Below are 57,671 nucleotides of genomic sequence, written 5' to 3'. Positions count from 1 at the left end.
AAATTGGATAACTATTTTGTTTTAGAAATCGATTTACATACAGGAAGACACCATCAAATAAGATCGCAATTACAAGCAATTGGTTGCCCAATAAAAGGAGATTTAAAATATGGCTTTGATAGAAGTAATCCTGATGGTGGAATTCATTTACATGCTAAAAAATTGATTTTAAAGCATCCCGTTTCAAAAGAAATTCTTAAATTTATAGCAAACACGCCTGACGATATCATCTGGAAATCAATTTAAAATTCTAACATTATGAAAAAAATTCTACTCTCATCTTTGTTGATTACCTCATTTTATTCATTTTCGCAAGAACACTTTAGTGGTATTTCAACTTCCAAAAGAGGTGGTTTATTATCCGCCGCTAACAACCCAGCAGAATTAACAAACATGACTACTAAGTTTGAAGTAAATGTTTTTAATTTCTCAATTGCTATGGCAAATAATAAATTATCTTTTTCAGATTTGACAAGCAGCGACAATCTTGAAGATAAAATTTTTGAAGGAAATGATCCTGTTAACTTACGAATTGATGCTCAATTATATGGTCCGGCTTTTGCATTTAAAAAAGGAAAATGGGCTTTTGGAATTAATTCTTCTGCTTACATTAAAGCAAACGTTGTAAATGTTGATCCAAACCTAGGAGAAGCTATCAGTAATGGTAATTTAAGTAATTTATTAACACAAACTACCTTATCTTCAAACGATAATCAACGATTAAATGCAACCACTTGGGGTGAATTAAGTTTTAATCTTGCCAGAAATATTATGGATGGCCCTAAACATAAAGTTAGTGTAGGAAGTAATATTAGACTCCTTTTTCCTGGAGCTTATGCTAACTTTTCTGCAACTAATTTAAATGCAACATTAATAAACAATTTTGGAGATATTTCATTAGTAAATGCTACCGCAAATGTTAACATCTCGTATGCTGGAGTTTTAGCTAATAATTACAATGATCAAAGTAATTATAATGAATTTTTCTCTCAAGGAATAAATGGATTTGCAGCGGATTTTGGTTTTAATTACCGATTAAAAGACGAAGCTGATCCAAATAGTTATAAATTAAATGCTGGTCTTTCAGTAAAAAATTTAGGTTCTATGACTTTTAAATCGGATAATAACTTGAGTAAAAATTACACATTAGATGTAAGTGGATTAGAAAGTTTAGATTTAAATCAATTTGAAAATGTAGAAAGTATGGCAGAAATTGAAGCAATTCTTAGTGATCCTGCCAATTCAAGTTTTTTTCAAACAACTTCAAGTACTGGTGATGTAAAAGTAAAATTACCAACATTAATTAATGCTTATGCTGATTTAAGACTAAGCAAAAAATGGTTCTTAACAGGAAGTATTAATCAAAAAGTTTCAGATGATACTGAAAGCGATATTACTACAACACAAAATTCATATACTTTAATACCAAGATTTTCTGCAAAATGGTTCGAAGCTTATGCTCCGTTGGCTTCAAATGAGATTTCTGGTTTTACAAGTGGAATTGGTTTTAGATTGTCTGGATTCTTTATTGGATCAAACAGTATTATTACTGCCTTAGCAAATGATGGAAAACAAGCCGACTTGTATTTAGGTATGCGATTTGGATTCTAATCTAACTAGCACGATAACAAATTTTTAATCCATAATTTTTACCTTGTTTTAGTAATAAATAATTAAAAAAGTATATTTATTTTATATTATTCGTAAAAATTATTTTTAGAAGTTAATTTTAAGGTATGTTCAAGCTTTTTTTGAACATACCTTTTTATTTTTGAAAAAAAATTGATTATGAAAGTTGGAATTGATGCTATTCAATTTAATGTCCCAAAGCTATTTTTACCCATTGCAACCTTAGCAAATCAGCGAAATATTGAAGTTGATAAATTAACTAAAGGTTTAGGTCTTGAAAAAATGAGTTTTCTTGATGTAAATCAAGACATTATTACACTTGGTGCAAATGCTTTACTAAAGCTAATTGAACAAGAAAACATCAATCTTTCAGAGATTTCTAAAATTTATGTTGGCACTGAAAGTGGTGTTGATAATTCAAAACCTATCGCTTCTTATATTCTTAATTTAATTGAACAAAAAACAGGAGCAAAATCACTTCAAAATTGCGATGTGGTTGATTTAACATTTGCTTGTATTGGTGCTGTTGATGCGTTGCAAACTTGTGTAGATTACATTCGATTACATCCTACGAAGAAAGCAATAGTAATAGCCACTGATAATGCAAAATACGATTTGAATTCCACTGGCGAATATACGCAAGGAGCCGGTGCAATAGCAATGTTAATTAGTGCCAATCCAAAAATTCTAGCTTTTTCTAGAGAAACCGGTATTTCAACTGAAAGTGTTTTCGATTTTTTTAAACCCAAACAAACTATTGCTAAATCAGCCATAACTGGAAATGACACAAATGAAAATTGGTTCGATATTCTAGAAAATGAGGTGACAATTACAAAAGAGCAACCCGTATTTGATGGGCAATATTCTAATTCTTGTTATATCAATAGAATTACTGCTGCTTATGAACATTATAAACTTGAAAGCCAACAAACCGAAATCATTTTTAATAATTGGGAATTAATTGTAATGCATCTTCCCTACTGTTTTCAAGGAAGAAGAACATTTATTGAGATTTTTGCAAATGAAAATCCCAATTTACTTAACCAACAAGAAGGCGAAACAGTAAAAGATAAAATGAGAGCGTTATCAAAATCTCCTGAATATATAGCATTAGTTAGAGCTAAAATTTATCCTTCTGAAATCGCTTCGGGAAATGTTGGTAATATATATACAGGTTCTATTTTTCTAGGTTTACTTTCTGCTTTGTATTATTCAGCAACAGAAAATGCTGATTTGACCTCTAAAAAAATCGGATTTATTGCCTATGGTAGTGGTTCAAAATCAAAAGTTTTTGAAGCAGAAATACAACCTAGTTGGAAAGACACTATACTCAAAACAAATTTATTTGAAGATTTAGAAAATAGAAATGCTATTTCATTTGACATCTATGAAAAACTTCATAAAAAAGAACTAAAAACACCTGTATTGCCTCCAAAAAATGAATTTGTTTTAGATTATATAGAAAATCACAATCCCGTTTTAAAAGGGGCAAGATATTATAAATTTGTAGAGTAAGGTTGGTTTATCCTAACCAACCTTCTCTATCTAAACTTCTGTATTGAATTGCCTCAGCAATATGATGAGATTGAATTTTTTCAGAATGATCTAAATCGGCAATGGTTCTTGAAACTTTTAATATTCTATCATAAGCTCTAGCCGATAAATTCAAACGTTCCATAGCTGTTTTTAGTAATTGCAACGAAACCTCATCCAAAACACAAAATTCGTGAATCAATTTACTACTCATTTGGGCATTGTAGTGAATATGTTCAAAATTTTCAAAACGTTGTGATTGAATTTCTCTAGCATTCGTAACACGTTCTCTAATAGCCACGCTACTCTCTGCTTTTCGAGTTTCTGTCAATTTTTCAAAAGGAACGGGTGTAACTTCAATATGAATGTCAATTCTATCTAATAATGGTCCCGAAATTTTACTCAAATAACGTTGCATTTCTTGAGGAGTAGAACTCACAGGAGCATTAGGATCATTAAAATAACCACCCGGACTAGGATTCATACTAGCTACTAACATAAAAGAAGAAGGATAGGTAATAGTAAACTTTGCTCTTGAAATTGTAACTTCTCTATCTTCTAAAGGTTGACGCATTACTTCTAAAACTTCTCGTTTGAATTCTGGCAATTCATCTAAGAATAAAACACCATTATGAGCCAAGGAAATTTCACCTGGCTGTGGATAACTTCCGCCACCAACTAAAGAAACCGAACTCGCAGTGTGATGCGGACTTCTAAACGGACGTTGTGCCATCAAACCCACGTCTTTTGTTTTTCCAGCTACTGAATGAATTTTAGTTGTTTCCAAAGCTTCTCGCATCGTCATAGGTGGCAAAATACTTGGTAATCGCTTGGCTAACATGGTTTTTCCAGAACCTGGCGGACCAATTAAAATAATATTATGTCCACCAGCAGCAGCAATTTCCATACAACGTTTAATTCCTTCCTGACCTTTAACATCGGCAAAATCGTGATCTGGAAAGTTTAAGGTTTTTGAAAATTCTTCGGTTGTGTCAATTTTTGTGGGTTCTAAATTTCCTTTTCCTTCAAAAAACTCAATAACCTCTGTTACATTAGAAATTCCATAAACATCAATATTTTCAACTATTGCCGCTTCTTTAACGTTTTGAATGGGAATCATTATCCCTTTAAAACCTTCTTCTTTGGCTTTAATGGCAATAGATAATGCTCCTTTAATGGGTTGCAAAGTACCATCGAGCGATAATTCGCCCATGATGATATAATTTTCGATTTCTTTAGAGGTAATTTGAGATGAAGCGGCTAAAATTCCAACTGCAATCGTTAAATCGTAAGCAGAACCTTCTTTTCGTAAATCGGCAGGTGCCATATTTACAATAATTTTTTTGCCAGGAAATTGATAGGAATTGTTTTTAAGTGCTGCAGCAATTCGAAAACTGCTCTCTTTTATGGCCGAATCGGGAAGACCTACTAAATGATAACCGATTCCTTTTTCTGTGTTTACTTCTACCGTAATGGTAGTAGCTTCAACGCCAAATACGGCGCTTCCGAATACTTTTACTAACATGGCTTATACTATTTTAATGGCTTATATAGATGCAAATATAGAAAAGTTTTTGAAATAAAAAAACCTGTAAGAAAACAACTTACAGGTTTAAAATATTCAAACTTAATTTATTTTGTAGCTTCTTTTATTCCGTCTTCTAACCATTTTTTATATTCCTGAATGTCAGTAGTATACGCAATTGGTTTAGAAGCATCCTCCCCTTTGTTATTTAATATTACATATAAAGGTTGAGAGTTACTTTCATAACGTGTGATTTGCATATCGGTCCATTTATTTCCAATTGTAATCACTTCTTTTCCAGTAGTTTTTGAAACATACTGTTGCTCTTTTGGTAATTCAATTTTTCTATCACAATACAAAGAGATTAGCACAACTTGTTCTTTTAAAATAGGTAAAATTGATTTGTCTGACCAAACATTATCTTCCATTTTTCTACAGTTCGCACAGGCATCACCTGTAAAGTCTAATAAAATAGGCTTGTTTACTTTTTGAGCATAGGCTAAACCAATTTCGTAATCTTCAAATGCAATAATTCCGTGTGGTCCTTTGTGAGCATGTTCCGGTAAATCTACATGAGAACTACCTCCAGAACCAAAGCCGTTTGAACTTTCAGCATAATTTATAGGTGGAGTTAAACCACTTAATATTTTTAAAGGTGCTCCCCATAAACCTGGAATCATGTAAAAAGTAAATGTGGTTACTATAATGGCCATAATTAATCTTCCTACTCCTATTTTATCCGCACGTTCGTAATCATGAGGTAACATATATTTTCCAAATAAATACAATGCCCAAGCTCCAAAAATGGCAATCCAAATTGCTATAAACAATTCTCTTTCTAACCAATGTTTTTGTAGCACTAAATCGGCATTAGATAAAAACTTAAAGGCAAAGGCTAATTCTAAAAATCCTAAAGAAACTTTTACCGTATTCAACCAACCGCCTGATTTTGGCATAGAATTCAACCAACCAGGAAACATCGCAAAAAGCATAAATGGTAAAGCAATAGCTAAAGAAAAACCAAACATACCTACAATTGGTGCAATTCCACCTTTTGAAGCGGATTCTACTAACAATGTACCAACGATTGGTCCTGTACAAGAAAAGGAAACAACTGCTAAAGCTAATGCCATAAAAATAATACCCACTACTCCGCCTTTATCGGCTTGTGAATCTAATTTTGTAGCCCAAGAACTTGGTAATACAATTTCAAAAGCTCCAAGGAATGACATGGCAAAAACAACAAGTAATGCAAAGAAAATTACATTAAAAGTAACACTAGTTGAAAGTTCATTTAAGGCTTCAGCACCGAAAATTCCAGTGATTAAAGAACCTAATAATACATAAATTATAATAATTGAAACGCCATACACAATTGCATTTCTAATTCCTTCCGCTTTAGTTTTGCTTTGCTTTGTAAAAAAAGAAACCGTCATTGGAATCATTGGAAAAATACAAGGCATTAAAATTGCAGCAAAACCTCCTAAAAATGACAATAAAAAGATTGTCCATAAACTTTTTGACTCTTTATTATCGTTTTTTGAAGATTCTTTTTCTTCTTTTGTAGTTGAAGATTTTACCTCTTTAGAAGATGTATCATCGGTTACCGTCTCAGTATCGTTAGAAGCCGTTGTGTCTGTTAATGAAACAACTGCTGCTTTTACTTCTTCTTTACTATCTTCAGAAACTTTAATTTCAGGTAGTTTAAAAATCAATTTACTTTCTGTAGGCACACATTTCCCTTCAATACAAGCTTGTCCAGAAGCAAAAACTTCAATTGATTTAAAGGAAGTATTCGTAACTTTTATTCTTTGTGTAAAAGTTGCTTGATCTATAAAAAAGTACTCGTCTATTTCAAAAACTTCGTTAAACTCTTTCTTATATGGCGATTCTTTTGTTTTACCCACTAATTGATAATTGTTTTTTTGATTTTTATATTCAAAAACCAAAGGCATAGCACCACCATCTGGAGTAAATTGAGAGTACAGATGCCATCCAGCATCTACTTTTGCTGTTGTTACTAAATCAAATTCAATATCTGAAACTTTAACTACTTTTGCCGACCATTTTACTGGGTCAACAATTTGAGCATTTGATAGTAAAATTGAAAATAAAAAGGCAATTAGGGCAAAATATTTTTTCATTCTTCTAATTCTATTTTAATAGGGTTTTGTGTTGTTTTATTCGTTATAAATCGGTTATCTGCTCGTTTTCCAATTACCCAAATAATTTGGTCTTCTGAACATAACAACCATTGATTTTCTTTATCAATAAGCGAATATTTTTCGTCTTTAAAATATTTACTTAACTTTTTCTTTCCTGTCATTACTGATGGATAAAAATAATCTCCTTCTTTCCATTTTCTGATGATTAACGGAAATTTCAATTTATCCTTGTCCACAAATATACAATTTGAATTTACATATTCACCCCCTGAAAACCGTGAAAAAACAAGTTTTAAGGGAATATTAACTTTACTATCAATAGATTCGATAAAAAAAACGGCATCTTTTGTTGTTGTTTTCCTTTCGGAAAGAACTAGCTTTTCTCGATCTTTCAGTAAAATATGCGTTTCAGAAAAAACTTGCTTTCCGGATTGTGCGTCAACCAAATCATAAATATCATTCCAAGCCGAAAATCCGTATGTTTTCAACCATTGGAACAAATAGGCTTTGTAGTTTTTGAACTGAAGTAATGCTTTTAAATGGATTTCTACATGATTTTCTTTCTGCTCTACAACTTTTTCATAAACCAATTTAGAAGCATCATTAACTAAACTTCCTGCTTGTTGTAAATGATGTAAGGTATTTTGAAACGAATCTAAAAATCCGATATTCAATTCTTTAAAAACGGGAACAATATCGTGACGCAGTTTATTTCGGAAATACTTGTCTGAAGCGTTACTAGAATCTTCTCGCCATTGAATTTTATTATCTAATGCATAATTTTCAATTTCTTTTCTTGAAAACGGCAACAACGGACGAATAATGTTTTCATTTTGAGGTGGAATTCCCGTTAACCCATCTAAACCAGTTCCTCTAATAAAATTGATTAAAAACGTTTCGACATTGTCATCCAAATGATGCGCGGTAACCAAATAATCCAATTGGTTTTCCGATAAAAGCTCTTGAAACCAATTATAGCGTAACTTTCGAGCCGCTAATTGAATGGAAAGTTTATTTTCTTTAGAATAACTTTCAGTATCAAATCTAATGCAGTAACTTTTTACTTGTAACTTTTCACTTTTTACTTGTACAAAAAGTTCATCTCCATCACTCTCTAGTCCACGAAGTTGAAAATTACAATGCGCTATGGCAATATCATAATGCAATTGCTGAAATAAATGCATCAAAACCATACTATCAACACCTCCACTAACTGCTAAGAGCAATTTCTTGTCTTTCAGTTGGGGAAAACTTTGTTCGATATGGTTTTGGAATTTTGTAAGCATAAACAAAAGTAATTAGTAAAAAGGGAAAAGGGATTAGTTTTCAGACAATTTATTTATTAGCGAATTTAGCATTTTTTCAATTTCAATAGACAATTCATTGATTTCTTTACAATCTTCTTTGGAAATATAATTCAGATTAATTGCAATTTCTATTTGGGTTTGACATTCAAATAAAGAACCTCTCGCAATTTGTAAAAATCTTGAATAATCTTTTTTGTAATTTCTTCCATAACCTTCAGCTATATTTGAAGGAATAGCGACTGAACTTCTTCTAATTTGTGAAATTAATCCAAACTTTTCACTTTCAGGAATTTTTGATGTTAGAGAATAAACCAATGTAACCCAACTCAACGATTTTTGCCAAACAATTAAATCTCTATAACTTTTCATATTTATTGCTTTTACTTTTCCCTAATCCCTTATTACTTTTCCCTAGCTTAAAACCTCAAACATCGCTTTTGCTTTCAACAAACATTCTTCATACTCCATTTCCGGAATGGCTTGAGAAGTTATAGCACTTCCAACAGAAAAAGATAAATATTGATTTTGTGCATTATATAAAATACTTCGAATGACCACATTAAAATCGAAATCGCCATTTGGAGTGAAATAACCTACTGCTCCGCTGTATAATCCGCGTTTGGTTTCTTCTAATGCTTCAATGATTTGCATGGCTGAAATCTTTGGTGCTCCCGTCATACTTCCCATTGGAAAAGTAGTTCTCAGAATTTCGATGGGAGAAGTGGTATTTTCTACTTCGGAAACTATCGTGGAAATCATTTGGTGGACTTGCTTAAACGTGTAAATCTGACACAATTCTTCCACTTGAACGCTTCCTTTTGTAGCGGTGTGCGATAAATCGTTGCGAACTAAATCGACAATCATGATATTTTCGGAACGCTCTTTTTCGTTTTGAGCTAAATCAGATTTTAATTGTTCGTCTTGCTCTACATCGAAGCTTCTTCTTGCGGTTCCTTTTATAGGTTGGGAAATTACTTTTAAACCTTCTTTTCTTAAATAACGCTCAGGTGAAGCGGAAAGTAAATACTGAAAATTATTTTTAAAATACACCGCAAATGGCGGTTCAGAAATAGCATTCAACTTTTGATAAATTTCCAAAGGCTCAATTTTAGCATTTTCGGCATAGAATTCCATGCAAAAATTAGCTTCATAAATGTCGCCACGATGAATGTGTTCGAGCATTTTAGCAACTTTGGAAAGGTAGTTTTCTTTTGGGATGCGTTGCTTTATGGAAATCGGTGATGGGTAATGGATAATGGGTACGATAGATAAGATTTCTTCAAAATCTAATTCTATTTCGTCATCACACATTCGTAAATATTGAATTTCAACCTGATTTTCTTTAATCAAAAACAACTTTTTAGGTTGAAAGAAAAACAAATCAGGAAAATTTAATCCATCGAAATTATTGGATTGTAAATCTTCGGTATCGTTTTTTAAATCGTAAGACAAATACCCAAACAACCAATCCTTAGCCTGACTTTGGTATTGATACAAATCTTGAAACGCATTATCGTAATCGGTTTTAATCGAAGTGAAAGCATCCACCGCCAAAACAGCATCGTAACTCGAATACTTTTGATGATAGTCATTCGAATCTAAAAACACAACTTCTCTGTGTTGGTTGGCCCAATGCAAAAGTTGGTTTTTAAAGTCGGAAAACTGGGAAATATCTTTTGTAATTACTGTTCTCAAATTGGAAAATTTACTTCGTAAAAGTACAATAAAAAAATAGTTACTAAAAATGAATGCGATTGTTAAAATTTGGCACGGTTTTTATTCTTGGATGATTAACTAAACATTTAAATTCATTTCTATTGATGCTAAAACTACACGTATTAAAAACAATTAATCAATAACTTTAAAAATGAATTTTTATGAACAAAAACACCAAAATCGTTTTGACTTTGCTTGCATTTGGCTTAGTCTTATCTTGTAAAGAATCGGCTTCAAAAGAAAACGCAACCTATATGGAAGAAGTTGCTATTGATAGTATAAATGCAATGTCTTCTTCTGCCGCCGTTGAAAACAAAAACAGCAATCGGAAATTTGTTCGAACAGCCGATGTAAAATTCAAAGTCAAGAATGTCGTCAAATCGACTTATGCGATTGAAGATGCAACTACGAAATTTGGTGGATTTGTAACTTTTACAAAATTAGAAAGTAACATTTACAGTGTAGATAAAACCAAAGTGAGTCAGGATAGTACTTTAGTGACTACAAAATACAAAGTAGATAACAACATTACGATTCGTGTTCCGAATACCAAAATGGATACGGTGATTAAAACCATTGCGAAACAAATTCATTTTTTGGATTATCGCATCATTAAAGCGGATGATGTTTCGTTACAAATGTTATCTAATGAATTAGCGCAAAAAAGAAGTAATTCTTCAGAAAAACGATTGGAAAATGCTATTGATTCGAAGGGAAAGAAACTCAATCAAGTGGTAAAAGCAGAAGAAACGTTAGATGCTAAAAAAGAACAAAATGACGCTTCAAAAATGCAGAATTTATCACTTCAAGATCAAGTGAATTTTAGTACATTGACTTTAAACATTTACCAAGACGAAAGCATCAAACAAGAAATGGTAGCTAATGAAAAAAGCATCAACGCTTACCGACCAAATATTGGCTTACAAATTTGGGACAGTGTAAAAACGGGTTGGTTTATGTTAGAACACATTATAGCATTTGTTGTAGTGCTTTGGCCATTTGCTTTGATTGGGCTTTTAGGATTTTTGGGATATAAGAAGTTTTTGAAAAAGTAAGAAATAAACCATCGGGAAACTGGTGGTTTTTTATATACATAATTTACTATCTTTGAAATAACTAACCAAAAAACTACTTCAATTATGAAAATTGCAACTATTATTGTTCGTGTACTTTTAGGAGCTATGATGCTTTTTGCTTCTATTTCTTATTTTTTCAACCTTATGGGAGAACAACCTGAACCAACTGGAGATTTGGCTACTTTAATGGCTGGATTTATGGCTTCAAAATACATTTTTCCTGTAGCAAAAGCTATTGAATTAGTAGCAGGATTAATGTTAGTAAGCGGTAAATTTGTACGACTAGGAACTATCATTTTGTTACCCATAAGCATCAATATTTTTCTAATTCATGTAGTGGTAACAGGTAGTGATATTCCAATGGCAGCAGCCATCTTATTTGCTAATGTGTTTTTAATTTATGCTAATTGGGATGGTTTTAAAGAAATTGTAAAGCCGTAACATTTAAAATTATTTAACTGAATTTTATCTAACATATATACCCAAAATTGGGTTGCTAAGTAAATTTTGTCATACGTATAAGCAAGTTGGCAGTAATACTAAAAAACTACCGTAATTTTTTTACGGCATTACTTTTTTCATTATCTTTGGCAAAAATGTTATAGAAATGCTTAGAAAATTTAAAGTTTCAAACTTTAAAAGTTTTGAAAAAGATTTTGAAATAGATTTGACAAATGTTAATGGTTATGAATTTAATAAAAGTTCTATCAAAAATGGAATAGTCAACAATGCCATTATTTACGGTCATAACGGTGCTGGTAAATCAAATTTAGCTCTTGCAATTTTTGATATCATTGAGCATTTAACTGACAAACAAAGAAATGAGTCTGTTTATAAAAATTATTTAAACGCTTATTGTAAATCTAATGTAGCAACTTTCTATTATGAATTTTTAATAAATTCAAAAATTGTTAAATACGAATATAAGAAAACTGACTACAAAACTATATCTTTTGAACGTTTCACTATAGATGATGAAGAACTTGTCTTATTTGACAGAATGAATAAATCAAGTGCTTTAATAAAATTAAAAGGCGCTGAAACTTTAAAAACAGAATTAGAGAATTCTGAGTTATCAATTCTTAAGTATATTAAAAACAATACTGACCTTGAGCACAATGATATAAATAATACGTTTACTACATTTTTTTATTTTATTGAGCAGATGTTGTATTTCCGTTCATTGAATGACAGAATGTTTCTTGGTTTCGATATTGGAGGAAAATATATTTTTGAAGACATCATTAAAAAGAAAAATGTTGAAGATTTTGAATTATTTTTAAATTCTGCTGGAATTAAATGTCAATTATCTATTATTGAAGAATTAGGCAAAAATTCAATTGTTTTTAATTTCAATGGAAAACAACTTCCTTTCGCCGAAGCGGCATCAACAGGAACGATTGCACTTGCTTTATTTTACTTTTGGTATCAAAGTATAAAAGAAAACGGAACGGTTTCATTTGTTTTTATAGACGAATTTGATGCATTTTATCATCATTCTTTATCTGCTTTGATAGTTGAAAAATTAAAAGAAACAGGTGTACAATTTATTCTTACAACCCACAATACTTCAATAATGACTAATGATCTTTTAAGGCCAGATTGTTACTTTGAAATGACAAAAAAACAAATACGCTCTTTGTCAAAAAGTACACAAAAAGAGTTGAGAGAAGCACATAATATCGAAAAAATGTATAAATCAGGTTCATTCGATGTCGAGTAAAGTATTATTTATTTTTGAAGGCCCTAAACTAGAGAAATTAATTACAGACAATTTAACTCAATTCTTTGTAAATGAAAACACTGTAATTACTTGTGTATATTGTACGACTATTTATAAAATTTATTCTGAAATCTCAGAAGATGAAGATTTAGATACATTTAACTTACTTAAGGAAATAGAAATCAATAAAGAAAAACTAAAGGATTTTAAAAGGTCTGATTTTGCACAAATTTATATGTTTTTCGATTATGATGGTCACGCAACAAATGCCAGTGATGAAAAAATAAAAAAATTATTAGAATTCTTTAATGAAGAAACTGAAAAAGGTAAACTTTATATTAGTTACCCAATGGTCGAAGCATTTAAACATATTGAAGACTTTGATGCATTTGAAGAATTAAAAGTTCCTTGTAAAGAAAATATTGATTATAAAAGAATCGTTAGACAGAAAGGTTTAGAAAGCTTAAAACATATTATCAACTATGATATAGATAATTGGTCAGAATTAATCAAAGCTCATCTTAAAAAAATGAATAAAATTGTACACAATTCATATATCTTTCCAAATGATATTATTGAACAAATAATCATTTTTGATAATCAATTAACCAAATATATTAATTTAGATAAAACCGTAGGGGTTTTAAGTGCATTTCCTGTATTTCTTCATGATTATTATGGTAACGAAGAAATAAAAAAACGTATAGAATAAAAAAGTACTACTGCCAACAGGCGTTTGGCAAGATTGCGAATTTTGTGGTAAATTCACGTTTGTATTTCGCAAGAAATTTAATCTTTAACAGAAAATAATCGGTTCCGAAGTCGCAACCTCGCCAAGCGCCGCAAAATGTTAAAAACCAACTAAAAAAAGCTAATTTTAACTCCTTTCCATCCTTAATATAAAAACAAAAAAATCCCAAACTCAATTGAATTTGGGATTATTGATATAATAACTTTTCTATTTACACGTGTAATGCTCTGTTATCTGTTGCTGCTAATGCTGCTTCTTTGATAGCTTCTGCAAATGTTGGGTGTGCGTGAGACATTCTTGAAATATCTTCTGCGCTTGCTCTAAATTCCATAGCTGTTACTGCTTCTGCAATTAAATCAGCACATCTTGCTCCAATCATATGAACTCCTAAAACTTCGTCTGTTTTAGCATCAGCTAAGATTTTTACAAAACCGTCAGTGTCTCCTCCTGCTCTAGCTCTTCCTAATGCTTTGAATGGGAAACTTCCTGCTTTATAAGCTACACCTTCTGCTTTTAATTGCTCTTCTGTTTTACCAACAGCGGCAACTTCTGGCCAAGTGTACACTACACCTGGAATCAAATTATAATCGATATGTGGTTTTTGTCCTGCTAAAATTTCAGCTACCATAACTCCTTCTTCTTCCGCTTTGTGCGCTAACATCGCTCCACGAACTACGTCACCAATTGCATAAATGTTAGCAGCCGAGGTTTGTAAATGATCGTTTACTTCGATTTGACCTCTTTCGGTAACTTTTACGCCTGCTTTTTCTGCGTTTAATCCATCTGTATAAGGACGACGACCTACAGAAACTAATGAATAATCACCTTCTAATGTGATGATTTCGCCTTTAGCATTTTCTGCTTTTACCGTTACAACATCTCCAGCTCTTTCTACTGATTGCACTTTGTGAGACGTGTAGAATTTCATTCCTTGTTTTTTCAATACTTTAGTCAATTCTTTTGACAGCGCCCCATCCATTCCTGGGATGATTCTGTCCATGAATTCAACTACAGAAACTTGCGCTCCTAAACGTAAATATACTTGACCTAATTCGATACCGATAACACCACCACCAATAATTACTAAGTGTTTTGGAACTTCTTTCAGTTTCAAAGCTTCAGTAGAAGTGATGATTCTTTCTTTATCTAATTTGATAAATGGTAAACTTGATGGTTTAGAACCTGTAGCAATAATAATATTTTTAGATTCGATAATTTCTGAAGAACCATCAGCTTTCGTTACTTTTACAGAAGTAGCGCTTTCAAACGAACCAACTCCATTAAAAACGGTAATATTGTTTTTATCCATTAAGAATTTTACACCACCCGAAGTTTGATCTACAACTGCTTGTTTACGAGCAATCATTTTTTCTAAATTCACTTTAACATCACCTGAAACTTCAATTCCGTGGTCTGCAAAGTGTTGTAACTCTTCATAATGATGAGAAGATGCTAATAATGCTTTCGATGGAATACATCCTACATTTAAACACGTTCCTCCAAGAGTTGAATATTTTTCAATAATAGCTGTTTTAAAACCTAATTGGGCACAACGGATAGCCGCAACATATCCTCCAGGGCCAGAACCAATAACGGTTACATCAAATTGACTCATGATTGTATATAAAGTTTGTTGTTTGACTTAAATTCGGATACAAAAGTAACGCTTTTTGAATTAATTCTTTGTTACTTTTTTGGTAAATTATTATAGCTTAATTTAAAGTAAAAGCAGTGGTAAATTTTACCTCTCCAATCATAAAAGAACTATGCGTGCTTCCAATATGCTGTAACCCTGTAAGCTTTGTAACCATAAACTCACGATATTCTTCCATATCTCTAACATTTACTTTTAAGATATAGTCATAATCGCCACTTACGTGATAACATTCCGAAACTTCGGTTAATTTTACCACTTCGTTTTCAAATGTCGTAATATAGTCTTTAGTGTGTTGGTTTAACTTAATGTGGCAAAAAACCACAAAAGATTTGTCTAATTTAACTCGGTCTAAAAGTGCTACATATTTGGTAATCACTCCTTCTCTTTCTAATTTTTTTATTCGTTCGTAAACTGCAGTAACGGAGAGATTGAGTAATAAGGAAAGTTCCTTAGTTGTCTTTTTAGTGTCTTCTTGTAGAAAACCTAAAAGTTTTTTGTCGATTGCGTCCATTAGTTGTTGTGTTGTTAGTTTTTTGTTGTCGGCAAATGTAACTATTTCACACAAATAACAGAAATAAAAACTACAACTTTAATATAAAATAGAATAAATTTCTATTTTTATTTACTAGTATTGAAAAAAATATTACATATTCCTAATTTTGATTTCAAATAAACAACCAAACTAAAAATTTATGGAAAAATTCAATCCTGCGGATCGCATCCAAGACTTACAATATTTTGGAGAATTTGGTGGAGTAAACCCATCGATATCAGACAGTTCAACGTATACCTTTCTTTCAGCAAAAACCATGTTTGACACCTTTGAAGGGAATGCTGAAGGTTGTTACTTATACTCTCGTCATTCATCACCAAGTAATTTATACCTTGACAAAGCTTTGGCAGCAATGGAAGGTACAGAATCGGCAAACGTAGCTGCTTCTGGAATGGGCGCTATCACTCCTACTCTTTTACAATTGTGTGGAAACGGAGATCATATCGTTTCAAGTAGAACTATTTACGGAGGAACGTATGCTTTCTTGAAAAATTTCGTTCCAAGAATGGGTATCAAAACTACTTTTGTTGACATCACCAAATTAGACGTAGTTGAAGCAGCTATTACTCCAAATACAAAAGTTATTTATTGCGAAACTGTTAGTAATCCTTTATTAGAAGTTGCTGATATTGCTTCATTAGCAAAAATCGCAAAAAAACACAATATCAAATTAGTAGTGGATAATACGTTTTCACCTTTATCTGTTGCTCCAGCGAAATTAGGAGCTGATATCGTGATTCACTCGTTAACAAAATACATCAATGGAAGTAGCGATACAGTTGGTGGTGTGGTTTGTGCTTCTCAAGAATTCATTAACAGCTTGAAAAATGTAAACGACGGAGCAAGTATGCTTTTAGGTCCAACAATGGACAGTTTGCGTTCGGCTTCTGTAATGAAAAACTTAAGAACATTACACATCAGAATGAAACAACACAGCCACAACGCAATGTATTTGGCTAATAAATTTGAAGCTGACGGAATTAAAACGGTTTACCCAGGTTTAGCAAGTCACCCAAGTCATGAAATTTACAAAACCATGATTAATCAAGAGTACGGTTTTGGTGGAATGATGACGATTGATGTTGGAAGTTTAGATAAAGCCAATGCGTTGATGGAATTAATGCAAGAAAGAAACTTAGGCTACTTAGCGGTAAGTTTAGGATTCTACAAAACGTTATTCAGTGCACCTGGGACTTCAACTTCATCTGAAATTCCATTAGAAGAACAAGCAGAAATGGGCTTAACCGATGGGTTAATTCGTTTTTCAATTGGTTTGGATAACGATATAGAAAGAACCTATCAAATGATGAGACAATGTATGGTTGAATTAGGTGTTTTATAATTCCATCAAAATAATTTCATTAGAATCCGATTTAGCAATGAATCGGATTTTTTTGTAACAAAAACGTAACTTTGAACTCTAATACTCAATTAATTTACTAGTAATGAAAAAATATATTTTAAGTTTTCTGTTGGTTGGAAGCTTTGCCGTTGCGCAAAATTTAACCATTGAAGAAACTGTTTTAGGACCAAGAAAATATGCTCCAACAACACAAACTGCCCAACAATGGCGTAAAGATTCGAAATCCATCACCTATTTAAGTACTGACTTTTCTTCATTAGTTGAAAAAAGCGCTGCAAACGGTTGGACAGCTTCCACTTTAGCCACAAAAGCGGAATTTGAAGCTGCTTTAAAATCGAAAATTTCTAATGATGAATTTTCTCTTAGAATGTTTCCATTTGCCATCACTTGGAAAACTGCAAATACGTTTGAAACTGAAGTTACAGGCAAGAAAAACAATTACAAATTAACTTATGATGTAGTTTCAAAACAAATTGTATCTGTGATTAGTTATAATATTGAAGGTGCTCAAGCAAAATTTGCTTCTAACAATAATGTCGCTTGGTTACAAGAAAACAATATCCGAATTACAACTCCAACGGGACAAGTTATTGAAGTTACCAATGACGAAAACAAAGCAATCGTTAATGGTTCAGAAAACGTGCACCGTCAAGAATTTGGCATCAACAGCGGCATGTGGTGGAACGAAAAAGGAACGCAATTGGCTTACTATCGTAAAGATGAAACTATGGTTGCTAATTATCCGATTACCAATTGGAACGAACGTGAAGCAACCAACAAAGACATCAAATATCCAATGGCTGGAATGACAAGCGAGAATGTTACTTTGGTAATTTACGATGTAGCTTCGGGTAAAAAAGTAACGATTCAAACAGGGGAACCAAAAGACCAATATTTAACTATGGTGTCTTGGGAACCATCAGGAAAACACATTTTTATTGGCATTTTAAATCGCGAACAAAATCATTTAAAATTCAATAAATATGATGTGGCAACTGGCGCTTTTGTAAAAACATTATTTGAAGAAAAAGCAAGTACTTGGGTAGAACCGCAACACGCATTAACTTTTGTACCTAATAATCCATCACAATTTATTTATCAAACGGATTTCTATGGTTTCAACCAAATGTATTTGTACAATACCGATGGGAAATTATTGAAAAAATTAGGATATAAAGATGTAGTGGTTAAAGAAATATTGGGATTTGATGCAACTAATACCAAAATAAACTACATCGGAACTTGTAATAATGGCTTAGATCGTCAATTGTTTCAAGTAGATTTAAAATCGGGGAAAACAGTTCAATTAACAACTGTTTCTGGAACGCACAATGCTTCTGTTTCTTCAGACGGAACGATGGTTTTAGACCAATACAGCAACTTAAGCACTCCAAACGAAATTTCGATTTTAAACATCAAAAATAAAAGGGCGAATACTTCTTTGGTAAAAGCCGAAAATCCTTTCACAGGAAAAATTGATTTACCTAAAATTGAATTTGTAACCTTAACTTCTGCTGATGGAACCACTCCATTAAACGGTAGATTAATTTATCCAGGGAACTTTGATGCTACAAAGAAATATCCTGTTATGGTTTATGTTTACGGAGGTTCTCATGCCCAACTTGTAAATAATCGTTGGTTAGGTGGTGCTGGATTTTTCGATATTTACATGGCACAACAAGGATATGTGGTATTTACATTAGACAACAGAGGAAGTGATTCTCGTGGAAAGAAATTTTGCGATGTAAATCATAGAAATTTAGGGGTAAACGAAATGGCCGATCAAATGAAAGGTATCGAATTCTTAAAATCTAAATCATTTGTTGATGTTGATAAAATTGGAGTTTTTGGTTGGAGTTTTGGAGGTTTCATGACCACTTCATTAATGACAAATCATTCTGATGTATTTAAAGTGGGTGTTGCTGGCGGACCAGTTATCGATTGGAAATACTACGAAATCATGTACGGAGAACGTTATATGGATACACCACAAGAAAATCCAGAAGGGTATGAAAAAACATCTTTATTAAACAAAGCTAAAGATTTAAAAGGTCGTTTATTAATTATTCACGGAGCACAAGACCCCGTAGTGGTGCAACAACATAGTATGAACTTTGTTGAAGCTTGTATAAAAGCAGGAAAACAAGTAGATTACTTCTTGTATCCAAATCACGAACATAACGTAGGTGGAAGAGATCGAATTCACATGTATGCAAAAATTGCAGATTACTTCAATATTCATTTAAAATAAAAAGAGTTTAAATCTTTCATTATAAATCCGTTGAGTTTTCAACGGATTTCTTTTTATAATGAAGTTTTCAAAATAAAAAGCATTTTTCTATATTGCATGCTCAAACAAATAAAATGGATACAAAAATCATTAAGAATAAGGAATTAAATATTTGGGAAGCATTAATCCCTGTAATTGCTCTTATTGGAATGCTCGCTTATAATGTATTGATAGCTTATAATGGAGAAGATGACGATCCTCTGGCTGGTAGTAATCAATTTGTATTATTGTTAGGAGCTGGTGTTGCTGTGATTGTAGGACTTTTTAATAAAGTTTCCTTTCAAACTATGATTGATGAAGTTGCTAGCAATATTAAATCTACTGCGGGTGCTATTCTAATACTATTAATGGTAGGTGCTTTAGCTGGAACCTGGTTATTAAGCGGTATTATTCCTTCCATGATTTACTATGGCTTACAAATATTAAGTCCGGCGATATTTTTACCTGCTACTATGGTAATTTGTTCCATAATTTCTATTGCAACAGGTAGCTCTTGGACTACATCAGCAACTGTTGGTATTGCTTTAGTAGGTATTGGAGGTGCAATTGGCTTCCCTGTTGGGATGGTAGCTGGAGCTGTTATTTCTGGAGCGTATTTTGGAGATAAATTATCACCTATGTCTGACACAACAAATTTAGCACCTGCTATGGCTGGAACTGATTTGTTTACTCACATAAGATACATGACCTTAACCACTATTCCAACCTTTACCATTTCATTGCTATTATTCATTTTTTTAGGTTTAACAATTGATATTCATGGAAATGCAGACACGTCTCAAATGTTGATTGATATCGAAAAATCCTTTCACATTACAGGTTGGCTATTCCTAGTTCCTGTAATTGTAATTGGGTTAATATTCAAAAAAACAGAACCATTAATAGCTTTATTTATTGGAGTATTATTAGGCGGATTATTTGCTTTGATTTTTCAACCCCAATTGATAAAAGAACTTATGCATGTTGACACCTTAACATTTAAGTCGGCCTATAAGGGAATTATGAACGCTATTACTACAGAAACTATTATTCCAACTGAAAATGAAAATTTAGTAAAATTATTTAAGGCTAAAGGAATGAGTGGTATGCTTGGAACCATTTGGTTAATTCTTTGTGCTATGGTTTTTGGCGGGGTAATGGATGCCATTGGGGCTTTATCAAGAATAAGTAAAGCTTTATTAAAGTTAGCACATTCAACTTTTGGATTATTTGCTTCAACTGTAGGTAGTTGTTTGGCATTAAATATTACGGCTTCAGATCAATATTTAGCAATTGTAGTTCCTGGAAAAATGTTTGCAAAGGCCTATAAAGATAAAGGGTTAGCACCTGAAAATTTGAGTAGAACATTAGAAGATTCAGGAACTGTTACTTCGGTTTTAATTCCTTGGAATACTTGTGGAGCTTATCAATCTGGGACTCTAAACGTTGATACATTAGATTATTTACCTTATGCATTTTTTAATATCATCAGTCCCATAATGACATTAATCTTTGCTGCATTTAATATTAAAATAAGACAATTAGTTTCACATATAAAAGAATAAAACACTATAATCAAAATCTATATTAAAATAAAATTTAACCATGACTTAACTATAGTTGTGGTTTTTTTATTTGTATTTTTGCACTAGAAATTTAATTAATAATTTAAATAGAAATAAAATGGCATTAGTAGGAAAAAAATTCCCAAACATTACAGTAGACGCTATCTCTTTTATGGGAGATAATTTAAGAATCAACGTTTTAGAAGAAGCGGTAAACAACAAGAAAAAAGTAGTTTTATTTTGGTACCCAAAAGATTTCACTTTTGTATGTCCTACAGAATTACATGCTTTTCAAGCAGCTTTAGGTGAGTTTGAAAAAAGAAACACTATGGTAATTGGTGCATCTTGTGATACAAACGAAGTTCACTTTGCTTGGCTAAACACAGCAAAAAACAATGGTGGAATTGAAGGTGTAACTTATCCTTTATTAGCTGATACTACAAGAAATTTAGCTGCTGCTTTAGATATTTTAGATGCTGAATGGGTTTACAACGAAGATTTAAATGATGAAATCTTAGAAGGATCAAATGTAACTTTCAGAGCTACTTATTTAATTGACGAAGATGGAAAAGTATTCCACGAAAGCGTTAATGATATGCCATTAGGAAGAAACGTAAACGAGTACTTAAGATTAATTGATGCTTATACACACGTTCAAACTAAAGGTGAAGTTTGTCCAGCTAACTGGGAAGAAGGAAAAGACGCTATGAGTGCAGATAGAAACTCTACTGCTGCTTATTTAGCTTCACACTAAAATAATATGTCAATTATCAATGTGTCGATTAGACAATAATTGGCACATTGACATATTGTCTAATTGAAAATAAAAAAAAATGTTTACAGAAATAGAACAAGATAATTTAGCTGAAATTGTAAATTCAAACGAAACAGTTGTAGTACAATATTCGGCATCATGGTGTGGAAATTGCCGTATTATGAAACCAAAATTCAAAATGATTGCCTCTCAATATGAAGCAATTCCTTTCGTGATGGTGGATGCAGAAAAGTTTCCAGAATCTAGAAAATTAGCAAAAGTTGACAATTTACCTACATTTGCTACTTTTAAAAATGGTGTTTTGGTAAATCAAACCCAAACTAACAAAGCTGAAGTTTTAGCTGAATTGGTTAATGAAGTACTGTAAAGATAATTTGATTTTCGGATATTAGATATTCGGATGTCTGAAAATTTAATATCTGAAAATCTAAAATCTAATACTATGAAATTACCTATTATAAAACAGTTAACCCAATTTATTGAAGACAACGACCAAGATTATTTAGTAGAAACTATTGAAGTTTTAGAAAATCTTTGTGAAGTTTCTTCTTTAAAGGATGAAGAATTAGATGTTATTGCCGAACTTATTTCCAATATGTACGGAGCTTTAGAAGTAAATCAAATGATTAAAGACGGAAAGGACAAAAAAACCGCTTTAAATGATTTTATGAAGCGCGTTTTAGGTTCGATTGACAAATAATTAATAAAGCTCTATTTAAGAGCTTTATTATTTTTAACCACTTTTTTTCACTAGAATTAAATAATTTTAGAAAATTTAACACATATTTTATATATTGCACAATTAATCCCTATAAAATTATGTGCATGAATAAAATTACTTCTTTTATATCCATTTCGATATTATTCATTTCTACCTTAGGTTTTTCCCAAATTCAATTTAAACCTAGACCAACAGATTTCGAATATTTTGAATTTCGTAACGATAGTATTTTTCCATTAAAAACTCCTGTTCAAAATACTACGAATAGAACGTTTGTAAGCAAACTTCCCTACCCTATTATTTTTATTCATGGTTTGAATTCTAGTTCTGAAACTTGGAACACTTCCACCGATTATTATGATACACAATACGGATTTACGTTTGGTGGCCGATTCGATTTTTGTCTAAATGCTGACAATAATAATACTACTACAAATAAAAATTTCTACCCAACTGCTGGGGCTGATATTGCTGCTTTTGAATCACTAGTTCAAGATGGTGATTATTTTTATGTGAATTTCAATGTAAATCCAAATGGAGCTGTTGGTACAACGGTATTAAGTAATCAATCTGCAATTGCCAAACAAGGTGCTGCTGTTAAAGTTGCGGTTCAAAGAGTTATGGAAGTAACTGGAAAAGATAAAGTTATATTAGTGGGACACAGCATGGGCGGATTAGCATCAAGAGAATACATTCAAAACAGCGAGAATTGGCAAGCAGATAACCAACATCATGTAGCGAAATTATTGACATTAGGTACGCCTCATGGTGGTAGTAATGCAAGTGATAACGTATTAGCTTTTATGACAGGTACCGATGTAAGTTCTGAAGCCATTAGAGACTTAAAAACCACTTATTATTATAGCGGTGAACCTGGGCATTACTTATTTGGAGGTTTAGAAGTACAAAATAGTTCAAGTATGAATGACAACTCGTATACACCTGACTTTTACAATTCTGATATCAATTGTAATGGTATTGTAGGAGAAAACATTCAAGGATTGAACCAAAAATCAATTGATCATTTCATCGACTTTTCATGTGTAATCGGTAGAATTACGAATGCTTTTGGAAGTAATATTACTACTGATGGTGTGGTTCCTGAACCATCTTCCAACATGAATACTTATTTAACCGGATTAACTTATCCAGCTAAGTTATTCTATTTTAATTCTGGTTATGACATTATTGAAAATCATACCGAATTACCAGGATATCCGTATCAAATGATGCAAGGGTTAGACGAACCTAATTACAAAGAATTAGCATACGTAATTGAGACTAATAAAAACTATATCGGTTATACTACGGTTCAAAATCCCACAGGGGCTGATAATGATTATTTTAAATTTACTGTTTCTGATGTAGTTGAAGCTACGGTTGATGTAAGTAGCATTGTAACCTCTACCATGAACGGAAGTATTTTAGACGCTACCGGAACAGCTATAGGTGCCAATCAAAATAATAGTGGCAATACATTAAGTTTTACAAGAACCCTAACACCTGGAGACTACTTTTTAAAACTTACAAGTACTAGTCCTACAAATACTAATTATCAAACACCTTATCAATTTAATATTACCACTACTTTAAGTGCTGATGATACTAGTTTTGAGACATTTGTTTATTATCCAAATCCAGTTAAAGATATTTTATATTTGAACCATATTCAATTAACAAAAGCAAGTGTTTATAGCGTTTTAGGTCAATTAATCGATACAAAATCTTTTGAAAAATCTAGTACCAATACATTGGATTTTTCAAATTTAGAAAGTGGTATTTATTTGGTTGTACTTGAAAATGATTCCCAACAAAAAACGATTAAAGTAATTAAAGAATAAAAGGAAAAGTTGTCTAAAACACATTAGAAGCTGAAACGGCTTGACAAAAATGAGATTATTAGACAACTTTTTTTATTTAAAATATTTCTTTCTTAACCAAAAAGCCACATTTACTAGTAGTATCAAAGCAGGAACTTCTACTAATGGTCCAATAACACCAGCAAAGGCTTGTCCGCTATTGATTCCGAATACGCCGATGGAAACTGCAATGGCTAGTTCAAAATTATTACCTGAAGCAGTAAAAGATAATGCTGTAGCATCTCTATAATCGGCACCAATTTTCTTGGCTACAAAAAACATCAAGAAAAACATTATTGCAAAGAAAATCACTAATGGAATAGCAACCCGAACTACATCCATTGGTAAATCGACAATCATTTCGCCTTTTAAACTGAACATCACTACAATCGTAAACAGCAATGCTATTAAAGTTATTGGCGATACAAAAGGAATGAATTTTTGATTGAAAAACTTATCTCCAATGTACTTTTTTATTGCAAATCGGCTTATGACTGCTAATGCAAAGGGAATTCCTAAATAAATCCCAACGGTTTGCGCAATTTCAGCAATGGTAATATTTAATTCTAATCCTTGAATACCAAACAATGGCAACATTATCTTTAAATAAAAATACGCATACAAACTAAAGAAAAATACTTGTAGCAAACTGTTAATTCCAATTAAACCAGCAGTTAGTTCACGGTTTCCTTCGGCTAATTCGTTCCAAACGATTACCATGGCGATACAAGGCGCAATCCCAATGATAATTAATCCTGTCATATATTCAGGATACTCTTTCAAGAAGAAAGTTGCTAATAAAAACATTAAAAACGGTCCAACAATCCACGTAATAAATAGTGATGCCAATAATAACTTTGGCTTTTTGAACATTTGAGGTACTTTTGAAAAATCGATTTTAGTAAGCGGTGGATACATCATTAGTATCAAACCAATTGCTAATGGGATATTTGTTGTACCTGATGAAAAGGAATTGATAAAATTAGCTGAATTGGGAATAAAATAGCCTATTCCTACTCCAATTAGCATCGCTAAGAAAATCCAAAGTGTTAAATAACGGTCTAAAAATCCTAATCTTTTTTTCATTTCTATTTATTTTATTTGAGAAAACACAAAATACATTTCGCTCGCAATTTGTAAACTACGTTCTGCATATTTGGCATCCATTACATCGGTTCCATCAAAGGCTTTTGGATCGTCGTATTTGATTGGGAATCTTGCTTCTGCACCAAAAACCATTGGACAACCTTCGTCGGCATTGTTGCAAGTCATGATGGCTCCAAAGTTAGTTTTTGGATTAAAATCATCAAAATAGGCTTTTGAAAAACAGATGATAGGATGTTGATTATCATCAAACTTAACCGCGTAAACTGGATTTTGTTCTTGACTTAACTTCTGAATTTGAAATCCTTGATTAACCAAGGTTTCGGCTACTTTAGGAAACATCGCTGTAGCTTCCGTTCCTCCAGAATAACAAAATATATTTTTGATTCCGAATTGAAATGCCATGGTTTGTGCCCAAATTTGCGATAAATGACTTCTTCTGGAATTGTGAGTACAAATGAAGTTCAATCGGATTTCTTTGTTCGAATTGACTTTATTTTGAATGTAATCCACTAGCGGTTGTAAAACTGCTTTACGTTCGGCAGAAACTTCTATTTTTGAAATAGATACGATGGTTTTTAATAAATTTTCTAGCATATTTTGATTTTTTAACCACAAGGTGCACTAAGAAGGCACAATGAAATAGTACTTTATTGAATTAACAACAACCTGAATCAGGTGTGCAACAAGAGGTTTGTTTTGGTTTCCACTCGCCTATTTTTACTTTTAGTTTTTCGGGTGGGATGCCGCATTTGTCTTTTGCTAAACAATCGGTTAGTTTTGATGTTAGTAAGAAATTGGTTCCATCAAAATCCAAATTGAATTTCCCAATGGTTTCTTTCATTTGGTATTCAACTTCGATTTCTAAATCAGGTAAACCTAAGGTTTTTTCTGAAAGTTCTATGATGTGAACTAATTTCTCTGGATGTAATCTGTGGTCATAATCGTTGGCTTCCCAAAGTTGGAAATTGATTACTTCTTCTGTACGAACGGTGCCACCACAATCGATGAAGTGTTTGGTTACTTTTCCTACTTCGGTAACGTGGAAATGACTAGGTACTAATTCGCCATTTGGTAATTGAAAAGCTATTGTAGTTAGCTTTTTTAATTCAGATTTGATTTCGGATAGTTTCATAGTTGTGTTATTTAAATTGTTTTCAAAAGTTCTCGATACAATTTTTAAAAGTAAAAATTAGCATTTTTTCTTTTAAAAATCACTCGAAGTGACGCTCATTAATATTAACAACATTTGTTTTTAAGTTGTTTGTTTATGGAACCGAAATACTTTTCAATAATTTCGATAGTATCTGGATTGATGCAGTAACAAATGGCGGTTCCGTCAATATTTCCTTTGATGATGTTGGCATTTTTTAGCTCTTTTAAGTGTTGAGAAACGGTGGGTTGGGCTAACGGCAACACTTCTACAATATCACCACAAATGCAGCTATCAACTGACAATAAATATTCAACAATTGCCACTCTTGCAGGATGCGACAGCGCTTTAAACATATTAGCCATTTCGTTATGTTCAATTGAAAAGGATTCGGATTTTGATGCTCCCATAATGTTTTGATTTACTTATTTCATCTAATTGTAAACTATTCTCGATACTATTTTATACAGCAAAAATTATCATTTTTTCTATATAAAATCACTCGAATTGACGTTACAATGATTATTACAAATTATTATATTGCAATATTACGATAAACAAATATAATACACAATAAAAAATCCCGAAATTTCTTTCGGGATTGATTTTATAGATGCTGAAACGAGTTCAGCATGACAAAAAAGTGAGATTATTTACCTCCTTTTTCCATTTTAGCTTTTAATTCAGCAAGAATATCGTTATTATCACCTAAAGTAGATGTTTGAGCTGGAGCTGAAGTTGTTTCAACTGCTGCTTTAACGTTTTTCTCTTCTTCTTCTCTGAAGATAGCTGTATGAGAGGCTACTACTCTTTTGAATTCTTTGTTGAACTCAATTACTTTGAAATCAGCAGTATCTCCTTTTTTCAATTTTTTACCGTCTTCTTTTTCTAAGTGACGTGTAGGGATGAAAGCAACGATATCGTCACCGAATTCTACAGTAGCCCCTTTGTCAACGATTTCAGAAATTGTTCCGTTGTGGTTAGTTCCTACAGCGAAAGCATCTTCGTATTTATCCCAAGGATTAGCTGTAGTTTGTTTGTGACCTAAAGATAATTTACGACCTTCAACGTCTAATTCTAATACTACTACGTCTAATTTATCCCCTACGTTTACGAATTCAGATGGGTGTTTGATTTTCTTAGTCCAAGATAAATCAGAGATGTATACTAAACCATCGATACCTTCTTCTAACTCTACGAAAATTCCGAAGTTTGTGAAGTTTCTAACGATTCCAGTGTGTTTAGAACCTACTGGGTATTTAGCTGTGATATCTGTCCAAGGATCTTGTGTCATTTGTTTGATACCTAAAGACATTTTTCTTTCTTCTCTGTCTAAAGTTAAAACAACTGCTTCTACTTCGTCACCAATTTTCATGAAATCTTGAGCACTTCTTAAGTGAGTAGACCAAGACATTTCAGAAACGTGGATTAAACCTTCAACACCTTCAGCTACTTCGATGAATGCACCGTAATCAGCTAAAACTACTACTTTACCTTTTACTTTATCTCCTACTTTTAAGTCAGCAGCTAAAGCATCCCATGGGTGAGCGTTTAATTGTTTTAAACCTAATTGAATTCTTGTTTTCTCATCATCGAAATCAAGGATTACAACGTTTAATTTTTGGTCTAATTCTAATACTTCAGATGGGTGGTTAATTCTTGACCAAGATAAGTCAGTGATGTGGATTAATCCGTCTACACCTCCTAAGTCGATGAATACACCGTAAGAAGTAATGTTTTTAACAACACCTTCTAATACTTGACCTTTTTCTAACTGACCGATAATTTCTTTTTTCTGAACTTCGATATCAGCTTCGATAAGCGCTTTGTGCGATACTACTACGTTTTTGAATTCGTGGTTAATTTTAACTACTTTGAATTCCATAGTTTTGTTCACGTATTGATCGTAATCACGAATTGGTTTTACATCAATTTGAGAACCTGGTAAGAACGCTTCGATTCCGAATACGTCAACGATCATACCTCCTTTAGTTCTACATTTTACGAAACCGTTAACGATTTCACCAGACTCATTAGCTGCGATAACTCTATCCCATGCTTTGATAGTTCTAGCTTTTCTGTGTGATAATACTAACTGACCTGTTTTGTCTTCACGAACGTCGATTAATACTTCTACTTTATCACCAACTTTTAAGTTAGGATTGTAACGGAATTCGTTTAAAGAGATAACACCTTCCGATTTAGCGTTGATATCAACGATAGCATCTCTATCTGTGATTCTTACAACAACTCCTTCAACAACTTCTTCGTCTCCTGTAGATACGAAAGTTTTTTCTACTAAAGCTTCAAATTCTTGTAAGTTTTTTTCGTCAACTGCATCGATACCTTCTGCATAGTTGTGCCAGTTAAAATTCGCTAAAAACTCTTCTTGTGTTTTGTTAATTTCAGACATGCTGATTAAAAATTTGTATGTTGGGTTTCTTGCGTTTCTTTATTCGAATAGAAAACATCAACAGTGTTTTACATAAATAATTGATACCTAATGGAAACGCTTCTTCGTCAAAAGGTGCGCAAAATTACAACTATATTTTTGATTTACAAAACATTGATTGTTTATTTTATAACATTTATTTATGTTTTATTACTGATATATTTTAAATACATTTGCGAAAAATTAATTTACTTAAGATGAAGAAAATTGCATTAATTATTACAACCACTCTTTTAATTATAGGGTGCAACAACCTGAAAGAGAATGAATTTCTTATTTCTGGAACTGCTAAAGGCGTAGAAAACGGGAAAAAAGTATTTATAGAAATTCAAACAGAAACAGGTTCTTTAGCCAAAGACACTACTATTGTTAAAGATGGAAAATTTGAATTAAAGGGTTCTATTGAAGGTATAGACATAGGATTTATTAGAATAGAAAAAGAAAATGTAAATTTACCTGTTATCCTTGAAGAAGGAAAAATAGAAATCAACATTGTTAAAGATTCATTACATAAATCAACTTTAGGTGGAACCCCAAACAATGAAAAATTTCATAAATACAATCAAGACACAAAAGCTATATCTGAAAAAGTTGTAAAATTTGAGAAAGAAAATAGTGAAGCATTACAAAAAGCTCAATTTAGTAATGACACTGTTGCAATAAGTAAAATTTTAAATGAATATAATAAATTTCAAAATGAAATGAATGAATATTCTAAAAATTTTATTAAAGAAAATCCTGATGCTTATTTATCAGTTTTATTGTTAGAGAATTTTTTAATGCGTCAGTATTTAACTGCTGATGAAGTAAAAACATATTTTAAAGCATTAGATAAAAAATTACACGAAACAAAAAGTGGCAAGAAAATAAAATCAACTTTAGATGCAATGACTTCTATTGTAATTGGAAAACCTGCACCTGATTTTTCTGGTCCTACTCCTGATGGTGCAACGGTATCTTTAAAAGCATCTTTAGGTAAGGTTACTATTATTGATTTTTGGGCTTCTTGGTGCGGACCTTGTAGAGCAGAAAACCCAAATGTAGTGGCTTTATACAATGAATTTCATCCTAAAGGTTTAAATATTATTGGGGTTTCTTTAGATAAAGATGCTGCAAAATGGAAAGATGCTATTGCTAAAGACGGATTAGTTTGGCAACATGTTTCTAATTTAAAATATTGGGATGATCCTATTGCTAAACAATACAATATTCAGTCGATACCTGCAACTTATATTTTAGATGCTAAAGGTATTATTGTTGCTAAAGATCTTAGAGGTGATGCTTTACGCGCTAAAGTACAAGAGCTTTTAAATGCTAAATAATTACAATTTATTTCATACATAAAAAAATCTCCTATGGGAGATTTTTTTATGTTTTTCATTTACAGAATGTTACAAAATTGTCTGCAAAATAGTATCAAAATCCTTTGTAGGAATAAAAAACAATTCTATATTTGCAACCGCTTAGTCAAATAAGCACATTGGTTTGGGGAGATACTCAAGCGGCCAACGAGGGCGGACTGTAAATCCGCTGGTTACACCTTCGCAGGTTCGAATCCTGCTCTCCCCACAAAAGCACTTCTAACGAGGTGCTTTTTTTGTTTCTTTTGGTTTTTATCTATTAGAATGTACTTTTGGCATACAGTATCCATACAGTATCCATACAGTATCTATACTGTATCTATGCTTTATCAGTGCTATATCTTCCTAGTATCTAAGGAGTCTCGACTTCGCTCGACTTGACAGGGTGTGATGGTGTGGAAGATTGTTTTCAGTAGTTCTCGATACATTTTGCAGATGTAAATCTTGGGCTTTATAACTTAAAAACACTCGAAGTGACGAATGAGTTAAATACTTTTAAGAGTTCTTGATACAATTTTATATTTCAAAAATTAGCATTTTTTAAATGTAAAATCACTAGAAGTGACGATAATTTAATTAGCTTCTATTTGATTATTATTTGAATTTCTTTTTTGCAAGATTTGGAAGTGCATCATAATTACCATTAATCAAAGCTTCTTTTTTAGCTCTTGACCATTTTTTTATTTGCTTTTCTTTATCTATGGCAAAACCAATATTTGTAAATTCGGCATAGAAAACTAATTCTAATGGCCTTCTTGATGCTGTGTAACAATCTGGATAAAAAGCTGATTCATGTTGATACATTCGTTGTGTTAAATTACTTGTAACTCCTGTATAGTATGAATCATCAGAGCATTTTAATATGTATAGGTATGAAATTTGCATGTAACAAAAATAGTTTTTTAGTTTATAAAATTACTTTATGTGAAGATTTTGTTTATCGTTTCTATAGTTCTCGACTTCGCTCGAATTGACAGAGTGTGAAGGTGTTTGGGTTATGGAGTTCTCGACTTCGCTCGACTTGACAGAGGGTGATGTTGTTTGGGATCTACAGTTCTCGATACATTTTGCAGATGTAAATCTTGGGCTTTATAACTTAAAAACACTCGAAGTGACGAATGAGTTAAATTATTTCTATAGTTCTCGATACATTTTGTAATAGTAAATCTTGGGCTTTACTGTTACAAAATATCTGAAGTGACGGATGTGGAATTATAGCTTCTACAGTTCTCGATACATTTTGCAGATGTAAATCTTGGGCTTTATAACTTAAAAACACTCGAAGTGACGAATGAGTTAAATTATTTCTATAGTTCTCGATACATTTTGTAATAGTAAATCTTGGGCTTTACTGTTACAAAATATCTGAAGTGACGGATGTGGAATTATAGCTTCTACAGTTCTCGATACATTTTTAAGTTGTAAATCTTAGGCTTTACAACTTAAAAACACTCGAAGTGACGAATGAGTTAAATTATTTCTATAGTTCTCGACTTCGCTCGACTTGACAGGGTGTGATGGTGTGGAAAATTGTTTTCAGTAGTTCTCGATACATTTTGCAGATGTAAATCTTGGGCTTTACACCTGCAAAACACTCGAAGTGACGAAAGTGTTATTTTGGTTTAGGAATTATATTTATTTTGTATATTTGTGTTATTATAAGCCAATTAAATTTTGTATTTGCCATGAAGAATATACGTATTGAGAAGATTTTTCACCATGGTGCTTATCGCATTGGGGTGTTTTTTGATAAGGATTTTGAAATTATTGCTGTTTTAAAACGTTTGGGTGCTACTTATAGTGGTTCTCGTAGGTGTTGGTATTTGGATTATTCTAAGGCTTCTTATCATTTATTACGTTCTCATTTTCCGGATTTAGTGGTGGTTACTGAATCTTCTATTCCTAATATGGTGACCGGTGTTGATAACCGTGACCTTTCACCCATAGCTTCTTCAAGCGCTCTTCAGTTAGGCTCTTCTGTGAGTAATCCTGAACATAAACCAACTGTGACAACTTTGGATAAATTGAAGTTACAATTGTTGCCAAGTATTGGTAAATATTGGGTTTTTAAGATGCATTTTCATCATGAAATTAGTAAACAACTTTTGAAGACTAAAGGGGTTTATTGGAACGGAAATTATAAAAGCTATATGGTTTTTAGAAATGAAGTAGTAAAGCATGAGGTGGAAAAGGTTTTAGGCGTTTCTGACTTTTTTGGTACGGATTATTTTGTTAAAGATTCGTTTGTTGGTAAAGGGAATATTAAGGTTTTGCCTCATTTAGAAGAAGTGGCTTGGATGGAAATTCATGTTCCTAAAATGGTTGCAGTTCATGAGAAATTAAAGCGTTTTTCGATGGCTCGCTACAGTAAGACTAAGGGGTGTTATTTGCTTCCGGCGGCGCCTGTTGTGATGGATTCTTTGCATTTACAGTTTGAATCTTCTAGCATTACTATTACTTCTTTGCTTCCAAAGAATTATTTGGACAAACGAAATTTGCCTAATAAAAAACAATTGGACTTATCTAAAACGAAGAAAAGCTTACTGGATTTGGTTCCAGAGCAAGCCCAAAGTTATTTAAGTAAGATGATTGACACTTTATTGGCTTTGAATTATAGTAGTTCGACCTTGCGAACGTATTGTGGTGCTTTTATTCAATTTTTACGCTTTTTTGAGTTTCGAAATCCTGAGGAAGTTACTAGGGAGGAAATTATTCGTTTTTTAGGCTCTTTGATGGAGCGTGGTTTGTCTGCTACGAGTGGGCATAGTATGGTGAATGGGGTTCAATTTTATTATCAGCAAGTTTTAGGGAAGGTTGACTATAGTTTTGTGCTTCCACGACCAAAGAAGGAGAAAAAGTTACCTGTGGTATTGACTATGGAGGAATGTTTGCAGATTTTTAAAGTTGTGGATAATCCGAAACACAAGCTTTTGTTGTTGATAGGTTATGGAGCTGGGTTGCGTGTGAGTGAGATTGTGAGTTTGAAATGGAGTGATATTTTATTTGAGGAACACAAGATTCATGTTAAGAATGCTAAGGGTAAAAAAGACAGAATGGTGATGTTGCCCTACTCTATAGTTACTTCTTTGCAGCTTTACAGAGAACTTTATAAGGGTAAGCATTATGTTTTTGAGGGTCAGTTTGCGGGCGAGCCTTACAGTACAGGAAGTGTGCAACAGGTGATGCGCAATGCTATAAAGTTATCGGGTTTAGAGAAGAAGGCTACGGTGCATACGTTGCGTCATAGTTTTGCGACACATTTATTAGAGAACGGCACGGATATCCGCTACATTCAGCAATTTTTAGGGCATTCGAGTATAAAAACCACGACTGTTTATACGCATTTAACGAAAACAGCTGTTGATAAAATACAGAGTCCGTTAGATCGAATGGTTGACATAAAAGGTAAGAAAAAACTTGAAGAATAGTTTTTAAAGTTAAAAAAAGTTGTATATATTTGGTGATATATACTAGTTATAGTCAATTAAAAACCGCAATTATTTAGGCATTTTTTGCCAACAATTTGAGTTCCTGTATGGTCGTAAATATCTGCAAAATTATGTTCACAGGTTTTTAACTGTTCGCTTCGCACTATAACACCAGTTTGTTGCAATTGCAAGTTTTGGTTAGGGTCAGCAAACTCCATTAATTCAGAATAAGCATCTATTGAAAGTTTATTTTCTTTGTATAAACGATTCAATGTTTCTTCAAGTTTTTGTTTAAATTCATTCATAATTTTTGTAATGTTTAGTTAATAATTTCGCCACTGCAACAAGCTGGAGAACGTTAGCAGTAATGGTAGGACGACCCAACAGACAATGAAGTGATATGCAAAAAACGACATTTAAGATAACAAAAATGGACTGTCCATCCGAAGAACAAATGATTCGGATGAAACTTGACGATTTGACAAATATTCAATCGTTAGAATTTGACATACCCAACCGACTTTTACACGTTTTTCATATAGACAATAATGAACAAATTTTTCAGCGACTTGACACATTAAAATTTGACACTTCAATTCTCTCGACTGTTTCGGTTGACAATTTTACAGCAACTGACAATCAAAATGACGAAAGAAAAACCTTATGGACTGTTTTAATAATAAATTTTTTGTTTTTCGCCATTGAAATTGTAACAGGACTTATATCAAACTCAATGGGCTTGGTTGCCGACAGTTTAGATATGCTGGCTGACAGTATTGTTTATGGACTTGCATTAATTGCTGTTGGCGGAACAGTAGTCAGAAAAAAGAATATCGCAAAATTTGCAGGATACTTTCAAGTCCTTCTTGCTGTAATTGGTTTTATAGAAGTAGTCAGACGATTTATTGGAGTCGAGAAAATGCCTGACTTTCAAACAATGATTTTCGTTTCGATTGTAGCGTTAATAGCTAATGTTATTTGTCTGTATTTATTGCAAAAGAGAAAAAGCAAAGAAGCTCATATGCAAGCAAGTATGATTTTTACTTCAAATGACATAATCATAAATTCGGGAGTAATTACAGCAGGACTTTTGGTTAATTGGCTCAATTCAGGTTATCCCGACTTAATTATTGGAGCAATTGTATTTGTCATTGTAGCGAGAGGAGCTTACAGAATTTTACAGCTATCAAAATGACGACTAACAAGACAACGGAAGAAACCACTACTGCTAACAGCGGTTTTGCGTCAGGCGGGGGAAACGGCTTCGTATGACAGTTTTTCGTAACTTTGAAGTTTACGGCTTCGTAAGGAAGTTTTGTGCGAAAAACCCGCCCGAACGCAAAGCCGCAAAACGTTATAAGTTATTTTAAAAAACTATGGGTAATTGGAGTACAGCAATAAAAGATAGTGATGCATTTTCTGATGTTTATGGAGATTTTTTTGAACTTTATAACAATGGAGAAAATCCTAAAGAAATTACTGAAAAAATTTTAACTGAAAATTTCGAAATACTTGAAATTGATTCTGAGAAAAATGATTTTTGGTTTGCCATTGCTCTTGCGCAATGGGAAACAAAAACACTCGATGAAAATATATTAAAAAAAGTAGAAAATATAATTAATTCTGGTGATGACATTAAACTTTGGGCTGAACTTGGTGCGGATAAACAAAGTTTGACTAAAAGAAAAATAGCACTCGATAAATTTCTTGTAAAATTAAAAAGTGATAGAGAAAAACCTAAACCAAGGAAAAAAGAAAAACTTAAAACTCCTGTTTTTAAAAAAGGTGATTGCTTCATTTTTCTTTTAGAAAATGGCAATTATGGCGGTTCAATTGTACTTGCTGAAGATAATAATCCCAAAACAGCTTATAATTTAATAGCAACTACAAGACTAAACTTAAAAACTAAACCAACAAAAGAAGATTTCATAAATTCGGAAGTATTAATTTGTAATTATGGAAATTGGAATGATAATCCAAAAATAGTTTGGTATGCACCAGACCTTTTTAAAAAAAATTATTCTGAACTTTATGAATATGCATGTAATATATCTATTGAAAAAAATTATGATATTAATAATTACAGTGGTGAAGGTTACTTGTTCAAACCATCATCAACAGCTGGCTGGAATATGAAATCTGATGTTGATAATCAATTTAAATCAGAAATATCCAAACCAAAACCAAAAAAGATAATAACAATCAAACAATTGACAAAAAGGAAAAAATGGTGGGATATATTTTAAAAAACAACTTATAACAGCGGTTTAGCTCCATTACGCCTGTAAAGTACTATATTTATTGATATTTTTAGTTTTAAAACATCCATTAGTACAACATAAGTACAACAAATCAGAACTTTTTTACATGCTTGTAAATACCTCGTTTTTTAAGTTGTGCTTTGCGATTCATTTTTTGAAATTCTGCTAATCGTCCACAATAATATTCGTCTGTTGCTTTTGCAAATCCATTGATCAAAAGCAAATCATTCAAACACTCCCCTCCTGGCAAGATTACATATCCTAATTGTCGATTCCAATAATCGTAAAAGTTATCCTGTTCTGTAATTATCGTTACAACCGTTTTAGGCGGTGCTACTTCCAAAACATAATGCAAGGCTTCCAATCCTAATTGAATTAAAAATTGGGCTGCTAAACGTGTTTTCTGTTCGTCCTCTTTCATCTTTCTATTGTACTTTACTTCTGGTGCATCTAAACCATATAGTCGTATCTCTTTTCGCAAACGAGTGAAAAGATTGCTAATGATTAAGCTATCTCCATCTTTGACTTCATCTATTTGACAATGGGTTTCCACTAAATAGGGTGCTTTTGCGTTGTATTGCATTGATTTTCAGTATTTTAAGTTATTATAAATCAAAGATAATGAATGATATTTGAGTATAAAATTTCACTTAAATATTAACTTCTAAAATCTTTACAAAATGGCTAGACAGAAAGGCGTTTTAAAGTATGTGGGAACTCTTGGAGATGTTCGCCACTTTAAAATTAAAGGACAAGAAGGGTACTTTGCCGGAATGGTAGGTGGACCTTCAGGGGAGCAAGTTTTATCAGCTCCAGAATTTGAAAGAACTCGTGAGAACATGAACGAGTTTGGTGCTTGTGCTAAAGCAGGAAAATCGGTTAGAACTGGTTTATCACAAATCGTGAAGCAAATGTCTGATACGCAAGTAGCAGGGCGTTTAACGGCTATCATGAAAAAAATCAATTTGGAAGACCAAACCGAAGCCAGAGGGTATCGCAAAATTGAGATTACCACTCAAAGAAATTACTTGGTAGGTTTTGAGTTTGACAAAAACACTTCCTTAAATGGTATTTTCAATGCTCCTTACAGTGTTACGCATGACCCCGCAAGAAACACTGCTGATTTTGTAATTCCTGCGTTTAATCCAGCGAATTTGATTAATGCTCCTGCAGGTGCTACTCACTTTAGATTGATTCACACGCTTTCTGTAGTGAGTGACTTTGCTTACAATGCTGTAACGAACAGTTATGATCCTATTGACACAGCTCAAAATGAAGTGAGTGATGTTCAATTTAGTGGTTTCTTAGACTTGTATGCTCCTGCAACTGCAACTACCATTACAGCAACTTTGCCAAATGGTATCACGCCATCAACAGATGTTACCGTTCTTCAAGGTATTGGAATTGAGTTCTACCAACAAGTAGGTTCAAACTATTACTTATTTGCAAGTGGAAACTGCTTGAAAATTGAGGACGCATTTTAAGAATCCTACTTACAAATCCCTCAGAACCTCTGGGGGATTTTTTGTTTTAACTTACTAATTCAATTCCCATGGAAACAAAAATCATTCGCGTAGCACAGGGCAAACAAAGTACATTAAGCCAATTATATATCAACGGAGTATTTCAATGCTATTTACTTGAGGATAAAATACGAACAGAAAAAATCAAGGAACATACTGCCATACCTACTGGAACCTATTCATTGCAGCTTAATACTTGGGGTGCAAAAAATGTCAACTACAAAAAAGCATTTGGAAAAGTTCACCAAGGTATGATTGAGATTACAGGTTTACCAAATTTCAGTTATGTGTATATCCATACAGGAAATACGATTGAAGATACCGCAGGATGTCCGCTTTGTGGATTTGGGTTCCAACTCATCCAGGGCGATTACCGAGTTACGCAAAGTGTTATGGCTTACCAAATGATTTATCCTAAGCTAGTTGCATTAGCAAAGAACAAAGCAAACAAGATTAGTATCGAAAACAATTTCCAATTTTAAACTTGTAATGCCATGGAACAAGCTCCACAATTAATGGTACTTTTTGGAAGTTTAATAAGCTTATTATTATCGGTTGTAGCCTATTTTATCAAACAATTGCACACAGATTTCAAAAGAATGGAAAAAGACCTTGTTGAAGTAAAAACCATGGCATTATTAATCAAAACCGAGTTTAAAAGCAGCAGTGATTTACTGAACCAAAAAGTAGATTATTTAGAACACCGAGTACAAAAATTAGAATTATCCATCTTTAAAAATCACGAACATGAAAAGTAATGAAATGAATATCGTTCAAAGAGTGAAAGCTCCAACACCAAAGTTTTTCAAAGTATTGAGAACAATTGGTTTAGCATTGGCAACTGTTGGAGGAACTATCATCGCTTCACCAATTGCATTGCCGGCTGGATTAGTTGCTGCAGCAGGTTATTTGGTTTTGGGCGGTGGTGTATTGTCAGCTGTATCGCAAACCGCTGTACAAGTTGAAGAAGAACCGAAAATTCCACAGGAAGACAGGGTTCAATAAAACTAAATTTGCTTAAAAATTGCAATCAAAAGCTCCTATTTCAGGGGCTTTTTTTGGTTTTATACCCAATTGCTTCGCTTTTTCCAATTTTATTTAATTGGTGCGTTTATATTGCGGTTATGTATTGTTTTGCTTCGGGATAGGGATTGTTTTTGGAAATTTGTTGAAATGGAAAAACCTAGCCCATCGGGGCCAGGTTTGTGTTATTTGTTTCTGTAACGGAGTAAGATGGCGTTACGGATTTCGTTGATTAAGTGAATGTTTTTTGCGTGGTGTGCTTCTTGTTCTTGCAACAACTTGAGTGCTTGGATGTTTTTGTGGTGCAGCTCGTGTTCACGCATTAATCGGGTTGCTTTTGGATTGAATTCTTTTTTGAATTCATAGAGAGATAAGAACGGAATAACCGAACCGCGAAGAAAAGGCATCCAGAATTTGGATTTCCATAGGCTCATGGCTATCCAAAAAATGTCCTCTTTTTGAGCTTCGGTTTGAAATACAAGTACAAAGCTGTTTGTAAAAGGTTCATTGCTTGGTTTTCCGCTATTCAGTCCTTTTGATAATACGAAAAAGTGCGGTTTGGCATAGTGCGCCCCAGGTTGGTGGGTTTTAATAAAAATTGTGTCCATAATACAAGGATTTAACAGGTTAACTTCCTTCGTCTTTCCTTCGTGATTGCCCGAAATGTGAATGGAAACCGAGATGCCCCACACACATTTTTGCAAAAGAAAAAAGGAAAAAAAAGAAAGCCGTCTTGCCTTGTGGAGGGTTTCAAAAAAGCAAGTTTTACGGGTAAAATACTACCCATATGCGTCTGTGGAGACGCTAAGAGGATGTGGTGGTATTGAAAATGTATGGGTGGAGATTTTATCCGGAACCGAAGGCTTGAACTTGCTTTTTTGAATACCCGGAACAAACCTTTGGCTTCTTTTTTATCCTTTTTTTTGTAAAAATGTTTACCCCAAATGTTCTTATGAAATGGGGTTTTAGGGGTGTTCAATCGGGACTGGTAAACAAGGGTGTTTTTTTATTTGCTTACGTGGTGTATCGGTTGTGGTTGCAAATAAAAATACACTCTTGTGGTGGTTTGATTTTTGAGGATGCTTTGAAAGTGTTCAGTATTCAGTTTTTAGTGTTCAGTGGTGTGCGTGAACTGGAAATGGGAAGCATCTTCAAAAAACAATGAAAATTACGTTAGCGGTAGCGTTCCTATTATTCTTCGGGTGGGTGCGGCTGGGAGCGGATATTTTACATAATAACCCTTATAACTTTCAGGGGGACTGCGTGGGGTGTTGGGAATGAATTATAAGGTTTATTATGTAATAATAGCTTGGGAGTGGTTTTTGTGTGTTTTTAGCGTTTGTTTTTTGGATTGGGTGTAAGTGGATAAAAAAAGGCGGACTGTGCGCGAGGGGTTGGAAAAACAGGGAGCCTTTTTTTATTGACTTACTTTGGGTAAAACAAGTGCTAAAAACACACAAAATATCACTAGTGCGGTGGGGAGCGTTGGACTGGGTGGGTGAAACTACTTCAGCGAAGCGTTCCTATTTCAAAAAAGAAACCAAGAAAGCCATTTGCTTGCTTTTTAGCCCCGATGGTAGTGATACCATGTTTAACGTACAGCGGGAATATGGAAACCAAGAATGCCTGAGCCTTTCGCTGCTTAATTATTTTAAACTGTAATAATAAACTTGATTTTGCACAATAAACTAAATTACTTTATTATGCAAAATCAAGTTTATCGTTTTAAATATCAATTAATTAACTTTTTTTATATGATTATGCATTTAGCATTAACATAACCTAAATTTTCGTCGTATTTAACGTAACCCAACTGATTTGTATGCATAATTGTTTTCCCAATTGAAAAATCAGGCATATTAGAATGATGATGACCAAAAATCCAATGATCAATTTTGTGACTTTTTATCATTTCTGACTGTTCTGAAGCGAATGCCACATTAATTTTGCTATCAATATATTTTTGAGGATAGTTCAAAAATGTAGGTACGTGGTGTGATATAACGATATTACTTTTATCAGTACTTTCTCTAAGAACCTTATTTAAAAAGCTTATGCTTTCGTTGTGTAAATAATTGTAATCTTCAACTAAAAACTCTGATTTATTTGGCTTGATTACTTTAAAATCTGACATTGAGTTTTGAATCAAACTTGTTTTGTCAGCTGGTATTACTGACCATAAGGTTGTACCTATTATTCTTACGTCATCTATTTCTTTTACAATGTTATTGACTAAAAAAACATTGTCACGAATTTTGACATCTACTGTTCCAAATGTATCAGTACGTTCATAGTAATAGTATTCATGGTTTCCAGGAATCCAAAAAGTAAACTTAAAATTCTTTGATACATAATCGAAGAAGTCTTCATGCAAATCCATTAGCGCAAATGGTACAATATCACCTGCTAAAATAAGTATATCCCCTACTGGAATAATAGGGTTGTCCAATATATACTTTTTGTTTTCTGGGAATTCAAGGTGTAAATCTGAGCAGTATTGAATTTTCATTTTTAATACATTCTATCATTAACATTAATTTTTTTTTAAAAGTAAGTGTTTTTTAGAAACTATCTAAAATGACCTTTTCTTTTTCGGAGATATTCATCTACCTCTTTTTCAATATCTTGATTTGTTTTAATTTTTTTAGAATTTATCCATTCATCTATTTCTTCTTTTTTAAAATAAAGCTTTTTGGCTATTTTATAGTGAGGGATTTCTGCTCTTGAAGTTAATCCATAAATTGAGGGAATGTTTGTGTTTAAATATTTAGCGACCTCACTTACATTCATTGCTTTTGATTCAACTACAATTGCATTTTCTGTTTTTAGATTTTCGATAGCTCTTTCAATTCTATCTAATCTTTCCATAATTAACTCAAAAGGATTTTCCATAATCAAAAGTTTTTAGTTTTAGTAAAATTAACGAAATGAAGCAAACAAAGAATTGATGCTAGGAATACTTGGACTAGAAGCGATTTTTGTGCAGCTGAATGAGGTAATTTATTGTAATTAATCTAAGGTCTTTCAAGTAGATAATTTAATTTTTTTTTAGTTTGATGTATTTATATCTCTTGTATTAAAATAATTTTTAATTGGTAATATAAATTTTGAGCACTCAACATTTGTGTATGGGAAATACTCTTTAACATTATCTTTAAATTCGAAACTTGTTTTGTTGTTTTTTGTATGTGATGTTAATATTAATCTTTTTTTTGCTCTTGTGAGTGCTACATAAAATAATCTAGCGTCTTCTTCTTCATCTGCGTAAATAAATGGATAAATACCATCATTACAATTTGGAATGAATACATTGTCAAATTGTAAGCCTTTTGAACGGTGTATAGTTGAAATTATAAGGTTTTCATCACCAATAATTAAATCAGTCTCTTTGAAAGTATTTAGAATATCTAACCATTCCAATAATGTATTTTCTAATGTATCTTCTTTGATTTTCAATTCAAAATATCTTAATAACTTATCATAATTTGATGGCTTATTAAAGTTTAATTGAATGCTTAATTCCTTTGAAAGAAAATCAAAATATTTACTAAAATCAACACTCCTATTCAAGAAATTGTAATGTTTACAGTAGGTTTCTTTGAAATTTTCCTTTAGTTTCTTTATTGCATTTTCATTAACTAAAAGAAAATGTTTTTGATCAATAATTTTTGCTTCTAAATGAGTTTCTAATGCAGTAATAAGATTTGCTGTTGCTATTACATCATCTAATGCATTATGGGAATTTACACCTTCAATATTTAAATATTCAATAAGATATTCTAGTTTGTATTTATGCAAACGTGGAAATAATCTTTTGGCAATATCAAGGGTATCAAATTGAATTGTATTCAATGAATTTTCAATATTTTCTCTTTTTAAATTACTTTCTATAATTGATTTATCATATTTTAAGTTATGTGCTACCAATGAGCTTTCCCCCACAAAATCAAGAAATTGTTTTAATGCTATCTTTCTATCAATTGCATGTTCATCTAGATATTCTCTAGTTATTTTATGAATTTTTTGACTTTCAGTTAAATCTTTATCCGTTTTCAAGAAGACTTCAAACGTTTGGCCAATTTTACCATTTATTAATTCGATGCCTGCAATTTGAATAATATCATCATTATTAGTATCTAAACCCGTTGTTTCAGTATCAAATACAACTATGCGTTCATTCTGAATTTTATATTTAAAATCAATTAAGACATTTTCATTATTAAAGAAAAAATCAGATGGAATAAAACCTGAATTAAATAAGTTTATTGTAAACTGTGTAGCTGTTTTGGCATTTGGAAATTTTAGAAAATGTTGTATATTATAGAACCAATTTGTTCTAGAATAAGGGTTGATTAATGATGACAAAAATGGTAAAGTACTTTTTAATAAAGTTGATTTAAATATATCTGAGGTTGAAACTTTAAAATGTGAAATTCCTTTACTCTCTAACATATAACTAAAATCGTTTACTTTATTATTAAAGCGAACTAAAATAGCTGTAGTGCCTTTGTCTAAATAATAAGGAAGTATTTTATTTATAATGTATTCTTCTTCTTTTTTATCAAAATCATCAATATTACGATATACTAGAGCATCTTTTTCTGGAACAATAGTTTCGTTAGCAGTAGTAGGAACTGACCATTCATCTTTAAAAAAAGTTTTAGAAAACTCTTTATAAATCTCCAAAAGATAAGATGGTGAACGATAATTTATATCAAAATTATGAACACTATAATTTTCAATAATTGATTTTAAAAATGAAATATCTGCTCCTAAGAATGAATATATTGATTGTTCATAATCGCCAAATAAAACTACCGTTGTTTCTTTTGTAATTATGCTATTAATTATTTCCCACTGTAATGGATTTAGATCTTGAACTTCGTCTATTTGAAGCCAATTGTATTTTACTTCATCATTATTTTTTTTAAGATTTGCATATGCTAAACCTAATAAATCATCGAAATCTAATGCCTCTAAAGTGTTTAACTCTTCTTGGTAATATTCATAAATTGAGTAATAAAATGACTCCGGTAAAATTTCAAATTGTTCTTTAAGTGGTAAAGGATTCTTATAATTGCTAGTATTGTAGTTGTATAAATTTTTATATTTAAAATATCTGAGGTTGTTATCAATTTTAGAAGGAGATAAATAATTAATACTATTAGTAATTAAATCGTCTTTTAATATTTTTTCTAATAGAAAATTTATGTCTTTACTTATTTCTTCAATTAGCTTTTTAAAGTGCGAAGAATTTTTTAAATCATCTAATTCAACTTCAAAAATGTATTTATATTTATAAAAATCTGTAAACTTTTCATAAGATTTAGATTTATATTCTTCAACTAACATATCAAAAACAGTACCTTCTAAGTTACCTATATTACTTAAAATGTAACTTAATTCTGCTTTATGTAATGCTTCTGAAACTAGGGTATTTTGCTCCGTTTCATCTAAAAGAAATGTAGCATTATTTATTATACCAATTTCTTTTAAATAATTTAATGCAAAAGAATGAATGTTTCCGATAAAAGCCTTTGTATTTAGACCTTTTTCTTTAACACGATTATTCATTTCTCGTGCTGCTCGATTAGTGAATGTTAGGTTGAGTATATTATCTTCATCAACACCTTTTTCTAAAGCATTGATTAAACGCCTTGTAAGGATTTCTGTTTTTCCTGTACCTGGAGGTGCCAAAACAATGTGTTTGCCTTGGGTAATATTGATTATATTTTTTTGTTGTTGATTCAATATGAAGTATTAATAATATTAAACTTATTTAATTTTTAAACGAAATTTTATATTTTCAATTATTTTCAATATTTCATTAGAAACAGTATTTGCATCAATGTTCAAAATATATGTTTCAATAACTGATTTATACCCTCTTTTAAACTTAATCTTTTTATCAGAGTCAATTTTAAGAACGTTATCTATAAATTTTAATTCGTTCAATTTATTACTAAAATCACTAACAGCTTCTTGAATATATAGTTGAAAAATTTCTATATCAGTATTAATATTTTTTATTAATAAATCAGTATTAATAAACTGTTTGTTTATTTCAAAAAATACTTCTTTTAAATTCCCTTTTTCGTTGTTTATTAAAATAGTTATTCTATCTGAAAAGTTTGAAACATTATTTTCATCAAATAAATTTATAATATCAATCCAATTCTTTTTATGCCAATCATCAAATTGATAAACTGGATTATTTATTAATAACGAACCATAAATAAATTCATATAAAACATCATTTAAAAAGTTTAATGTAAATTTTTTATCATTCTTCTTTATTTGTAATAAAATATCAAATAGATAATCATTAACATTTAATGAATCTAAAAAAATTTCTTTGTCTGTAACTAAAAGTTCATTTTTAACTTTATTAATTAATTCAATGGAATTATTATTCTTTAAAATATGATATAATATATAATCATCATTTTTGAAATCTAATTTTTCAATATCAATTAAATCTTGAATTAAACTTGAATTCTCAATAAATGGATTTATAACTGAAGCAACGTCAAAAACACTGCTTTCCTTTTTATCTAATTGCTTTAATATTTGTAAAGAATTATTGACATTAAAAACCTGATATTCATTATTATGTAATATTAAATTGATAACATCGTAAACCAAATTAAAGTTAGTGTCATTCGTTAAACTCCAAATTATTTGAAGTTTATTATTTTCCTTTAATATATTATATGCAAATAGAGCATTATCTACATTTGAATTCGACCAGAATGATAAAATTTGATTTATTGTTTGATTCCCTCTTTGATTGTTTTGAATTATAGACTGTCTAATATTCATTAACCCTGAATTAAAATAACAAGCATTAAATACTGCAATTCTCTTTACTACATTATTATCTTGATTTAAAGTTGTGTGTAAATATGCATAAAAAGATGGATTGCCAAAAAAATTAGCATATTCGTAATCTTTGTAATTATAAAAAACTTTTTCAAATAATTCTATAACTTGAAAATTAACTGTGTTTACATTTTGATTACCATTATTCCAAAAGAAATGTTGTTGTAATTTAGTTAATAAATGATCTAAATTTAATTTGTTGTAATTCACCGAATTTTCTAAAGAAACTAATGTATTTTGATTTACTATAGCACCAGCACTAATTTCATTACAAACATCATTGAAATTTTTCACAGTAGGATAAAAACACTTAGATATCAAATTATATTTTGGATTTGTACTAATTTTTTTCCATGTTTCTAACCTCAGATTTAATTCTTTTTGAGGGAATTCCATTTTAGTATTCTGAATAAAATAATAGGCTGTATCTATAAAAATATTTTCTTTTTCAATATCAATTTCATTATTCTTATCAGATTCTTGAAATATTTTAATGAACTTTAACCAAAGGCTATTTATTTCTTTTATCTTATTGTATCTTAGTAATAAATCAACAGCATTTGTATATTTTAATTTTAATAAGCTATTTAGATTATCACTGTAATTTTTATCTGAAATTAAGGATCTACTAAAGTTTAAAATAAAGATATTTTTTAGGTTTTCGTTTTTTTCTTTAAAAGCAACATTTAAAACTATTGAGTATTTTAAATAATCATTTAAAGTTGTGATTTTATTCATTAAGTTATCGAAAACATGCCAAAAAACATTTTTAAAATTATCTGAAATGTCTTTCAATAATTTGCCATCTTCTGACTCAAAGGCTTTAGCTATCTGTTGACCAATTAAGGTTTGTTTACCTTCTTCTTTATTTACACCATAAACTATTGCTGATAATTCATTTATTAATTCATCATTAATTATATTAAATTCATTTGGTTGAATTTTGGCTTTGTCAATTAAATAATTAGTAATTTCATCATTTGATAAACCTTTTAAAAATCTTTTATATACAAAAAAAGATATAGTTTTTGTGCTAATTTCTTTTTCAAAATGGTTCCTAAAAAAAGCTATTTGATTTAAATAAATTTTAATTTCTCGTGGCTTAGGATTATCTAAAACATTTTCTCTTGTTAATTGTAAAACTTGTACTATTTCTCTTTTATCATTATCAGACCAATTTGGCATACATTTAGCAATCATTTTATCTAAATAGTTAGTCCAATTAGATAAAATTGGTTTTGGAACATCTATTCTTATTTGAAAGCTTTTATCAAAAAAAGAATTTGAATTATTAGAAGTTTTTTTAGACTGTTTATCTTCGTTTGTATCATGATTATTCCATATACGCTTTAAACTTTCTTCGTCATATGGTATAATAGAGTATACATTTTTAAATGAATTATAATCTTTTGTAGCTGGATTTTTATGTTGAATAAATGTTTGTAAAGTTGACCATAAATTTAACGAAACAGCTGCTTCAACTCTGTCTAGATTATCAAGAATTAATACAATTTTTTTATTAGCTTCTTTGTCAAATATTTCAATAATTTCTCTAAAAAACTTTTCAAATTCAATAGATGTTCTTTCATCTTCTACTGAAACCTCTTCTGTAATTGTTTCAGTACCTGAATTATGAATAAAAGCCCAATTTTTTAAATCTTTTGGGTCTAAATTTTGTTTCTTAAGAATAAAGTAATTAGATATTAATACTATAAATGGAGCTAATGTGAGTAATGAGGCAATTAAAAAAGGATAATTAATTGATTCTTTTATGCCTAGTGTTAAGTTTTCATAATTTATTGATGATAAAATTGCTGCACCTATTGTAAAAACCAATGTAGCTATACTTAAAAAAACACCTAATTTTGTTGTAGTTTTATCAACTTTAATGGTTTTAATGACTTCTTCTCTTGATATTATTTTTCTCTTTTTTTCAAGAGCTTGTATAATTAATTCGTCTTTCGTACTTTCTTTTAAAGTATTAATAAAACTTTCTAAAAATATTCTTCTTAGTGGATCACCTTCATGTGCCCAGGCATCAAAATAAAAAAATGTAAACTTATCTCTATTTTGTTCATCATTTTTTAAAAGATTTATAATAGTTGATTTACCAGAACCCCATGTACCCGATAGACCAATATTTATACCTTCTGTTTCTTTTTTTAATAAATTAATGATTGAACACTTAATTTTTTCATGTGTTGGTACCTCAAATTCATCTAGTCCTTGAACTTCTTCTCTAAGAATATTATAATCGAAATTAGTATTCATAATTTAAAATCTTTAAATAACATTTAAATATTCATTATAAATGGCCATCAACAAATTACTTAAACTAGAAATATCTTCTTTTTTAGTATCAGTTTGTTTTAGGACTTGAAATGGGATAATTGTTACTAGTTCATACCCAAATGAAACGTCGAATTGTGTTTTACCTGAACCAATTACTTTAGAATCCCAATTAGTGTATTTTTTCCAATCGTAATCTTGTTTGAATGATGAATCGAAAAGGTTTTCTAGTTCCTCCCAATCTTTACCTTTTTTCTTTCTCCCTGTATATTTGTGAAAGTTTGTGTTTGTATAAAGATCTTTATTCAAATTAGAATCAGTAAACCATAAGCCTGCAAAGTATTTTTGAAAACTACTAAATTTTATATGGTATGTTTTATTAATATCATATTTTACACCTTCGATAATAACAGACTGTTTGAATATTGGTCTGTCACCTTTATTAAATACGTGATATCCCTGTGCTTTTGTGTTTGCAGGATATAATGCAACAACTAAATCACCATTATCATGTACCCTAAAAATTAATTCATCGGCATAAGGTTTATTGAACTTGAAGCCTATTCTATCACTATCTAATTTATAAATAGTTGCATTTTCTACAGCTGTTCTTATTCGTCGGTAAATTGCATTTTTGTTATCAGAATTAAGTGAAGAAATTGATGCTTCAGGTAACCAATTGTAATTATGCTGACGAATATATTGAATAAAATCTTTTAAAAATCTATTACTTGTGCTTGTGTTTTTATGAAAGTTATTTACGTTAACTACAATTTCCATTAGTTTGTACCAATTTAAATCTACTGGTGTAACTGGTTGTTCTTTTGTTAGGTTAGTTATTCCTGAACTTTTAAACGCATTAAATATCTGATTGTATAATTGATGCGAACAGTCTGTTGCATCTCTTTTTACTTCAACTATAATTACTATGTTATTTATTGTAATTACTAGGTCACAAATTGGGTCATAATTAGCATGATGTTGACTATTGAAAAAATTATCGACATTCATTTTTGAACTCGTAAGTGAAACAGCAAAAATATGCTCAAAATTTTCTAGTGAACTTACTTCTTTTTGTATCTCAATATTTATTTTGTTGTCTTTTGAATATTCGTCAAATAATGTGTTGTAAAAACTTGTCTGGTCAAATATTTTTTTTAAAACTTCATGAAAAAGCAATTTATCTTCTTGAAGACAAATTGCTAATGCTCTTGTTAAATCGTTTTCTAATTTGTATCCTTTATCTTCTTTGGAATAGGAACTAAAAATATTCAGATGTTTATTCATTAAAAATTATATACCAGAGTTAGTAATATCTGTTGCTACATCGTAATCTACACCTATTTCTTCAAAGTGTTTGCGACCACACTTGATTTTATCGTTTTCTGTTGTTCTTAAAAGTAATTGGTCTTTTGTTGATTTTGTTTCTCTAACCATGTAGACCACATCACCGTTTTGTTTCATTATTGCCCAATCGGGATTATAACCTCCCACTGGTGTATCTATTTTAAACCAACCTGGTAACTTGATGAAGTATTTAACATCTTTATTTTCCATTAGGTCTTTAGCAAACTTTTTCTCAATACTTGAATCACACATAATCATATCTTGATATATTTTATGTGATTGTTCCTTGGTAACTTCAATTACTTTGTCTTTTGGATATTCTACTAATCTGTCAAAATCTCTTCTAATTTGTGACATTTCATATTGAACTCCTTCTAATCTTTCATATTTGATACCGTCAATAATTACACGATTCATCACATAACGAATTTCTTTTACAACAGCATCCATAAACTGCTGCGGATTGATTTTAAATTCGTCTAATCTTTTTGATTGAATTAGAATTTGATAAATAGTATTTCTGGTTAACTCTGTTTTACCTTGAATGTATGTAAGAATATCTGGAACTACTTTAGCTGGTTCAGCATATTTAACTTGACCTAATTGTACTAATTGTGTTGAAACCCCTTTTGAGTGAATATCTAAATCTGCTAGTTGTGTTCTAATTTGTGGAGCTTTTATTTTCTCCATTAACTTGATAGCCTTGACTGCCTCTTCGATTAAATATTCGGTACTAAATTTGACTGAATAGATTGTTTTTGTATTAATTGCATTCCAGAATTTTTCAAACTCTGGGTCTAATAATACTTTTTCATTGAATTTTACTTTTATGCGATTGTTTTTGTTTTCAATGATTTGATTTAATTGGTATTTTTCAACTGCTTTAATTACCTCTTTTAATGGAACTTCTTTAAGTTCTTCAGGTAAATTAATGGTGTAATTTTCTACAGCTTCATTAAATTCTTTATTAATAAAACCATCTTCAGCTATCCATTTATTATCTTTAAGATGGTCCCAAATTATTTCAGATTCTTTTTCAGCAACTTTAAGAGATTTATCCTCTTTTGTATATTTAATACCTATGAATGCCTCTATTGGCAATCTACCAAATACAAAACCACAATCTTCTTCAAATTCTTTTTGTAATGAAGCTGCGAAATCTTCATAACTTTCATTTGCTATTACTACTAAATTATTTATGTTTTTATCAAAAATTCTTTCCCCTTTTTGATTAACTGGTAAACGTAAACCACGTCCAATCTCTTGACGTTTTTTAAGACCCGATTTAGTATCGTTTAAAGTACAAATTTGGAATACATTTGGATTATCCCAACCTTCTCTTAAAGCGGAGTGAGAAAAAATGAATTTTAATGGTTCCTCTAGTGATAATAATTTCTCCTTATCGCGCATGATTAATGAATACGTGTCTTCATCATCTGCTTGAGAACCACTTGTATTTTTTTCATTCCCTTTTTTATCCTTTGAGAAGTATCCATTATGAACTTTATTTACTGGAAGAATGTCTAATAATCCATAAAATTCTTTTGCTTCTTCTGCATAAATTTCTTCAAACCAAATACCGTACTGACCTAACTCAAAACCTGTATCCGTATGAATACGATAATTTTCTACTTTATCTAAAAAGAATAACGATAAAACTTTAATCCCAAGGTCTTTAACTTGAAGTTCTTTTTCGAAATGATTTTTGATTGTTGCTCGAATTTGTTCTTTAATGATGTCTTTTTTAACACCCCCATTTTCTTGACCAATTCCTAAACGTAAACCATTTGAGAATTTTACAAATTCCATTCCTGGTCTTGAATTGATTTCAGTAATTTGGAAACCATTACGATATATTTCTCTTTCTTCTGATTCTATGAATAAATCCTTATCCTGAGTTAATGTTTTTTTTACTTCAACTGGACCCTCTTTTGTTTGTTTATGAAATGATACATTACAAGTTATTTTGCCTTTATTGTTTGTAATGCTATTTACTTTTACAAAGGCATTATTTGCGTCGTTTTCTCCTAAAACCGAAGCAACAGATATTTTCTTTACTAAACCTTTTTGGAAAGCTTGAACAGGGTCTAAACTATATAATAAGTTATACTTGTCTTTGTGAGTAGCTGAATAACGTAGTGTGCATAAAGGATTTAAACTATTGATTGCCTCTTTTGCTTTAACACTCTCCATATTTTGAGGTTCATCCAAAATAACAATTGGATTTGTTGCCTGGATAAATTCAATAGGAGCTCTACCGGACATTCTATCATTAGGAATGTGAATTACATTGTTTGTTGCTTTGTTGAATGAATCGATATTAATAATCATTAATTGTAGTTCATTTCCAATAGCAAAGTTTCTTAATTCATTTACTCTCTTACTATCATATACAAAATGATTGAAAGGAACACGATTATAAAGATTAAGAAAATCTTCTTTTAAGGTTTTAATAGATTGTAATACTCCCTCACGAATAGCAATAGAAGGTACTACAATAATGAATTTCTTGAAACCATATTTTGCTTGTAATTCAAAAACTGTACGCAGGTAAACATAGGTTTTACCTGTACCTGTTTCCATTTCAATCGAAAAGTTTTTTCCTTTTGATTGCGGTGTATGTTTTTGAAAAATATTATTGTATTTCTGAATTTCGTTGATATTATCGATAATTGAATTATCATCAATAATAATTTGATTACCAATACCTAATTCGTTTTGTACTTGGTTTGCAAAAAAACCTTTGCCTTGGGTTCCTAATTGGATTTCAAAATCTCCTTTGTTCAAAGGTTGCCCTTTAAAAGTGTCAACTACTGCTTTAATAGCTTCTAGCTGATATGATTGTTTATGGTCAAATTTTAGTTTCATCTTAATACCCAATTGATTTTAAATATTCAATAAACTTGTTGGTATCCAAAGTATTCATATATTCAAGTACTCGATAATTACCTGGCTCTATTGCAAAACCATCCCATGCATTTAAATGAGTATTAAAACCATCATTTAGAATCATTTCCCAAGTTGAAGAACCAACAAGACTAAATTTTATAATTTCACTTGTCAAAATATCTTTTTTTTGTGTTTCAAATAAAACACCACAATAAAAATTTTTCTGAATTTCACCTGGTTTGATAGAATTACTATAGGGTCCAATATTTTTAAAATTATTAAATTTTGAACAAATACCAAACTTTACTCCATTTCTTATAAAAGATGATCTAACCTCTATTGTTTCTCCTTTTTTTAGAACAATATCAATTTGATTTTTTGCATCATTACATACTGTTAAAGAGGCTATATTTCCTAATTCTTCATTAATGTATTGTAGCCAAGCTTTTTCTGACAACAATCCTCCAAATGAATCTTTTAATTTTAATTCATCATCTCTTGTTATTGCTGAATCACTTGCAGCTCCAGAGTTCACTAATCCAGCTAATTTTTTTGCTACATTTAATATGTTAATGTATTCTTCAGACCCTTTAATTAATTCAACATCTACTACATTAAATTCTATGTCTAAATAACTATTATTTACAGGTACTTGACATTTAATTGTGTTTCTTGACAATTTCATATTCATTATTCTTTAAACTGTTCTAAAATCTTCTATATTATGTGACTTTAAAATTTGAACAGCATTAGTTTTTAAATCATCTTTTTGATTAAAACCAGAATCTAATACAATTACTCTAGCTGGGTCCAATTTTGCAATTTCTTTAATCACTTCAACATTTAAACTATCATCTAAACATATTAATAATGAATTGTTTTCTATTGAATACACGTCTTTATTTGCAAGTTTTAACAAATCAATTTTTACTGACAATTTAAAACCAGATTTAAGAATTAATTCAGTTAATATATCTTCTTTTGAACTATTTAAATCAATGTGAAAAAGACCATTTTCTAATTCATTCTCTAATTTCATGTTTTCAGTATTTCCATCCCAAATTTTGAAATTTGACTTATCTAGTTTGAATGATTTAAAACCTAAATCTAAGTTTGTATCGTTCGACTCAACTTCAAATTTTATTTTATTAATTTCTTCTTGTTTTTTAGATTCAATTGTGTTTCTATAATAATTCAAAGCTTTTTTAATTCTATCTCTACCAATATCAGCGATTGTTTTATAACCTTTTTTAAAAGCTTCAGATTTTTCATTACATAATTCTGGTAGTTGAATCATAATAAATTTTCTATTACCATTTGTAATATGATTTAAATCTAATACAGCATGAGCAGTAGAACATGAACCACCAAAAAAATCTAAAATAATATCATTATCATTATCAGAAGTTGCAAAAGACATTAAATGTTTTAAGAGTTCTATTGGCTTTGGATTATTAAATAAATTTGCTGTTCCAAGTGTATTTGTTAATAAAGCCTTACCTTTACTATTAGTTGCTTCATTAATTATCATTGATCTAGGTACTTTCATTTTTTCATCACCATCTTTATCTTTAGCATATATTTTATATTCAACTTTCCAATTTCCTTTAGTATCTTTTTCAATTAATACTTTATTTTCAGATAAAGCTTTTAAAAAAGAATTTTGTTCCCACTTCCATTCATCAAATAACTTGGTACCATCAGGACAATCAATTTCATATTGTAAACCTGGTCTAGGATCATCGGGACGCATCCTTAAGAATGATTTAGTTTGATAAGCTCCTAATTCATTAAAATGTTCATCTCTATACTTATATTTTTTTAAATCATCATCATCTAAAGGTAATCTTAACTTATCAATATAGTTTAGGTTCTTAGCATAGCATAATATGTACTCGTGATCTATTGCAAAATATTTAGAATCATTGCCACCACCACCATGCCTTTTCCAAATTATCTCTTGCAAATAATTTTCTTCACCAAAGATTTCATTACAAATTGATCGTAAATTATGAATTTCATTATCATCAATTGAAATACAAATTATTCCGTCTTTCTTTAATAAATTTCTTGCTAAAAATAATCTAGAATACATCATATTAGCCCAATTTGAGTGATACCTACCAGTTGTTTCTGAATTGGTTGAAAATTTTATACCTTCTTCATTCACTTGACCAGTATATGCTAAATATGTGTTTAAATTTTCTTGAAATCTATCTGGATAAATGAATTCACCCCCTGTGTTATAAGGTGGGTCTATATAAATCATTTTTATTTTACCATAATATGATTTTTGAAGTAGTTTCAATACTTCTAAATTATCACCTTCTATGAAAATATTTTCAGTTGTTTCCCAATTAACACTTTCTTCTTTGCATGGTTTTAAGGTTCCAATGCTTGGTTCCTGTATTACTTTAAAGCAATCTTTTTTACCAGGCCATTGTAAACCAAAACGTTCTTCAGAATCTGATACATCTTCACCTAAAGTTAGTTTTAGTTTTTCGAAATCTATTTTATCTTCTGAAAATACTTGAGGCATGATAGCTTTTAATTGCTTTTTTAAATCCTCAGTTATTTCAAGTGATTTTAAGTTTACTTTTTCTATTTGTTCCATTATTCTTTTACTTAAACTGTTCTAAAGTCTTCAACACCATATGATTTTAATATTTGAGCAGCATTTGCTTTTAATTCGTCTTTTTGATTAAAACCAGAATCTAAGCAAACTACTCTTGCTGGTTCTAGTTTAGCAATTTCTTTGATTACTTCATCATTTAAATTATCATCTAAACAAATTATTAGACTATCATTTTCTATTGAAAAAACTTCTTTGTTTACTAAAACTTTTGAATCTATTTTTACTGTTAATTCAAAACCAGATTTAAGAATTATTTCTGTTAAGATGTCTTCTTTTGAGCTATTGCTGTCGATATGAAACAAAGCTTTTTCTAACTGGTTTTCTATTTGGTTATTTTCGGTATCGCCTTGCCACGTTTTGAAGTTTGAACGGTCTAATTTGAATACTTTAAAACCTAGGTCTAGTTTATTTTTTGGTTTACTTTCTTCTAGTTCTAATTTTCCTTGATTATTTGTTTCTTCATCAATTATTTCCTTTTCTATTTTATTAATAACTCTTCTGATTCTCTCTTTTCCTATATCAGCAATAGTTTTGTACCCCGCTTTGAAAGCTTCACTTTTTTCATCACAAGGTTCTGGGAGTTGTACCATAATGAATTTTCTTTTACCTGAATCTTGTTTATTTAAATCAAGAACTCCATGTGCAGTTGAACATGAACCTGAAAAAAAGTCTAGAGTAATAAAATCACTTTTATCTGAAGTTATTGATAAAATATGTTTTATCAATCTAATTGGTTTTGGACTATCAAAATAAGCTTTGTCATCAAATAATGATTTTAATAATTGACGACCTTCTTGATTATGTCCGACTTCATTGTGAAACCAAATTGTATTAGGCCTTAAACCATCTTGAACTTCAGATAAAAAAGTTTTTAATCTTGGTGTACCATCGCCATTTTTACCAAACCAAATTCTGTTATCTTTAACTAGTTCATCGAATTTATTTTTATTAACACTCCAAAATCTTCCATCAGGAGGAATGCATTCCTTGCCTTTAGGGTTAATAATTGTATATTTTAAATTCTCTGAACCAGACTTAGCAGATAAAACTACTGAAGTCCAAACACCTCTAGGATCATTATCTGGATTTGAGTAACCTGAAGGTATTTCATTACCTCTTGAAAGTAAATTAATATTCCAACAATTATCTACATCAATAAATTTAGATATTTTGGAATAACACAAAATATGATCATGCATTGTAGAAAAATATGCTGCATCATTAGCTCTCGAAAATTTTTTTTGCCAAATTATATCAGCAATAAAATTTTCTTCACCATAAATTTCATCACAAACTTTCTTAAGATTATCATATTCATTATCATCAATTGATATAAAAATGACACCATCATTTTTTAATAAATTTCTAGCTAAGAATAAACGAGGATACATCATATTCAGCCAATTAGTATGAAAACGACCCGAAGTTTCCGTATTAGTGGAGAACTTTTTGCCTTCATCATTAACTTGACCTGTGTAAGCTAAATATGTATCTAAATTTTCTTGAAATCTATCAGGGTAAATGAATTCACCTCCTGTGTTGTACGGAGGGTCTATATAAATCATTTTGATTTTACCATAGTATGATTTTTGAAGTAGTTTTAATACTTCTAAGTTATCACCTTCTATAAAAATATTTTCGGTAGTATCCCAATTTACACTTTCCTCTTTACATGGTTTTAATGTTCCAATACTTGGTTCTTGAATTACTTTGAAACAATCTTTTTTGCCTGGCCATTGCAAACCAAATCGTTCTTCAGAATCCGATATATCTTCACCTAAAGTTAGTTTTAGTTTTTCGAAATCAATTTTGTCTTCTGAAAACACTTCTGGAAAAAGTTCTTTTAACTTGTTCTTTTTGTCTTCTGAAATATTCATTGATTTTAAGTCTAATTTTTTAGTTGTTTCCGACATTGTATTCTGTATTATTCTTCTTTGCTCTATTAAAATATCTTAACACTAACTGTGCATTAGCATACTCTGTTTTTCCCCCTTTTGAGAAAGGAACAATATGATCTACTTCTGAATCTTCGATTGCTAGAATTTGTTGACCACTCAATGCACATACTGGATTTTCTTCAAATAATCTCTTTTTAATTGCATAAGGAAAAGTTCTTTGTTGATACGATTTATCACCAATGATTTCATCTAATTTTTCATACCAAATTTTGAAGCGTTTTTTTAATACGTTTTTATCAGAAGTTTGAATTAATATTGACTCAATAAATTCTTGATTATTTGACATTAAATCTAACATTGCTTCTCTTATGTAATCTGCATGCTGTAATACTTCATTTTTTGAATAATTTACAAAACCACACATTTGGATATCAAACAATGCCATGTTTAATCGTGTTTTTATCCAACCTCCTTTATCAGTATTTTCATCGATTGGAACATATCTTCTGAAAGCTGTCTCACCAAAAACTACTTTAACTAAGTCAATAACATGTAAAAATCTTTCTCTGTATTCTTTTTCTTTAGCTGCTGAAAAGTTTCTATTATCTCTTAACTCTTTATTACAGAATTGTTTCATACTTGGTTTATAATTCAAATATGTTTTTTCACTTAAAGCAAAGAATCTTAAAATCATACCTCTGTATATCATTCTTTTCTTGTAGTTGTCTTTACTCACAAGGAAATGAAATGTTGGGTCCTGTTCTAATTCGCCTAAAAGTTTTACATAGTTTCCACGATATACTGTATTACGGATTTCATCTTCATTTAATTTAATTGAACCTGTATTTAAACGTTCAAATATTTCAAATTTTATGTCTTCGTTTGATTCTTTCTTAATTATAATTGTATGAAGTGTTGTCTTCTTTATTTTGTTTTGTTGTTCTTTGTCTAACTGAGCAAATGTTTTTTTGTTTAATTCCTTTAACACATTTAAACCAGTTAATTTAAAATCAGTTCTATCGGGATATTTCCCACTCAAAAATGAGATAAAAGTTGTAAGTCTTTGTTGACCATCAATTACACTATACGTTTCATTTTGTTCTTCGGCTAAATAAACAACTGGAATAGGTACATCCATTAAAACAGATTCTATTAATTTACTTGCTATAGCTGGAGTTGCTACATATTTACGTTGGTAATCTGGTTGTAAATCAATATCACCATCTTGATGCATTGAAT

At 30.9% G+C, this 57,671-nt stretch carries 48 protein-coding genes and 1 tRNA gene (2 of these 49 running past the window's edge); 23 read left to right on the top strand and 26 right to left on the bottom strand.

The features are described from left to right. From LOS86_RS05745 to LOS86_RS05735, 3 genes are all read left to right on the top strand, one after another. Window positions 1-246: the final stretch of an RluA family pseudouridine synthase gene (locus LOS86_RS05745; protein ID WP_231843666.1), read on the top strand. 450 nt of this gene lie to the left of the window's left edge; the window shows 246 of its 696 coding nt (coding positions 451-696); its start codon lies beyond the left edge, outside the window; the stop codon is at window positions 244-246. Between the two features lie 12 nt (window positions 247-258). Beyond that, entirely contained in the window at window positions 259-1,611 is a 1,353-nt protein-coding gene (locus tag LOS86_RS05740; protein ID WP_231843665.1) for a hypothetical protein, read from the top strand. Between the two features lie 177 nt (window positions 1,612-1,788). After that, the gene (locus LOS86_RS05735; RefSeq protein ID WP_231843664.1) at window positions 1,789-3,144 is read left to right on the top strand and encodes a hydroxymethylglutaryl-CoA synthase family protein; all 1,356 of its coding nucleotides are present in this window, start codon (window positions 1,789-1,791) and stop codon (window positions 3,142-3,144) included. Between the two features lie 7 nt (window positions 3,145-3,151). Here LOS86_RS05735 and LOS86_RS05730 read toward each other — a convergent pair whose 3' ends face one another. The 5 genes from LOS86_RS05730 to LOS86_RS05710 all read right to left on the bottom strand — a co-directional run bounded on the left by LOS86_RS05730 (window position 3,152) and on the right by LOS86_RS05710 (window position 9,854). Beyond that, entirely contained in the window at window positions 3,152-4,687 is a 1,536-nt protein-coding gene (locus LOS86_RS05730) for a YifB family Mg chelatase-like AAA ATPase (RefSeq protein ID WP_231843663.1), read from the bottom strand. A 107-nt stretch (window positions 4,688-4,794) separates the two neighbouring features. Beyond that, complete coding sequence (locus LOS86_RS05725) at window positions 4,795-6,831, bottom strand: protein-disulfide reductase DsbD family protein (RefSeq protein WP_231843662.1); 2,037 nt, start codon at window positions 6,829-6,831, stop codon at window positions 4,795-4,797. Beyond that, the gene (tilS, locus tag LOS86_RS05720) at window positions 6,828-8,138 is read right to left on the bottom strand and encodes a tRNA lysidine(34) synthetase TilS (protein WP_231843661.1); all 1,311 of its coding nucleotides are present in this window, start codon (window positions 8,136-8,138) and stop codon (window positions 6,828-6,830) included. The genes LOS86_RS05725 and tilS overlap by 4 nt, the downstream gene beginning before the upstream one ends. Window positions 8,139-8,171: 33 nt before the next feature. Then, the gene (locus LOS86_RS05715) at window positions 8,172-8,528 is read right to left on the bottom strand and encodes a four helix bundle protein (protein ID WP_231843660.1); all 357 of its coding nucleotides are present in this window, start codon (window positions 8,526-8,528) and stop codon (window positions 8,172-8,174) included. A gap of 42 nt (window positions 8,529-8,570) precedes the next feature. After that, window positions 8,571-9,854, bottom strand: a complete 1,284-nt coding sequence (locus tag LOS86_RS05710) for an anthranilate synthase component I family protein (protein ID WP_231843659.1) — start codon at window positions 9,852-9,854, stop codon at window positions 8,571-8,573. A 182-nt stretch (window positions 9,855-10,036) separates the two neighbouring features. Here LOS86_RS05710 and LOS86_RS05705 point away from each other — a divergent pair, with 182 nt between their 5' ends. The 4 genes from LOS86_RS05705 to LOS86_RS05690 all read left to right on the top strand — a co-directional run bounded on the left by LOS86_RS05705 (window position 10,037) and on the right by LOS86_RS05690 (window position 13,386). Continuing rightward, a complete protein-coding gene (locus LOS86_RS05705; RefSeq protein WP_231843658.1) occupies window positions 10,037-10,930 on the top strand; it encodes a DUF4349 domain-containing protein in 894 nt (297 codons plus the stop codon). 84 nt (window positions 10,931-11,014) lie between these two features. Then, complete coding sequence (locus tag LOS86_RS05700) at window positions 11,015-11,392, top strand: DoxX family membrane protein (protein ID WP_231843657.1); 378 nt, start codon at window positions 11,015-11,017, stop codon at window positions 11,390-11,392. Between the two features lie 166 nt (window positions 11,393-11,558). After that, window positions 11,559-12,674, top strand: coding sequence for an AAA family ATPase (locus tag LOS86_RS05695; RefSeq protein WP_231843656.1), 1,116 nt, complete (start codon window positions 11,559-11,561; stop codon window positions 12,672-12,674). Then, window positions 12,664-13,386, top strand: a complete 723-nt coding sequence (locus LOS86_RS05690) for a hypothetical protein (protein ID WP_231843655.1) — start codon at window positions 12,664-12,666, stop codon at window positions 13,384-13,386. Before LOS86_RS05695 ends, LOS86_RS05690 begins: the two co-directional genes overlap by 11 nt. 250 nt (window positions 13,387-13,636) lie before the next feature. Here LOS86_RS05690 and lpdA read toward each other — a convergent pair whose 3' ends face one another. Then, window positions 13,637-15,040 carry a dihydrolipoyl dehydrogenase gene (gene lpdA, locus LOS86_RS05685; protein WP_231843654.1) on the bottom strand — a complete coding sequence of 468 codons (1,404 nt, stop codon included), beginning with the start codon at window positions 15,038-15,040 and terminating at the stop codon, window positions 13,637-13,639. A gap of 97 nt (window positions 15,041-15,137) precedes the next feature. Next, window positions 15,138-15,593 carry an Lrp/AsnC family transcriptional regulator gene (locus LOS86_RS05680; RefSeq protein ID WP_231843653.1) on the bottom strand — a complete coding sequence of 152 codons (456 nt, stop codon included), beginning with the start codon at window positions 15,591-15,593 and terminating at the stop codon, window positions 15,138-15,140. Window positions 15,594-15,774: 181 nt separating this feature from the next. On the opposite strand from LOS86_RS05680, the gene LOS86_RS05675 reads away from it, so the two are divergent. From LOS86_RS05675 to LOS86_RS05645, 7 genes are all read left to right on the top strand, one after another. Then, a complete protein-coding gene (locus tag LOS86_RS05675) occupies window positions 15,775-16,977 on the top strand; it encodes an aminotransferase class I/II-fold pyridoxal phosphate-dependent enzyme (RefSeq protein ID WP_231843652.1) in 1,203 nt (400 codons plus the stop codon). A 103-nt stretch (window positions 16,978-17,080) separates the two neighbouring features. After that, on the top strand, window positions 17,081-19,249 hold the full coding sequence (locus LOS86_RS05670; protein ID WP_231843651.1) for a S9 family peptidase: 2,169 nt from the start codon (window positions 17,081-17,083) through the stop codon (window positions 19,247-19,249). A 113-nt stretch (window positions 19,250-19,362) separates the two neighbouring features. Continuing rightward, a complete protein-coding gene (nhaC, locus tag LOS86_RS05665) occupies window positions 19,363-20,832 on the top strand; it encodes a Na+/H+ antiporter NhaC (RefSeq protein ID WP_231843650.1) in 1,470 nt (489 codons plus the stop codon). A gap of 118 nt (window positions 20,833-20,950) precedes the next feature. Next, window positions 20,951-21,586: a peroxiredoxin gene (locus LOS86_RS05660; RefSeq protein WP_231843649.1), complete on the top strand. Its 636-nt coding sequence runs from the start codon at window positions 20,951-20,953 to the stop codon at window positions 21,584-21,586. A 79-nt stretch (window positions 21,587-21,665) separates the two neighbouring features. Beyond that, the gene (locus LOS86_RS05655; protein WP_231843648.1) at window positions 21,666-21,974 is read left to right on the top strand and encodes a thioredoxin family protein; all 309 of its coding nucleotides are present in this window, start codon (window positions 21,666-21,668) and stop codon (window positions 21,972-21,974) included. Window positions 21,975-22,049: 75 nt separating this feature from the next. After that, window positions 22,050-22,307, top strand: coding sequence for a DUF6952 family protein (locus tag LOS86_RS05650; RefSeq protein ID WP_231843647.1), 258 nt, complete (start codon window positions 22,050-22,052; stop codon window positions 22,305-22,307). Window positions 22,308-22,432: 125 nt separating this feature from the next. After that, complete coding sequence (locus tag LOS86_RS05645; RefSeq protein ID WP_231843646.1) at window positions 22,433-24,169, top strand: T9SS type A sorting domain-containing protein; 1,737 nt, start codon at window positions 22,433-22,435, stop codon at window positions 24,167-24,169. Window positions 24,170-24,241: 72 nt separating this feature from the next. On the opposite strand, the gene arsB is transcribed toward LOS86_RS05645, so the two are convergent. From arsB to rpsA, 5 genes are all read right to left on the bottom strand, one after another. Then, the gene (gene arsB / locus LOS86_RS05640) at window positions 24,242-25,273 is read right to left on the bottom strand and encodes an ACR3 family arsenite efflux transporter (protein ID WP_231843645.1); all 1,032 of its coding nucleotides are present in this window, start codon (window positions 25,271-25,273) and stop codon (window positions 24,242-24,244) included. 6 nt (window positions 25,274-25,279) lie between these two features. Then, window positions 25,280-25,888: an arsenate-mycothiol transferase ArsC gene (locus LOS86_RS05635; RefSeq protein WP_231843644.1), complete on the bottom strand. Its 609-nt coding sequence runs from the start codon at window positions 25,886-25,888 to the stop codon at window positions 25,280-25,282. A 61-nt stretch (window positions 25,889-25,949) separates the two neighbouring features. Continuing rightward, entirely contained in the window at window positions 25,950-26,426 is a 477-nt protein-coding gene (locus LOS86_RS05630; protein ID WP_231843643.1) for a DUF6428 family protein, read from the bottom strand. A gap of 104 nt (window positions 26,427-26,530) precedes the next feature. Beyond that, window positions 26,531-26,854 carry an ArsR/SmtB family transcription factor gene (locus LOS86_RS05625; RefSeq protein WP_231843642.1) on the bottom strand — a complete coding sequence of 108 codons (324 nt, stop codon included), beginning with the start codon at window positions 26,852-26,854 and terminating at the stop codon, window positions 26,531-26,533. A gap of 239 nt (window positions 26,855-27,093) precedes the next feature. Then, a complete protein-coding gene (gene rpsA, locus LOS86_RS05620) occupies window positions 27,094-28,857 on the bottom strand; it encodes a 30S ribosomal protein S1 (RefSeq protein ID WP_231843641.1) in 1,764 nt (587 codons plus the stop codon). Window positions 28,858-29,093: 236 nt separating this feature from the next. Here rpsA and LOS86_RS05615 point away from each other — a divergent pair, with 236 nt between their 5' ends. Together LOS86_RS05615 and LOS86_RS05610 are read left to right on the top strand one after the other, a co-directional pair. After that, on the top strand, window positions 29,094-30,218 hold the full coding sequence (locus tag LOS86_RS05615) for a TlpA disulfide reductase family protein (RefSeq protein ID WP_231843640.1): 1,125 nt from the start codon (window positions 29,094-29,096) through the stop codon (window positions 30,216-30,218). Between the two features lie 165 nt (window positions 30,219-30,383). Then, a tRNA-Tyr gene (locus tag LOS86_RS05610) sits at window positions 30,384-30,465 on the top strand. A 386-nt stretch (window positions 30,466-30,851) separates the two neighbouring features. Here the strand turns inward: LOS86_RS05610 and LOS86_RS05605 are convergent. Then, window positions 30,852-31,142, bottom strand: coding sequence for a GIY-YIG nuclease family protein (locus tag LOS86_RS05605; RefSeq protein WP_231843639.1), 291 nt, complete (start codon window positions 31,140-31,142; stop codon window positions 30,852-30,854). An 800-nt stretch (window positions 31,143-31,942) separates the two neighbouring features. On the opposite strand from LOS86_RS05605, the gene LOS86_RS05600 reads away from it, so the two are divergent. Further along, complete coding sequence (locus tag LOS86_RS05600) at window positions 31,943-33,685, top strand: tyrosine-type recombinase/integrase (protein ID WP_231843638.1); 1,743 nt, start codon at window positions 31,943-31,945, stop codon at window positions 33,683-33,685. Between the two features lie 56 nt (window positions 33,686-33,741). Here the strand turns inward: LOS86_RS05600 and LOS86_RS05595 are convergent, their stop codons facing one another. After that, window positions 33,742-33,990 carry a hypothetical protein gene (locus LOS86_RS05595; protein WP_231843637.1) on the bottom strand — a complete coding sequence of 83 codons (249 nt, stop codon included), beginning with the start codon at window positions 33,988-33,990 and terminating at the stop codon, window positions 33,742-33,744. A gap of 95 nt (window positions 33,991-34,085) precedes the next feature. Here LOS86_RS05595 and LOS86_RS05590 point away from each other — a divergent pair, with 95 nt between their 5' ends. Next, window positions 34,086-34,880: a cation efflux transmembrane domain-containing protein gene (locus LOS86_RS05590; protein WP_231843636.1), complete on the top strand. Its 795-nt coding sequence runs from the start codon at window positions 34,086-34,088 to the stop codon at window positions 34,878-34,880. Window positions 34,881-35,061: 181 nt separating this feature from the next. Then, complete coding sequence (locus tag LOS86_RS05585) at window positions 35,062-35,931, top strand: hypothetical protein (protein WP_231843635.1); 870 nt, start codon at window positions 35,062-35,064, stop codon at window positions 35,929-35,931. Between the two features lie 106 nt (window positions 35,932-36,037). On the opposite strand, the gene LOS86_RS05580 is transcribed toward LOS86_RS05585, so the two are convergent. Beyond that, window positions 36,038-36,529, bottom strand: a complete 492-nt coding sequence (locus tag LOS86_RS05580) for a thermonuclease family protein (protein WP_231843634.1) — start codon at window positions 36,527-36,529, stop codon at window positions 36,038-36,040. Window positions 36,530-36,626: 97 nt separating this feature from the next. Here LOS86_RS05580 and LOS86_RS05575 point away from each other — a divergent pair, with 97 nt between their 5' ends. From LOS86_RS05575 to LOS86_RS05560, 4 genes are all read left to right on the top strand, one after another. Further along, window positions 36,627-37,430, top strand: a complete 804-nt coding sequence (locus LOS86_RS05575) for a hypothetical protein (protein WP_231834734.1) — start codon at window positions 36,627-36,629, stop codon at window positions 37,428-37,430. 68 nt (window positions 37,431-37,498) lie between these two features. Next, on the top strand, window positions 37,499-37,951 hold the full coding sequence (locus LOS86_RS05570; protein WP_153200083.1) for a DUF5675 family protein: 453 nt from the start codon (window positions 37,499-37,501) through the stop codon (window positions 37,949-37,951). Window positions 37,952-37,963: 12 nt separating this feature from the next. Then, on the top strand, window positions 37,964-38,227 hold the full coding sequence (locus LOS86_RS05565) for a hypothetical protein (protein WP_153200084.1): 264 nt from the start codon (window positions 37,964-37,966) through the stop codon (window positions 38,225-38,227). Beyond that, window positions 38,217-38,474 carry a hypothetical protein gene (locus tag LOS86_RS05560; protein ID WP_231843633.1) on the top strand — a complete coding sequence of 86 codons (258 nt, stop codon included), beginning with the start codon at window positions 38,217-38,219 and terminating at the stop codon, window positions 38,472-38,474. The genes LOS86_RS05565 and LOS86_RS05560 overlap by 11 nt, the downstream gene beginning before the upstream one ends. Window positions 38,475-38,677: 203 nt before the next feature. On the opposite strand, the gene LOS86_RS05555 is transcribed toward LOS86_RS05560, so the two are convergent. The 11 genes from LOS86_RS05555 to LOS86_RS05505 all read right to left on the bottom strand — a co-directional run. Then, window positions 38,678-39,100, bottom strand: coding sequence for a DUF6943 family protein (locus LOS86_RS05555; RefSeq protein WP_035118826.1), 423 nt, complete (start codon window positions 39,098-39,100; stop codon window positions 38,678-38,680). Window positions 39,101-40,242: 1,142 nt separating this feature from the next. After that, window positions 40,243-40,941 carry a metallophosphoesterase gene (locus LOS86_RS05550; RefSeq protein ID WP_231843632.1) on the bottom strand — a complete coding sequence of 233 codons (699 nt, stop codon included), beginning with the start codon at window positions 40,939-40,941 and terminating at the stop codon, window positions 40,243-40,245. Window positions 40,942-41,060: 119 nt separating this feature from the next. Further along, entirely contained in the window at window positions 41,061-41,384 is a 324-nt protein-coding gene (locus tag LOS86_RS05545) for a helix-turn-helix domain-containing protein (RefSeq protein WP_231843631.1), read from the bottom strand. Between the two features lie 156 nt (window positions 41,385-41,540). Next, a complete protein-coding gene (locus tag LOS86_RS05540) occupies window positions 41,541-44,243 on the bottom strand; it encodes a UvrD-helicase domain-containing protein (RefSeq protein ID WP_231843630.1) in 2,703 nt (900 codons plus the stop codon). 24 nt (window positions 44,244-44,267) lie between these two features. After that, entirely contained in the window at window positions 44,268-47,645 is a 3,378-nt protein-coding gene (locus LOS86_RS05535; RefSeq protein ID WP_231843629.1) for a P-loop NTPase fold protein, read from the bottom strand. A gap of 12 nt (window positions 47,646-47,657) precedes the next feature. Continuing rightward, window positions 47,658-48,950: a hypothetical protein gene (locus tag LOS86_RS05530; RefSeq protein ID WP_231843628.1), complete on the bottom strand. Its 1,293-nt coding sequence runs from the start codon at window positions 48,948-48,950 to the stop codon at window positions 47,658-47,660. Between the two features lie 6 nt (window positions 48,951-48,956). After that, entirely contained in the window at window positions 48,957-51,878 is a 2,922-nt protein-coding gene (locus LOS86_RS05525) for a restriction endonuclease (RefSeq protein WP_231843627.1), read from the bottom strand. A gap of 1 nt (window position 51,879) precedes the next feature. Continuing rightward, window positions 51,880-52,584 carry a hypothetical protein gene (locus tag LOS86_RS05520; protein ID WP_231843626.1) on the bottom strand — a complete coding sequence of 235 codons (705 nt, stop codon included), beginning with the start codon at window positions 52,582-52,584 and terminating at the stop codon, window positions 51,880-51,882. A gap of 12 nt (window positions 52,585-52,596) precedes the next feature. Continuing rightward, a complete protein-coding gene (locus LOS86_RS05515; protein ID WP_231843625.1) occupies window positions 52,597-54,513 on the bottom strand; it encodes a site-specific DNA-methyltransferase in 1,917 nt (638 codons plus the stop codon). Window positions 54,514-54,524: 11 nt separating this feature from the next. Beyond that, window positions 54,525-56,447 carry a site-specific DNA-methyltransferase gene (locus LOS86_RS05510; protein ID WP_231843624.1) on the bottom strand — a complete coding sequence of 641 codons (1,923 nt, stop codon included), beginning with the start codon at window positions 56,445-56,447 and terminating at the stop codon, window positions 54,525-54,527. Continuing rightward, window positions 56,431-57,671, bottom strand: partial view of a GmrSD restriction endonuclease domain-containing protein gene (locus LOS86_RS05505; protein ID WP_231843623.1) — the 3' portion only. Its footprint extends 163 nt past the window's final position; the window shows 1,241 of its 1,404 coding nt (coding positions 164-1,404); the start codon falls outside the window, past its right edge; its stop codon occupies window positions 56,431-56,433. The genes LOS86_RS05510 and LOS86_RS05505 overlap by 17 nt, the downstream gene beginning before the upstream one ends.

The organism is Flavobacterium cyclinae (assembly GCF_021172145.1).
GTDB lineage: Bacteria > Bacteroidota > Bacteroidia > Flavobacteriales > Flavobacteriaceae > Flavobacterium > Flavobacterium cyclinae.
The sequence above is the reverse complement of the archived record's forward strand: the minus strand, read 5'-3'. Positions and strand labels throughout refer to the sequence as shown.

What these genes read in the sequence shown, in the direction of transcription:
- LOS86_RS05740 (WP_231843665.1), top strand. Translation starts at nt 259, where the DNA reads ATGAAAAAAATTCTACTCTCATCTTTGTTGATTACCTCATTTTATTCA.
- LOS86_RS05735 (WP_231843664.1), top strand. Translation starts at nt 1,789, where the DNA reads ATGAAAGTTGGAATTGATGCTATTCAATTTAATGTCCCAAAGCTATTT.
- LOS86_RS05730 (WP_231843663.1), bottom strand. Translation starts at nt 4,687, where the DNA reads ATGTTAGTAAAAGTATTCGGAAGCGCCGTATTTGGCGTTGAAGCTACT.
- LOS86_RS05725 (WP_231843662.1), bottom strand. Translation starts at nt 6,831, where the DNA reads ATGAAAAAATATTTTGCCCTAATTGCCTTTTTATTTTCAATTTTACTA.
- tilS (WP_231843661.1), bottom strand. Translation starts at nt 8,138, where the DNA reads ATGCTTACAAAATTCCAAAACCATATCGAACAAAGTTTTCCCCAACTG.
- LOS86_RS05715 (WP_231843660.1), bottom strand. Translation starts at nt 8,528, where the DNA reads ATGAAAAGTTATAGAGATTTAATTGTTTGGCAAAAATCGTTGAGTTGG.
- LOS86_RS05705 (WP_231843658.1), top strand. Translation starts at nt 10,037, where the DNA reads ATGAACAAAAACACCAAAATCGTTTTGACTTTGCTTGCATTTGGCTTA.
- LOS86_RS05700 (WP_231843657.1), top strand. Translation starts at nt 11,015, where the DNA reads ATGAAAATTGCAACTATTATTGTTCGTGTACTTTTAGGAGCTATGATG.
- LOS86_RS05695 (WP_231843656.1), top strand. Translation starts at nt 11,559, where the DNA reads ATGCTTAGAAAATTTAAAGTTTCAAACTTTAAAAGTTTTGAAAAAGAT.
- LOS86_RS05690 (WP_231843655.1), top strand. Translation starts at nt 12,664, where the DNA reads ATGTCGAGTAAAGTATTATTTATTTTTGAAGGCCCTAAACTAGAGAAA.
- lpdA (WP_231843654.1), bottom strand. Translation starts at nt 15,040, where the DNA reads ATGAGTCAATTTGATGTAACCGTTATTGGTTCTGGCCCTGGAGGATAT.
- LOS86_RS05680 (WP_231843653.1), bottom strand. Translation starts at nt 15,593, where the DNA reads ATGGACGCAATCGACAAAAAACTTTTAGGTTTTCTACAAGAAGACACT.
- LOS86_RS05675 (WP_231843652.1), top strand. Translation starts at nt 15,775, where the DNA reads ATGGAAAAATTCAATCCTGCGGATCGCATCCAAGACTTACAATATTTT.
- LOS86_RS05670 (WP_231843651.1), top strand. Translation starts at nt 17,081, where the DNA reads ATGAAAAAATATATTTTAAGTTTTCTGTTGGTTGGAAGCTTTGCCGTT.
- nhaC (WP_231843650.1), top strand. Translation starts at nt 19,363, where the DNA reads ATGGATACAAAAATCATTAAGAATAAGGAATTAAATATTTGGGAAGCA.
- LOS86_RS05660 (WP_231843649.1), top strand. Translation starts at nt 20,951, where the DNA reads ATGGCATTAGTAGGAAAAAAATTCCCAAACATTACAGTAGACGCTATC.
- LOS86_RS05655 (WP_231843648.1), top strand. Translation starts at nt 21,666, where the DNA reads ATGTTTACAGAAATAGAACAAGATAATTTAGCTGAAATTGTAAATTCA.
- LOS86_RS05650 (WP_231843647.1), top strand. Translation starts at nt 22,050, where the DNA reads ATGAAATTACCTATTATAAAACAGTTAACCCAATTTATTGAAGACAAC.
- LOS86_RS05645 (WP_231843646.1), top strand. Translation starts at nt 22,433, where the DNA reads ATGAATAAAATTACTTCTTTTATATCCATTTCGATATTATTCATTTCT.
- arsB (WP_231843645.1), bottom strand. Translation starts at nt 25,273, where the DNA reads ATGAAAAAAAGATTAGGATTTTTAGACCGTTATTTAACACTTTGGATT.
- LOS86_RS05635 (WP_231843644.1), bottom strand. Translation starts at nt 25,888, where the DNA reads ATGCTAGAAAATTTATTAAAAACCATCGTATCTATTTCAAAAATAGAA.
- LOS86_RS05630 (WP_231843643.1), bottom strand. Translation starts at nt 26,426, where the DNA reads ATGAAACTATCCGAAATCAAATCTGAATTAAAAAAGCTAACTACAATA.
- LOS86_RS05625 (WP_231843642.1), bottom strand. Translation starts at nt 26,854, where the DNA reads ATGGGAGCATCAAAATCCGAATCCTTTTCAATTGAACATAACGAAATG.
- rpsA (WP_231843641.1), bottom strand. Translation starts at nt 28,857, where the DNA reads ATGTCTGAAATTAACAAAACACAAGAAGAGTTTTTAGCGAATTTTAAC.
- LOS86_RS05615 (WP_231843640.1), top strand. Translation starts at nt 29,094, where the DNA reads ATGAAGAAAATTGCATTAATTATTACAACCACTCTTTTAATTATAGGG.
- LOS86_RS05605 (WP_231843639.1), bottom strand. Translation starts at nt 31,142, where the DNA reads ATGCAAATTTCATACCTATACATATTAAAATGCTCTGATGATTCATAC.
- LOS86_RS05600 (WP_231843638.1), top strand. Translation starts at nt 31,943, where the DNA reads ATGAAGAATATACGTATTGAGAAGATTTTTCACCATGGTGCTTATCGC.
- LOS86_RS05595 (WP_231843637.1), bottom strand. Translation starts at nt 33,990, where the DNA reads ATGAATGAATTTAAACAAAAACTTGAAGAAACATTGAATCGTTTATAC.
- LOS86_RS05590 (WP_231843636.1), top strand. Translation starts at nt 34,086, where the DNA reads ATGCAAAAAACGACATTTAAGATAACAAAAATGGACTGTCCATCCGAA.
- LOS86_RS05585 (WP_231843635.1), top strand. Translation starts at nt 35,062, where the DNA reads ATGGGTAATTGGAGTACAGCAATAAAAGATAGTGATGCATTTTCTGAT.
- LOS86_RS05580 (WP_231843634.1), bottom strand. Translation starts at nt 36,529, where the DNA reads ATGCAATACAACGCAAAAGCACCCTATTTAGTGGAAACCCATTGTCAA.
- LOS86_RS05575 (WP_231834734.1), top strand. Translation starts at nt 36,627, where the DNA reads ATGGCTAGACAGAAAGGCGTTTTAAAGTATGTGGGAACTCTTGGAGAT.
- LOS86_RS05570 (WP_153200083.1), top strand. Translation starts at nt 37,499, where the DNA reads ATGGAAACAAAAATCATTCGCGTAGCACAGGGCAAACAAAGTACATTA.
- LOS86_RS05565 (WP_153200084.1), top strand. Translation starts at nt 37,964, where the DNA reads ATGGAACAAGCTCCACAATTAATGGTACTTTTTGGAAGTTTAATAAGC.
- LOS86_RS05560 (WP_231843633.1), top strand. Translation starts at nt 38,217, where the DNA reads ATGAAAAGTAATGAAATGAATATCGTTCAAAGAGTGAAAGCTCCAACA.
- LOS86_RS05555 (WP_035118826.1), bottom strand. Translation starts at nt 39,100, where the DNA reads ATGGACACAATTTTTATTAAAACCCACCAACCTGGGGCGCACTATGCC.
- LOS86_RS05545 (WP_231843631.1), bottom strand. Translation starts at nt 41,384, where the DNA reads ATGGAAAATCCTTTTGAGTTAATTATGGAAAGATTAGATAGAATTGAA.
- LOS86_RS05535 (WP_231843629.1), bottom strand. Translation starts at nt 47,645, where the DNA reads ATGAATACTAATTTCGATTATAATATTCTTAGAGAAGAAGTTCAAGGA.
- LOS86_RS05530 (WP_231843628.1), bottom strand. Translation starts at nt 48,950, where the DNA reads ATGAATAAACATCTGAATATTTTTAGTTCCTATTCCAAAGAAGATAAA.
- LOS86_RS05525 (WP_231843627.1), bottom strand. Translation starts at nt 51,878, where the DNA reads ATGAAACTAAAATTTGACCATAAACAATCATATCAGCTAGAAGCTATT.
- LOS86_RS05520 (WP_231843626.1), bottom strand. Translation starts at nt 52,584, where the DNA reads ATGAAATTGTCAAGAAACACAATTAAATGTCAAGTACCTGTAAATAAT.
- LOS86_RS05515 (WP_231843625.1), bottom strand. Translation starts at nt 54,513, where the DNA reads ATGGAACAAATAGAAAAAGTAAACTTAAAATCACTTGAAATAACTGAG.
- LOS86_RS05510 (WP_231843624.1), bottom strand. Translation starts at nt 56,447, where the DNA reads ATGTCGGAAACAACTAAAAAATTAGACTTAAAATCAATGAATATTTCA.